This window comes from Microcoleus sp. D2_18a_B4 (assembly GCF_036702475.1).
Taxonomy (GTDB): Bacteria; Cyanobacteriota; Cyanobacteriia; order Cyanobacteriales; family Microcoleaceae; genus Microcoleus.
Genome location: NZ_JAUBTL010000052.1, coordinates 1 through 56,320, shown reverse-complemented (window position 1 = coordinate 56,320; position 56,320 = coordinate 1). Strand labels below are relative to the sequence as shown.

Annotated in this window: 56 protein-coding genes and 2 pseudogenes (1 of these 58 cut by a window edge); 25 read left to right on the top strand and 33 right to left on the bottom strand. The window is 45.3% G+C overall.

All coding sequences use genetic code 11. From position 1 onward, the window contains the following. On the bottom strand, nt 1–1,268 hold the 5' portion of the coding sequence (locus tag QUB04_RS24860; protein WP_333288477.1) for a serine/threonine-protein kinase. The gene continues 670 nt to the left of window position 1, outside the view; only the first 1,268 of its 1,938 coding nucleotides appear in the window; its start codon is at nt 1,266–1,268; the stop codon falls past the left edge of the window. Nucleotides 1,269–1,770: 502 nt separating this feature from the next. Between QUB04_RS24860 and QUB04_RS24855 the strand changes: the two genes are divergently transcribed. Together QUB04_RS24855 and QUB04_RS24850 are read left to right on the top strand one after the other, a co-directional pair. Next, nucleotides 1,771–2,253: a 2Fe-2S iron-sulfur cluster-binding protein gene (locus QUB04_RS24855; RefSeq protein ID WP_333057691.1), complete on the top strand. Its 483-nt coding sequence runs from the start codon at nt 1,771–1,773 to the stop codon at nt 2,251–2,253. A gap of 38 nt (nt 2,254–2,291) precedes the next feature. Next, nucleotides 2,292–2,762 (top strand): phycobilisome protein, encoded by a 471-nt coding sequence (locus QUB04_RS24850; RefSeq protein ID WP_333288475.1) that lies wholly within the window; start codon nt 2,292–2,294, stop codon nt 2,760–2,762. 338 nt (nt 2,763–3,100) lie between these two features. Here the strand turns inward: QUB04_RS24850 and QUB04_RS24845 are convergent, their stop codons facing one another. The 5 genes from QUB04_RS24845 to QUB04_RS24825 form a co-directional block, all read right to left on the bottom strand. Continuing rightward, the gene (locus QUB04_RS24845) at nt 3,101–4,267 is read right to left on the bottom strand and encodes a pentapeptide repeat-containing protein (RefSeq protein WP_333288473.1); all 1,167 of its coding nucleotides are present in this window, start codon (nt 4,265–4,267) and stop codon (nt 3,101–3,103) included. Nucleotides 4,268–4,516: 249 nt separating this feature from the next. After that, on the bottom strand, nt 4,517–5,179 hold the full coding sequence (locus tag QUB04_RS24840; RefSeq protein WP_333288471.1) for a V4R domain-containing protein: 663 nt from the start codon (nt 5,177–5,179) through the stop codon (nt 4,517–4,519). A gap of 50 nt (nt 5,180–5,229) precedes the next feature. After that, nucleotides 5,230–5,697, bottom strand: a complete 468-nt coding sequence (locus tag QUB04_RS24835) for a phycobilisome protein (RefSeq protein WP_333288469.1) — start codon at nt 5,695–5,697, stop codon at nt 5,230–5,232. Nucleotides 5,698–5,867: 170 nt separating this feature from the next. Then, nucleotides 5,868–6,134, bottom strand: a complete 267-nt coding sequence (locus QUB04_RS24830) for a hypothetical protein (RefSeq protein WP_333042386.1) — start codon at nt 6,132–6,134, stop codon at nt 5,868–5,870. A 94-nt stretch (nt 6,135–6,228) separates the two neighbouring features. After that, the gene (locus QUB04_RS24825) at nt 6,229–6,930 is read right to left on the bottom strand and encodes a V4R domain-containing protein (protein ID WP_333128737.1); all 702 of its coding nucleotides are present in this window, start codon (nt 6,928–6,930) and stop codon (nt 6,229–6,231) included. Nucleotides 6,931–7,210: 280 nt separating this feature from the next. On the opposite strand from QUB04_RS24825, the gene QUB04_RS24820 reads away from it, so the two are divergent. The 3 genes from QUB04_RS24820 to QUB04_RS24810 all read left to right on the top strand — a co-directional run bounded on the left by QUB04_RS24820 (nt 7,211) and on the right by QUB04_RS24810 (nt 11,657). Beyond that, entirely contained in the window at nt 7,211–9,046 is a 1,836-nt protein-coding gene (locus QUB04_RS24820; RefSeq protein ID WP_333288467.1) for a caspase family protein, read from the top strand. A gap of 1,565 nt (nt 9,047–10,611) precedes the next feature. After that, complete coding sequence (locus tag QUB04_RS24815) at nt 10,612–10,764, top strand: hypothetical protein (RefSeq protein WP_333119930.1); 153 nt, start codon at nt 10,612–10,614, stop codon at nt 10,762–10,764. Nucleotides 10,765–11,405: 641 nt separating this feature from the next. Next, nucleotides 11,406–11,657: a TIGR02450 family Trp-rich protein gene (locus QUB04_RS24810; protein WP_242725377.1), complete on the top strand. Its 252-nt coding sequence runs from the start codon at nt 11,406–11,408 to the stop codon at nt 11,655–11,657. A 365-nt stretch (nt 11,658–12,022) separates the two neighbouring features. Here QUB04_RS24810 and QUB04_RS24805 read toward each other — a convergent pair whose 3' ends face one another. Together QUB04_RS24805 and QUB04_RS24800 are read right to left on the bottom strand one after the other, a co-directional pair. Continuing rightward, nucleotides 12,023–12,199 (bottom strand): hypothetical protein, encoded by a 177-nt coding sequence (locus tag QUB04_RS24805; protein WP_333288480.1) that lies wholly within the window; start codon nt 12,197–12,199, stop codon nt 12,023–12,025. Continuing rightward, nucleotides 12,181–13,293 (bottom strand): M24 family metallopeptidase, encoded by a 1,113-nt coding sequence (locus QUB04_RS24800; RefSeq protein ID WP_333288464.1) that lies wholly within the window; start codon nt 13,291–13,293, stop codon nt 12,181–12,183. Before QUB04_RS24800 ends, QUB04_RS24805 begins: the two co-directional genes overlap by 19 nt. On the opposite strand from QUB04_RS24800, the gene QUB04_RS24795 reads away from it, so the two are divergent. Next, nucleotides 13,281–13,673: a hypothetical protein gene (locus QUB04_RS24795; protein WP_333288463.1), complete on the top strand. Its 393-nt coding sequence runs from the start codon at nt 13,281–13,283 to the stop codon at nt 13,671–13,673. The two genes, QUB04_RS24800 and QUB04_RS24795, sit on opposite strands and share 13 nt — an antisense overlap. Before the next feature lie 59 nt (nt 13,674–13,732). Here QUB04_RS24795 and galT read toward each other — a convergent pair whose 3' ends face one another. Beyond that, nucleotides 13,733–14,821, bottom strand: a complete 1,089-nt coding sequence (gene galT, locus QUB04_RS24790; RefSeq protein ID WP_333288461.1) for a galactose-1-phosphate uridylyltransferase — start codon at nt 14,819–14,821, stop codon at nt 13,733–13,735. A 252-nt stretch (nt 14,822–15,073) separates the two neighbouring features. Next, nucleotides 15,074–16,534 (bottom strand): glycosyl hydrolase 108 family protein, encoded by a 1,461-nt coding sequence (locus QUB04_RS24785; protein WP_333288459.1) that lies wholly within the window; start codon nt 16,532–16,534, stop codon nt 15,074–15,076. Between the two features lie 729 nt (nt 16,535–17,263). Between QUB04_RS24785 and QUB04_RS24780 the strand changes: the two genes are divergently transcribed. The 3 genes from QUB04_RS24780 (at nt 17,264) to QUB04_RS24770 (ending at nt 18,518) form a co-directional block, all read left to right on the top strand. Then, nucleotides 17,264–17,536 carry a hypothetical protein gene (locus QUB04_RS24780; RefSeq protein WP_333288457.1) on the top strand — a complete coding sequence of 91 codons (273 nt, stop codon included), beginning with the start codon at nt 17,264–17,266 and terminating at the stop codon, nt 17,534–17,536. Between the two features lie 320 nt (nt 17,537–17,856). Beyond that, on the top strand, nt 17,857–18,156 hold the full coding sequence (locus tag QUB04_RS24775) for a DUF433 domain-containing protein (RefSeq protein ID WP_333288455.1): 300 nt from the start codon (nt 17,857–17,859) through the stop codon (nt 18,154–18,156). Beyond that, the gene (locus tag QUB04_RS24770; RefSeq protein ID WP_333288453.1) at nt 18,153–18,518 is read left to right on the top strand and encodes a DUF5615 family PIN-like protein; all 366 of its coding nucleotides are present in this window, start codon (nt 18,153–18,155) and stop codon (nt 18,516–18,518) included. The genes QUB04_RS24775 and QUB04_RS24770 overlap by 4 nt, the downstream gene beginning before the upstream one ends. A 185-nt stretch (nt 18,519–18,703) precedes the next feature. On the opposite strand, the gene QUB04_RS24765 is transcribed toward QUB04_RS24770, so the two are convergent. The 3 genes from QUB04_RS24765 to QUB04_RS24755 all read right to left on the bottom strand — a co-directional run bounded on the left by QUB04_RS24765 (nt 18,704) and on the right by QUB04_RS24755 (nt 24,734). Then, nucleotides 18,704–20,383: an AarF/ABC1/UbiB kinase family protein gene (locus QUB04_RS24765; protein ID WP_333288452.1), complete on the bottom strand. Its 1,680-nt coding sequence runs from the start codon at nt 20,381–20,383 to the stop codon at nt 18,704–18,706. Nucleotides 20,384–20,825: 442 nt separating this feature from the next. Then, entirely contained in the window at nt 20,826–23,051 is a 2,226-nt protein-coding gene (locus QUB04_RS24760; RefSeq protein ID WP_333288478.1) for an ATP-binding protein, read from the bottom strand. Nucleotides 23,052–23,867: 816 nt separating this feature from the next. Further along, nucleotides 23,868–24,734: a hypothetical protein gene (locus QUB04_RS24755; RefSeq protein ID WP_333288450.1), complete on the bottom strand. Its 867-nt coding sequence runs from the start codon at nt 24,732–24,734 to the stop codon at nt 23,868–23,870. A 178-nt stretch (nt 24,735–24,912) separates the two neighbouring features. On the opposite strand from QUB04_RS24755, the gene QUB04_RS24750 reads away from it, so the two are divergent. Further along, the gene (locus QUB04_RS24750; RefSeq protein ID WP_333042404.1) at nt 24,913–25,461 is read left to right on the top strand and encodes a LeuD/DmdB family oxidoreductase small subunit; all 549 of its coding nucleotides are present in this window, start codon (nt 24,913–24,915) and stop codon (nt 25,459–25,461) included. 97 nt (nt 25,462–25,558) lie between these two features. Here QUB04_RS24750 and QUB04_RS24745 read toward each other — a convergent pair whose 3' ends face one another. Both QUB04_RS24745 and QUB04_RS24740 read right to left on the bottom strand, forming a co-directional pair. Beyond that, nucleotides 25,559–25,981, bottom strand: coding sequence for an NUDIX hydrolase (locus QUB04_RS24745; protein ID WP_333288449.1), 423 nt, complete (start codon nt 25,979–25,981; stop codon nt 25,559–25,561). A 312-nt stretch (nt 25,982–26,293) separates the two neighbouring features. Next, complete coding sequence (locus tag QUB04_RS24740; protein ID WP_333288448.1) at nt 26,294–26,719, bottom strand: DNA-binding protein; 426 nt, start codon at nt 26,717–26,719, stop codon at nt 26,294–26,296. Nucleotides 26,720–26,863: 144 nt separating this feature from the next. Between QUB04_RS24740 and folD the strand changes: the two genes are divergently transcribed. From folD to QUB04_RS24710, 6 genes and pseudogenes are all read left to right on the top strand, one after another. Further along, nucleotides 26,864–27,742, top strand: coding sequence for a bifunctional methylenetetrahydrofolate dehydrogenase/methenyltetrahydrofolate cyclohydrolase FolD (gene folD, locus QUB04_RS24735; protein WP_333288446.1), 879 nt, complete (start codon nt 26,864–26,866; stop codon nt 27,740–27,742). A gap of 76 nt (nt 27,743–27,818) precedes the next feature. Beyond that, on the top strand, nt 27,819–28,592 hold the full coding sequence (locus QUB04_RS24730) for a calcium-binding protein (protein ID WP_333288443.1): 774 nt from the start codon (nt 27,819–27,821) through the stop codon (nt 28,590–28,592). A 296-nt stretch (nt 28,593–28,888) separates the two neighbouring features. Continuing rightward, nucleotides 28,889–29,056, top strand: a pseudogene (locus QUB04_RS24725) (bifunctional 5,10-methylene-tetrahydrofolate dehydrogenase/5,10-methylene-tetrahydrofolate cyclohydrolase); the annotation flags it as partial. Nucleotides 29,057–29,129: 73 nt separating this feature from the next. Then, nucleotides 29,130–29,927 carry a calcium-binding protein gene (locus tag QUB04_RS24720; RefSeq protein ID WP_333288441.1) on the top strand — a complete coding sequence of 266 codons (798 nt, stop codon included), beginning with the start codon at nt 29,130–29,132 and terminating at the stop codon, nt 29,925–29,927. A 308-nt stretch (nt 29,928–30,235) separates the two neighbouring features. Then, nucleotides 30,236–30,391 (top strand): annotated as a pseudogene (locus tag QUB04_RS24715) (bifunctional 5,10-methylene-tetrahydrofolate dehydrogenase/5,10-methylene-tetrahydrofolate cyclohydrolase); the annotation flags it as partial. Nucleotides 30,392–30,464: 73 nt separating this feature from the next. Further along, nucleotides 30,465–31,223, top strand: coding sequence for a calcium-binding protein (locus QUB04_RS24710; protein ID WP_333288439.1), 759 nt, complete (start codon nt 30,465–30,467; stop codon nt 31,221–31,223). 255 nt (nt 31,224–31,478) lie between these two features. Here QUB04_RS24710 and QUB04_RS24705 read toward each other — a convergent pair whose 3' ends face one another. Continuing rightward, a complete protein-coding gene (locus tag QUB04_RS24705) occupies nt 31,479–32,252 on the bottom strand; it encodes a methyltransferase domain-containing protein (protein ID WP_333288438.1) in 774 nt (257 codons plus the stop codon). 69 nt (nt 32,253–32,321) lie between these two features. Beyond that, entirely contained in the window at nt 32,322–32,810 is a 489-nt protein-coding gene (locus tag QUB04_RS24700; RefSeq protein WP_333288436.1) for a GNAT family N-acetyltransferase, read from the bottom strand. A 111-nt stretch (nt 32,811–32,921) separates the two neighbouring features. On the opposite strand from QUB04_RS24700, the gene QUB04_RS24695 reads away from it, so the two are divergent. Then, on the top strand, nt 32,922–33,806 hold the full coding sequence (locus QUB04_RS24695) for a LysR family transcriptional regulator (RefSeq protein ID WP_333288434.1): 885 nt from the start codon (nt 32,922–32,924) through the stop codon (nt 33,804–33,806). Nucleotides 33,807–33,839: 33 nt separating this feature from the next. Here the strand turns inward: QUB04_RS24695 and QUB04_RS24690 are convergent, their stop codons facing one another. The 7 genes from QUB04_RS24690 to QUB04_RS24660 all read right to left on the bottom strand — a co-directional run bounded on the left by QUB04_RS24690 (nt 33,840) and on the right by QUB04_RS24660 (nt 42,180). Then, nucleotides 33,840–34,514: an aminotransferase class V-fold PLP-dependent enzyme gene (locus QUB04_RS24690; protein WP_333288432.1), complete on the bottom strand. Its 675-nt coding sequence runs from the start codon at nt 34,512–34,514 to the stop codon at nt 33,840–33,842. Further along, complete coding sequence (locus QUB04_RS24685; protein WP_333288430.1) at nt 34,454–35,647, bottom strand: transposase; 1,194 nt, start codon at nt 35,645–35,647, stop codon at nt 34,454–34,456. Before QUB04_RS24685 ends, QUB04_RS24690 begins: the two co-directional genes overlap by 61 nt. Nucleotides 35,648–35,734: 87 nt before the next feature. Beyond that, on the bottom strand, nt 35,735–36,070 hold the full coding sequence (locus QUB04_RS24680) for an aminotransferase class V-fold PLP-dependent enzyme (protein WP_333288427.1): 336 nt from the start codon (nt 36,068–36,070) through the stop codon (nt 35,735–35,737). 72 nt (nt 36,071–36,142) lie between these two features. Beyond that, entirely contained in the window at nt 36,143–37,279 is a 1,137-nt protein-coding gene (locus QUB04_RS24675; protein ID WP_333288425.1) for an HNH endonuclease domain-containing protein, read from the bottom strand. Nucleotides 37,280–37,293: 14 nt separating this feature from the next. Then, nucleotides 37,294–37,710, bottom strand: a complete 417-nt coding sequence (locus tag QUB04_RS24670) for a phosphoadenosine phosphosulfate reductase family protein (RefSeq protein ID WP_333288423.1) — start codon at nt 37,708–37,710, stop codon at nt 37,294–37,296. A 1-nt stretch (nt 37,711) separates the two neighbouring features. After that, the gene (locus tag QUB04_RS24665; protein ID WP_333288422.1) at nt 37,712–41,239 is read right to left on the bottom strand and encodes a hypothetical protein; all 3,528 of its coding nucleotides are present in this window, start codon (nt 41,237–41,239) and stop codon (nt 37,712–37,714) included. Continuing rightward, on the bottom strand, nt 41,236–42,180 hold the full coding sequence (locus QUB04_RS24660) for a DUF4007 family protein (protein WP_333288420.1): 945 nt from the start codon (nt 42,178–42,180) through the stop codon (nt 41,236–41,238). Before QUB04_RS24660 ends, QUB04_RS24665 begins: the two co-directional genes overlap by 4 nt. Nucleotides 42,181–42,472: 292 nt before the next feature. On the opposite strand from QUB04_RS24660, the gene crtE reads away from it, so the two are divergent. From crtE to QUB04_RS24640, 4 genes are all read left to right on the top strand, one after another. After that, nucleotides 42,473–43,399 (top strand): geranylgeranyl diphosphate synthase CrtE, encoded by a 927-nt coding sequence (crtE, locus tag QUB04_RS24655; RefSeq protein ID WP_333288418.1) that lies wholly within the window; start codon nt 42,473–42,475, stop codon nt 43,397–43,399. A gap of 14 nt (nt 43,400–43,413) precedes the next feature. Next, entirely contained in the window at nt 43,414–43,872 is a 459-nt protein-coding gene (locus QUB04_RS24650; RefSeq protein WP_333140770.1) for a divergent PAP2 family protein, read from the top strand. Between the two features lie 216 nt (nt 43,873–44,088). Next, nucleotides 44,089–45,213 (top strand): AAA family ATPase, encoded by a 1,125-nt coding sequence (locus QUB04_RS24645; protein ID WP_333288416.1) that lies wholly within the window; start codon nt 44,089–44,091, stop codon nt 45,211–45,213. Beyond that, entirely contained in the window at nt 45,210–45,692 is a 483-nt protein-coding gene (locus tag QUB04_RS24640; protein ID WP_333288414.1) for a hypothetical protein, read from the top strand. Before QUB04_RS24645 ends, QUB04_RS24640 begins: the two co-directional genes overlap by 4 nt. A gap of 98 nt (nt 45,693–45,790) precedes the next feature. Here QUB04_RS24640 and QUB04_RS24635 read toward each other — a convergent pair whose 3' ends face one another. From QUB04_RS24635 to QUB04_RS24615, 5 genes are all read right to left on the bottom strand, one after another. Further along, on the bottom strand, nt 45,791–46,294 hold the full coding sequence (locus QUB04_RS24635; protein ID WP_333288412.1) for a YbjN domain-containing protein: 504 nt from the start codon (nt 46,292–46,294) through the stop codon (nt 45,791–45,793). A gap of 176 nt (nt 46,295–46,470) precedes the next feature. Further along, entirely contained in the window at nt 46,471–47,376 is a 906-nt protein-coding gene (locus QUB04_RS24630; protein WP_333288410.1) for a ferritin-like domain-containing protein, read from the bottom strand. Between the two features lie 248 nt (nt 47,377–47,624). Then, a complete protein-coding gene (locus QUB04_RS24625) occupies nt 47,625–47,807 on the bottom strand; it encodes a hypothetical protein (RefSeq protein WP_333288408.1) in 183 nt (60 codons plus the stop codon). 147 nt (nt 47,808–47,954) lie between these two features. Next, nucleotides 47,955–48,128 carry a hypothetical protein gene (locus QUB04_RS24620; protein ID WP_333288406.1) on the bottom strand — a complete coding sequence of 58 codons (174 nt, stop codon included), beginning with the start codon at nt 48,126–48,128 and terminating at the stop codon, nt 47,955–47,957. 57 nt (nt 48,129–48,185) lie between these two features. Next, nucleotides 48,186–48,515 carry a hypothetical protein gene (locus QUB04_RS24615; protein ID WP_333288404.1) on the bottom strand — a complete coding sequence of 110 codons (330 nt, stop codon included), beginning with the start codon at nt 48,513–48,515 and terminating at the stop codon, nt 48,186–48,188. Between the two features lie 73 nt (nt 48,516–48,588). Here QUB04_RS24615 and QUB04_RS24610 point away from each other — a divergent pair, with 73 nt between their 5' ends. Further along, nucleotides 48,589–49,029: a hypothetical protein gene (locus QUB04_RS24610; RefSeq protein WP_333288402.1), complete on the top strand. Its 441-nt coding sequence runs from the start codon at nt 48,589–48,591 to the stop codon at nt 49,027–49,029. Between the two features lie 109 nt (nt 49,030–49,138). On the opposite strand, the gene glnA is transcribed toward QUB04_RS24610, so the two are convergent. After that, nucleotides 49,139–50,560, bottom strand: a complete 1,422-nt coding sequence (glnA, locus tag QUB04_RS24605) for a type I glutamate--ammonia ligase (protein WP_333211802.1) — start codon at nt 50,558–50,560, stop codon at nt 49,139–49,141. A 340-nt stretch (nt 50,561–50,900) separates the two neighbouring features. Here glnA and apcB point away from each other — a divergent pair, with 340 nt between their 5' ends. Then, on the top strand, nt 50,901–51,410 hold the full coding sequence (gene apcB / locus QUB04_RS24600) for an allophycocyanin subunit beta (RefSeq protein ID WP_333036060.1): 510 nt from the start codon (nt 50,901–50,903) through the stop codon (nt 51,408–51,410). A 537-nt stretch (nt 51,411–51,947) separates the two neighbouring features. On the opposite strand, the gene QUB04_RS24595 is transcribed toward apcB, so the two are convergent. Next, on the bottom strand, nt 51,948–52,187 hold the full coding sequence (locus QUB04_RS24595) for a hypothetical protein (RefSeq protein ID WP_333288400.1): 240 nt from the start codon (nt 52,185–52,187) through the stop codon (nt 51,948–51,950). A gap of 460 nt (nt 52,188–52,647) precedes the next feature. Between QUB04_RS24595 and QUB04_RS24590 the strand changes: the two genes are divergently transcribed. Then, a complete protein-coding gene (locus QUB04_RS24590; RefSeq protein WP_333288398.1) occupies nt 52,648–53,490 on the top strand; it encodes a TlyA family RNA methyltransferase in 843 nt (280 codons plus the stop codon). A 135-nt stretch (nt 53,491–53,625) separates the two neighbouring features. Then, nucleotides 53,626–54,315 carry a hypothetical protein gene (locus QUB04_RS24585; protein WP_333140748.1) on the top strand — a complete coding sequence of 230 codons (690 nt, stop codon included), beginning with the start codon at nt 53,626–53,628 and terminating at the stop codon, nt 54,313–54,315. A 206-nt stretch (nt 54,316–54,521) separates the two neighbouring features. Here the strand turns inward: QUB04_RS24585 and QUB04_RS24580 are convergent, their stop codons facing one another. Beyond that, nucleotides 54,522–56,012 (bottom strand): DUF697 domain-containing protein, encoded by a 1,491-nt coding sequence (locus tag QUB04_RS24580; protein WP_333288396.1) that lies wholly within the window; start codon nt 56,010–56,012, stop codon nt 54,522–54,524. Nucleotides 56,013–56,095: 83 nt separating this feature from the next. Continuing rightward, the coding region (locus QUB04_RS24575) for a hypothetical protein (RefSeq protein WP_333288394.1) at nt 56,096–56,320 on the bottom strand (225 nt) is incomplete at its 5' end.

Below are 56,320 nucleotides of genomic sequence, written 5' to 3'. Positions count from 1 at the left end.
TGCCTCAAACCCATATCCAGCAGGCATTGAGGCTCCCAAGAGCGATCGTTGAGCCAGTAAAGTTTTTGCGGAGTGAGAACGCAGCAGCCGTTGGAAACAGGTAAAATGCCGCGCACGATTTCGGCCATGAATGAAATAGAAGTAGACATTTCTCCTGTAACTAGCTGTTTTTCCGGCTGACACCAAACCTTCACCTCTGTACCTACAGCAGCATAGAGATACGTTTCAGTGGCAATTAAAGCGGTCACCGGTGCAGGAAGTATCAGTGGCTTTGGCTGCGAAAGCGAATAGCGCACAGTCCGAAGTAAATTAATAGCCGACTGTGATGCTTTTTCCTCTTCCACCTCCAGCAAAGAGTCAGTTTCCGACTTCAGACTTTTATCACCACTGGTTGTGGGGCTTTCCCAAGGAATAATGCAGTCGCCCAATTGTCTGACAGCGGGGTCGTACATGATCAGCCGCAGAGCTTGAGCCATTTGGGAAGCACTGGCAAAACGGCGGGCTGGCAGCTTTTCTAAAGATTTTTTGACTATTGCTTGCAAAGGTTCGGGGATGGCGTCGGGAAATTGCAAGCGTTGATTCAGGTGCGCCCACCTCAAGTCTCCGGGGGTTCCCCCGAAAGGGCGGTAGCCCATTAGCAATTCAAACAGCAGAATTCCTACTGCATATATATCTGACATCGGGGAAAAAAGACCGTAAAACCGCTCTGGGGCCATGTAAGCGGGGGAACCTACGGTAGCGTCGGGAGAAATTTCTTGGTGGAGGCGAGTGGTACCTATTTCTGGCAGCCGACGCGCGATGCCAAAGTCAGACAGCCGGGGCGACCAACCTTTTGCTCCTAAAGTTAGGAGGATATTTTCGGGTTTGATGTCGCAGTGAACTACGCCTCGGCGGTGGGCGTAGTCTAAGCCTGCTAAAACTTCCATGACTAGCTGCAAACCTTCGAGTAGACGCAAGGGGCGCTCTTGTTTGAGCAGGTTGCGGAGGGTTCCTCCCTCGCAGTAGTCCATAACCAAGTACCTGCCTGTAGCTGTGTGTTCTAGAGCTCGGCAGGTAACAATGTTCGGGTGCTGCAAGGTGATCAGAAACCACAGTTCTCGCAAGAATTCGCTAGTTGGGGCTTTTTGATGACTAAGTTCTTTGAGAGCAACCAGTTGGCTGGTGAGGCGGGAGTCCTGGGCGGGAGCTTCTCGAACGCTGGCACAAAAGACTCGACCAAATTGTCCTTGTCCGACTAGCCCTAAAATGCGGTACTTAGAATGTTGCATCGGTCTAATTATAGAAAAAGCTTGAGCTAGTATTAAAATATGTAAATAATTCTGACAAAAATTCAAATTTTTGAATCCCTCGCCAGGTACAGCCTATGTTATCTCAGGTTCATTCTCAGCCTCTTTGAGAGCGATCGCACAGTCGCACCTACTAAAATCCTTGAGCTTCGGAATCACTATCAATCTTGCCGGATGCCTGTACCCGCTCGGGAACTACCTGTGGCTGCTATTTTAGTCGATCGCGACTATTACAGTTTTTTCAATGCCATGCAGAAAGTATCTAAGGTTTTAGCTTTTCAAGGCTAATCTGGGGAATCGGGGCGAGGGAACAGCGATATGACCAAAACAGAAGTGGGGTTATGCCATAGGGGTTAGAAAGCCAGAAGCCGATGCTGTCGTCAAGGCATCTTAACCTTTTTGAGTGTTAGCCAACTTTATTTGCGCTTTGAATAAGTTGATCGTAACTTGCTAAATACTGAACTTGACAGGAGCAAACATCAATATGGTTAAAATTATTAAACTAGATCCAATTGCGGAGGAAATAGCAGTCGAAACCCGATCGAATATCCTGTCTGCCTTACTTTCCAAAGACTTAGATGTTCTCAAGGAATGCGGGGGGCGGGGAATGTGCGCTACCTGCCATGTTTACATTAAAGAAGGCATGGAAGGCTTGTCGGACATGAACCGCCGCGAGAAAAGGACGTTGGAAGTCATTACTACGGCTAAAGCCAATTCGCGACTTGCTTGTCAGGCTCAAATTATGGGCGAGGGTGTGGTTGTAGAGTTGCCTGCGGGGATGTACATTAATGCTATTGAAAATGTCGAAGCTCTGATCGGCCGCCGCGCCCAGCAAGATTTATTACACCCAATTACGGGTCAAGTAGTTGTAGAATCAGGAAAGTTAATTACTCGTTCTATCGTTACACAGCTTAATGAAACCCGCTTTCAAGTAGGACAGTATTTAGTTCGGACTAAAGAAGCTTAAAACTGATATGTTTGTATTTTAGTAGTAGAGAAAAATCTATGTTGAGCCAACTTGCGCGTTTGAGCATGGAAGCAGACGGACGCTACGCCAGTGCAGAAGAACTCCAATTTTTGAAAGACTACTTTCAGTCTTTGAATCACCGGATGAGTGCTTATAAAAAAATTCAAGCCTCTGAAACAGAAATTATGCGGCAAGTGGAAGCACAAATGCTGTCTCTAGACCCTAGTTTATTTCGGCGGGGGGGTAACGATGTCACTGAAAAGTGCCGTGGAGATATTGTGCGGGTGTTGAGGCATTCGGCGGCAGCACTGTTGATTAATGATACGGAACGATTGCGCGATCGGCTACTACTTTGGTTGCAAACTATTTTAGGCGCTGTTCAAGTTAGAAATAGTGCGAGCGTGACCTACGATGTGATGAAAAAGGTTCTCAAACAATATCTCACAGTGGAAGAAAGGAACCTATTTTTTCCAATTCTGGACATCAACCGCACTTTACTAGGCAAATAATCAAGGGGGTGGATTAACAGTAAGACTTTTTCTGACATTTGCTAACAATCACTTACATTGGCCCGAGGTCTTTATATCATATAGAATGAATTTAGCCACTCTGATTTAGGTGAAAAACCTTGGTAGTACGCAACCGCTATATAAATAAGTTGCCTCCCTTGCGTATCAAAGCAAATAATCAGATTGGCTAATAGCTGTAAGCGATAACCAAGCTGAAGGCAAGAATATAAGTGCTTGTAGAAATTTCTACGGGCATCGGTTGATACGCCTTTGTTGAGAGATTCTCTTAACTTATGTATTTGTTAGCAAATGTTAGCGAAAAAGTATCGGTTGACAAGTTAACGCCGATAAACTGTGCCGTTAGGAAGAGTGGCTCCAATCAACTTCGCTCCCGTCAAATCCGCCTCAGTGAGAATCGCTCCCCGCAGGTTGGCTCCTGTCAAGTCAGCTTTCTGCAAGTTGGCTTTACTCAGGTTAGCTTTGCTCAAGTTAATTTCATGCAGGCAAGAATTAGAAAGGTCGGCATTGATCAGGTAGGCTAGACTCAAGTTGGCTTTGCTGAGGTTTGCCCCGCTCAACTTAGCTTCCATAAGATAAGCACCGCTCAAGTTGGCTTCGTTCAACAATGCCTCTGCCATATTAATTCCAGTTAAAAGTTTGCCACTCAAGTCTACACCGCCCAGATCTGCCCCGCTGAGGTTAATACCGCTTAAATGGCTGCCATTTAAAGTGATGTTTCTCAGGTAGGTTTTGCTCAGGTCTGCTTTGCACAAATTGGCTCTATCTAAGCAAGCTTCGCTAAGGTCTGATCCGCTCAAGCACGCGCCGTTTAAATAGGCTTGAGTGAGGTTAGTTCGCCTGAGATTTGCTTTCAACAGGTTGGCTTTGCTGAGGTTAGCACGGGTTAAGTTGGCTCCGGCTAGGTTGGCTTTGGATAATTCGGCTCCCGTGAGTTGTGCTTCGGTCAAGTCTGCCTCTTTCAGACTCGCTAGACTTAAGTAAGCATCTTTGAAGTTCGCCCCGTTGAGATTAGCTTTAATCAGATAGGCTTTACTGAGATTTGCCTCAGTGAGAATGGCTTTGGTGAGGTTAGCCGCGCTCATATCTGCACCTATGAGATTAGCATTGGGAAGAATTGCTCCGGTCAGGTTTGCCCAATTCAGATGAGATCCGGCTAGGTTGGCGCCGGTGAGATTGGCTCCGATGAGATTGGCTCCGCTCAGACTGGCTGCCATGAGGTTGGCGCCGGTGAGATTGGCTCCGCTGAGGTCAGCTTTGCTGAGATTGGCTCGGCTTAGATGGGCTTTGGTGAGGTCGGCCCCGCTGAGGTTAGCACCGATTAAGTAGGGTCGTTGCTGGTGTTGGTTGAGGTTTGCCAAAATTAGAGTTGGGGCATCGCTGGAACGGTATAAATCGATCGGACTCAACACAATGCCGCGCAGATTTGCCAGTCTAAAATCTCTTTCGCCGGCTGCATATCGATTTAGAAGTTCATTGGCGTCCATTAAGTTCTAGCAAAATGTTTGAGGTTTTGATTGGTTTTAAATTTTATGAATTTCTAGAGTAAGTTATGAAGTTTCTAGCTGCTAGTTATCATCAGGTTTTATTTGAATTGCTAAAACCTGATTTTTAAACTCAGGAGCTTTTTTATAATTTAACTCACAGTTTTGATGATGATACGGTTGATAATATGGGTACCCAAAAATCGATCGATTTGACAGCTATTAGCAACAAAGTAATAGCTGTCAAATCAGTCAGTTTTTTTGGAAAAGTTGAGTGAGAATAGCTTCATGGTCTTTTCCTTCTTCGACCATAGACTCGCCCGGTTGTAGGCGATCGCGCAGCCCTAAAATAAAGCGGTTGCAGTCAGAGCCCAAGGATTCGCAGGAGGTTTGCAGGCAGTGAAGTTCTCGACCCGTAAGCTGACTAAAGAACGAACTTAAAATACCTGCTTCTAAAAAACAGGCTGGTCGCTTAGACTTGGGGGCTGTTTTAGCAAAAAGAGAGTTAGCAATTTTTACTATTAAAAATCCATGTTCTGAATAGCTGGGGTCAAGCTCAAAGGTTCCCCATCCATGAGTTTTCCAACACTGCTGCAAGGACTGAAGAAATTCTACCATTTCCATTTCAGAAACTGGCTGACCGTAGTATTCGCTGACTTCTTCACAAAAACGCACGTAGAAGTTTTTACCCCACCAGCGACCGCAGTTGAAAAGCACGAGGCGGGAGGCTTGACCTGTTTCTTGTTCTAAGCCGATATAAATGGCTTGAATCAGTGTTTCTGGGAGTGCTAAGAGCCGATCGCCCCGGCGGTTTTCGAGGAGGCCGAGTTCGAGGTCGCCTCGGACGTAGGCATCGCTGGCAAAGTAGTTTCCAGGGAGTCGGGGCTGTTTGAGTAAGTCGGCAATATTAATCATCGGAAATTAGGAATTGGGAATCGGGAATTGGAAATTGGGAAGAAAGCTGATTATTTATTACCTTGGTCAATAATTGACTGCGCTTGGTCGAAAAATGGTTGCAATATAGCCCGGGCTTGCTCGGAAAGCAATTCTTTTAAGCGAGTTTGCAGCAGATTGCAAACAGTTGCTTCGATCTTTTGAGTTTGGTGGGCTTCGACTATGCCGGAAAGCCAGTCTACAAGGCGCTGTTCTAAAAAATTTTGATCGTTTAGCAGCATAGCCATAGCGCAGTACCGCAAGACTAACACCCAATGTTTGAGCGATCGTTCTAAGGTTTCTTGTTTTTCGTCGGGGAACGTTTCTTGTAGCTTGTTGGCTACTGGTTGGAAGATGCTTGCTTCCTTCTCTCGCAAAAATTCGTAAATTTTTAAGCGCTGGACAAGGGTGACAGCTTGACGCTTAAAAGCTATGAGTTCTTCGCCTTTTAAAAAGCGGTTTTCTGCCTGATCCAGCAGCGCCTCAATCTCAGGGTGCATGATTTTAATTAAGTGGTAATCGGTAATTGATAAAAGGAAGGAAGTTCGGCAACGAGCAATGTACGGGATTTAACGGATTTAACTAAGGGATTTTGAAGGATGAGGAAAGAGGGGTGAGGGAAGATGGATTAGGGATTGCCCTATTTTTCATTTTCCATTCCCTACATTGATTAAAACAGGTCGAATAGGTCATCAATGGTGACTTCTGCTTGTTCAGAAATAGAAATTACTGGCAAGGGTGGCGGTAGGGGTAGAGCACCTACTTCCGGAATTCCTTCCCAAGAAATAGCTTGAAAAAAGTCTGCTACTGGCTGGGTTAAACTCAGAAGTTGACCGGGGGTTGAGCCATTTGGGGTTTCTAAAGATTTTCCCAGCCAATTATAGTGACCAAAGAATTCTTGGACAGATTGGTCCAACCATGAAGTTTGACTTTTCATCTTTCTTCCTGCCTGGAGAAATCCACCATTGCACTTTCGATCGCGAAATTGGTGGGAGGAAAGGCAGGGCAGGGGATGTGCCTTTCCAGGTTGTTTACCGCAATATTTCACCGTGTTGCAGTCGATTTTGAATATCGCGGGCGTTGGCACCTTCGTTGAGCCAGAAGGCTGCTGCATCAATTTTATCTGGGTTGCCAAGCAGGAACTTGCAATAGGTTTCTCCCATTGAGTAACATTGGAGTTCTATGCAGCTCAGAGGCTTTTTGACTAAAGAGCCGAAGAAACCGGCGAACAAACCGGCGTATAGGTGACAAACCGGTTTGCCTACGTCGCCCAAAGTGCGAGCAACTGCTGAGTCAAAGAGGTTGATGAAGATGCAGCCGTGTTTGCGATCGCTCATGTCCACTTCCCAGCGACCCCAACCTTGAGCCGTGAAAGGCCACCACCAAGTTTCTAGCAGAAACATGAGATTTGACTGGCGAATGTTCTGGCTGTATTCGGCACTAAACCATTTTTGAAAAAATTCGGAATCTTGGAGTCCCCACTGGCAACCAATAGTATACATGATGACAGAGGACGCGGGGCCGACTTCTTCTTCGAGCCCCTCCACCAAACCGATAATGAAGTCTTCGCTGGTAAAAATGTTGCGCGACTCATTCCAGTCGTCAATTGTACCCATCTGGCGATCGAAGGCAAAAAAATCCTGAAACCTATAGTGGCTGTGAGTTTTAGGATGCTTTTGCTTCAAGAGCGATTCGCTGTGGGGGGATATTTCTTTTTTGGCGGTAGAGACCATTGGCGGGTTATTCCTTTTTGGTGTAGTTTGGTGAAAATTAGAGTCAAATAGACTGGCCTGTGTATCCAATTTAACTTCATTTTTCTAAAGGCAGGCAGGGTATAAATTTTTACGAGCATATAAAAATTAAAAATTCTAGGATGCTAAATTTGGGGGCTTGTTGGGAGTTCTGCCTTCGGACAACTGGTATGTGAGTGCTGGCGAAAGTGGGTATAACCTTAAACGAGTATGTGTTATCGTTTTGTGCAGGCTGTCCACTATATATATAGGACATATGGGGATGAAAAATCACGCTTGTATTGCAATAGGCATCAATCAATATCAGTTACTCCAGCCTTTGAGTTATGCCCAAGAGGATGCAGAGGCTCTGTACGGTTTTTTGACTGAGGAGGCGGGTTTTGCGCCGGATGGATGTCTGCTGATGACCGATAGCTCGCCGTCGCTGTGGGGCCAATCTACATATCCAAATCGGGAAAATATTCTGAGATTGACCCAAAGCCTCTGCGCGCAACATGTGCAACAAGGAGATCTACTCTGGTGTTTTTTTAGCGGCTACGGTGTCAGCTATGAAGGTAAGGATTATTTGATGCCGATTGACGGCAATCCGGCTGACATTCAGGGTACGGGGATTCCGGTAGAGTTGCTGTTGAATACTCTGAAAAACGCTCCTACGGAAACGGTATTGGTGCTGGTTGATATGAACCGCAGCCAGATTGTGAAAGCGGGGGAAAAGATCGGCTCTCAAACGGTTGAGCTGGCGCGGGAACGGGAAATCCCGACGGTGCTTTCTTGCCGCCCGAATCAAGTTTCGCGGGAAACTTCGGCTTTGCGTCAGGGGTTTTTTACGACGGCGCTTTTGGAGGGGCTACGATCGGGACAGTGCATGACCATTAAGGGTTTAGACCGTTTTTTGAGCGATCGAGTGCCGGAGCTGTGTGACCACCATTTGCGTCCGAAACAAGAACCTTTGATGGTGGTGCATCCTCCGGGAAAGGCTAATTTGGTGATTTTGCCGGATGCTTCAGGGGTACCAACTGCTGCGTTGGCCGGACGCAACGGCAATATGACGGTTGGTACGGCTGATGGGTTCGATCACCCGCAAATGGCTACGGCGACGGCTCGAATGGATTTGCCTCCGGCAGTTCGCAACGCTGAGGATTCGCCGGTTGAGATGCCGCCTGTGTCGCAGCCGAATGCTGTGGCCCCTGCCGATCGGGGGGGCGATCGACCGAACTTGCAAAAGCCGGAGGATGAGCATAACGGGGGGTCGGATAAGTCATTTTTGCAGCAGCTAGTTTTGTGGAGTTCAGCTACGGCTTTGGTGCTGCTGTTGGGTGTTTTTGTGACGAACAAATCAATTTTTATTGGTCAGCAGGAAGGAGATCCTCGATCGCCTGGTGGAAATGCCCAAAACCCTGGCTCTCAAAAATTTACTGGTACTGGGGGGTCGCAGAACCAACCGCGGGCGGTGCAAGCAGGGAGTGGAACCAAGCAGCCACCATCGAGCCAGCAGGTGTGGGCTGAGGCAAAAACTTTCCTTAAGGATGGTTCGGCTTCTAGTTTTAATAAAGCGGTGGTTAAGGCTCGAACGATTCCGCCTAGCGATCCGCTCTTCCCGCAGGCTCAGCAGGATATTGAGCGCTGGAGTTTAACGATTTTGGATATAGCTAACGGGCGGGCTGCTCGGGGCGATTTCCAGGGGGCGATCGGCGCGGCTAAATTGATGCCGGATGTCAATAAGCCTGTGTACAATCAGTCGAAAGAGGCGATCGCTCAGTGGGAGGAGCTATCCAAAGACCAGGATGTAAATACTGCTTTGCTATCGGCTGCTAAGGGTCAAATTAAGCGGGGGGTTGCCTCTTCTTACAGTAAAGGCATCCAGCAAGCTAATAAAATTGAACCCGGTCAGCCGAAGTATGAAGAAGCTCAACAGTTAATTGGAGAGTGGAGCGAAAGTATTCTCAAAATTGCTAAGTTGCGCGGCTCTCAAGGAAAGCTGAAAGAGGCAGTTGAAGCTGCTTCGCTGGTGCCGTCGGGTACTAAGAGTTATCAGCCGGCTCAGAAGGAGATCGCCAATTGGAAAACGAAGCTCCAACGCCAGCAGAAAAAAGGTTGATTTAGTTGATAATTTCTCGGTTCCCCACCGGGAAATTATCTTAGCGACTGACCCAAGTAGGTCGTTCGCTCGCTCGATACCTCTTGATACTGCAAAAAGAGACCTACATATCGATAATTTAAAACCAATAATTTTCTGCACCATTTCCCCTCCCCAGCTTCGGCGGGAGGGGATTTTCTATGCCCCCTGGCAGGTTCGTTTTTGTAGAGTGAAAGATATCGTATGGGCTGGTTAATTGGGGTTGCATAATACTGGGATGATTTTGATGTTTTTTGTGGATGGGCCCATGAGCCTGAAGGCGTGTATTTTCACAGCAGGCGGGACGCCTAACCCTACTCCCCACAATAATCCTCAAATTGTGCAACGCGGGTTAATTAATATCTTTAATTCACATCCAGAGTTCTCTAAATCGGCGCATCCGCCGTAAAAAACGAGTTTTTTGAACAAGAAGGATGGCTGTCGATATATATTTTTTACCTTCTAAATACGTCCTAAATTCGTTAAATTTAATGGCAATAAAACCATATATTTTTGTATTTTATGCGGCAAATTATCAGCTTAATTTATAGTTTTTTGAACTGTAGTTGTCAGCAAATTTGGCTATATCGAATTGCTATATAAGGCAAATGGCTAAGGCAAAATCGTCTTAAAAGATCGGGTATGCAGAGTTAATTTTTGTGATCCCTTTTTGTGGGCTATTAGGAGCGATCGACTGATGGAAGACTGTTTAAACTTGTGTTCTTTTTAAATTGTTAGCAGTGACTGATCTGTTATGAATTATACAAAATGAGCCGTTACTGGCAATTCTCGCCGACGAGCGATCGCCCCTAATCAATTCAGGAAACAGATTCAACGCCACACAGCACAAAATATCTGGATTCGCAAGCTGCGAGTCTTCGTTGGCCCGGAGCTCACAACGCTGCCTTAATTAACAGAAATAAGGGCTTTGCAAGAAAATCCAAAAAATATTTCCTTGAGAAACAAGAATAAAAACTTGCTCGCTTATTGTAGCCCCGGTAACAACACGTATGCCTAAAGTTATAGTCCACAGCCAAGTCTACAGGACGAGCTAAATCAATAGGGTGATGTGGCGGTGTCCGGGTGTTAAGAGGGGCGATCGAATAGGAATGTTCCCGGAGCGATCGCTTCCCAATCGGGGGGTGTAAAACCTAGGAAGGCAAGGAGTTGGAGACAATGCTGAACTTTTTGAGTTCAGGAAAGTAGCGTTAGCACTAAACTCTGCCGTATGGTGGAAATCGAGCCAACTTTGTAACAGTTCTTAACTATAAAGAATTCTGCCAAAACTGCTAGCATAGTGACACTTTTGCTAGCAAAAACAGATAAAGTAAATAAAGTTGGCTAGCTCTAGACGCCCCGATCCCCAGGATGGGGATGTTGAATCAATTTGATTCATACCAAGTGGTTTTAGAGTTACAATCGGAAGCAAAGCATCGCTATTTAACTGAGTTCTTTACTTACTTTTACTTTCAGCTATGAACGTGGATTTTATCAAAGCCCAAGTCAGGTTGCTACAGGGTGCAAGTTCATCGGAGCGAGAAACCCTTATGAAAAACATCGGCGTCTGTGCTGGCGTGATCCGACCCGGAGAGTACGTGACTCCGCAACGGAAGCACGCTATCACTCTGTGGCTGCAAACAAATGCGGTTCGCCTCCGGCTTCCCCAACTTCCTCTGGACTTATCCGGCCAAAAGCCTTAACAGGGAAGTAATCAAGAGGTAGCGACAGAATCAAAGAAATTAGTCAATCTTACCTAAAAGTGCGTTTTTATTGAGCTGTACAGGATCAATGAAACACGATTAAGATTGAAAAAATGTTTGTAGGGAAAGTTGGGCTCGAAAACACGCCTGTGGACAAGAAGCGGCCGACCGCCTTGGTTGAAGCAGGAAGTGAACGTCAAACCTGCTCTAAAAGTAGATTTGAGTAAGTTTCACAGAAGGGATTATTCTGCACAACTATAACCTGGGTTATTTGCTTTTAGATTTGAGATTCACGATTTAGCTCGTACTGGATAAATTTGCTATTTGTGGATCGCCTGAAAAATTATCCTATTCAATAGGTATAACTAATTACAGGGGCAGTCATTGAACTGCCCTTACTTTTGAGCCCCCATGCGAAACGGCTGCAAGTTACAATAAACGCATCTACTTGCAGATAGAGTTTAGGTGAACTCTCATGTAAGCTGCTGCGGCTCTATATTATCTGTTATGTTCGAGATGGGACGGAGAGAAGGGGAGAGGGGGAGAGGATTTGACGAGCTTTAATAGGGAATTAATATCATCAAACAGAACGAGTTATTACAATTCACTGGCTTTCTAATATATTTTTCCACAAAAATACTGTGAGCAAAAAACAAAAATTTCCTTATTTAGTTGGTTCCCGATGGACTTCACACCAAAAAACTTGGGGGTGGCGACACTTTCAAGTGGTCAACCGAAAAAACGAAGGTAAATGGGTATTTGCAGAAATGGTGGCGGCTTGCGATCCAAATGTCCGTTTTTGGCTGAACGCCGCACAGCTCAAAGACCGATCGCTCTGGCAAGCTGGATGGCAGTCTACGCAAGAATTAGAGGAATTAGAAACTGCTGACTAAAAGACAGGGCTGTGGGGTAGAGTGAGCGGAACTTCCGCCGCCTGCAGCTATCGTTCCGAGCCAAACCAATACGGAGTGATATCAATTCCGGTTGCACTCATACATGATTGTTGACTGTTGACTGTTGACTGTTGACTGTTGACTGTAGAAGGAGGGGTGGAAAAACTCAATGGTTGAGTATTAACTGTTAACTCGATTTTATTATTTTGATGCAACCGGAAGCGATATGAGACTTTGCAGGTTTTGAAAAATCTTTTACATGACTACAAGTTCTGGAAACCCTTATGTAGCAGCGTTTTTCCTTAAGTAAGTCGGCGGAAAAAATCATCAGTATGTAACAAAACATTAAGTAAGGCGATGCGAACTCAATTTAATGCCTTTTGTAGGGTAGTGTCCTTTTTTTCCTCTAAGGCGTGTCCTAAATTAAGCCAAATGACAGAAGCTGCTAGATAAATTGCACCTAAAAAGTTTGCAGGGCGTTTGTCGTAGCGCGTTGCGATCGCTCGGTACTGCTTGAGATTGACTAAGGTCGATCGTTCCATATTTCCAGCGGCACAGGGCGCAACCTTCCCGCTACTTCTACACTCGGCCAATTCGGATCAAAAGTCAAATTTTCCAACGTTCCATCGCTGTGAATTAAAAACGTATCCTCAATTTTTGCTCCCGACAAACTCGGATTCCAAGCCACAGCCATATTTTCTGCCAAAATATCTGAAGTAGCCGGATTCGCCACAATTTCCCGCGCCAAATATCCCGTAGTTCCGCCTTGATGGTGTTCCGCAATTGCTTGAGGATATCCGTGCTCTTCGTAAGTAGTTTTAAGCGTATCATAAACCGCATTCAGCGTTACTCCCGGTCGGCAAAAATTTAGGGCCGCTGCTTCAATTTCTCTGACTTGTCGGTGCAACTCTGAATGCTTTTCCCCAAGAAAATCGAAACAGACAAATCTTGTTAAATTTGCATACAAACCCCCTCCCCTCGCGCAAAATACTAACATTGCTTGTCGTCCAATTTGTTCGGCGGTTGCTGTGGCGTGGCGGTACAGCGGCAAACGCCTTTCTCCAGCAACTAAGGTAAGTGCTGGATGCAAACCTCTCGCCCACAAAGCCTCTGCACCGGCTCCCGCTAGCTGATATTCTGTCCATGTGGGCTTGGCGGCGGAAAGTACCTCTGTCATCGCTTCGCTGGCTAAACGCCCGACTCGCCGATATCGCTCTAATTCGCTTGACATCATTGTCTGTTTGCGGGATTGTAAAGATGCGATTATTGGCATTTCTTGGGAATTTGGTCGATCGCTCATGACGTTACCGCCACCAGTAATTTTTTTGACGAAAGCTTCGCGCTGTGCAACCTCAGCCCAAGGATAGATGTGCATTTGAAAGTTGGCTGGCAATTCCTCGTCTTGCAAACGTTGAGCTTCAATTTCATCGGTGAGAACCCAAGCGTTTTCGGCGGTAATTAATATTTCTGCAACTCCAGTTTCTGCGGTTAGCAATACTGTATGGGAACCGCCGGCTGTGGCCCAGGCAAACCAGTCAGTGCCTCGCAAGCGAAGGGATCTCGCTTTTGTTTCGGTTAAGGCTTTGCGGATGAATTCGAGTTTGCTTTCAACTTCTGGGTTTAATGAGTTTATCATATATGAAACAAGGAAGAAGGAAGAACGAAGAAGGAAGAACGAAGAAGGAAGAAGGAAGAAGGAAGAAGGAAGAAGGAAGAACGAAGAAGGAAGAAGGAAGAACGAAGAACGAAGAACGAAGAAGGAAGAAGGAAGAACGAAGAACGAAGAACGAAGAAGGAAGAAGGAAGAACGAAGAACGAAGAAGGAAGAAGGAAGAACGAAGAACGAAGAAGGAAGAAGGAAGAAGGAAGAAGGAAGAAGGAAGAACGAAGAACGAAGAACGAAGAACGAAGAACGAAGAAGGAAGAAGGAAGAAGGAAGAAGGAAGAAGGAAGAAGTCAACTCCCCGCTGCCCCAGAAGGGTGGAAGGAAGAAGGAAGAAGGAAGAAAATCACTGATTTTAGTTAACATTTCCTAAATCTAAAATCTACAATCTCTAAAATCTAAAATCTAAAATCTAAAATCCAAAATCGATAGATACTGCTTGCAATTCTTTAGCTTTTTCTTCGGGTAAAGCGTCGTTGGCAAACATTCCGGCGGCGAGTTCGGTTCCTGCTAGGTATTTTAATCGATCGCTCGATCGATAGGGCGGATAAAATTGGGCGTGCAAATGCGCTTCTGGATGGGGTTTCCCGTCTGTGGGCCCTTGAAACCAAGCCATCAAATAAGGGAACGGGCGATGCCACAAACCGTCGTATTTGAGGGTGACTGTTTTTAAGGCTTTAGCGAGTGATTGGCGCTGTTTTTCCGTCAAATCGACAAATGTAGCAGCGGGGGCGATCGGGGCAATCCACACTTCGTAAGGGTAGCGGGCACAAGCGGGGACAAAGGCGATCGCCTCTTCGTCTAAATAAATAATTCGCTGGTTGTCGGAAATCTCTTTTTGAATCAAATCTTGCAGCAAACCGCTACTGTTTTTTTGATAGTAAACCGATTGACATTCTAACATCCGTGCCGGCACCGGTGGCACGAACGGATAAGCGTAAATTTGACCGTGGGGATGGTGCAAAGTTACTCCGACTTCGACGCCGCGATTTTCAAAGGGCAAGACGTATTGAATTTCTGGATTACTGCCAATAACTGAAGTGCGATCGGCCCATACTTCTAACAATAATTCCAAATGAGATAACTCCAAACCACCCAAGGAAGCCAGCGGATCTTGAGTAAAAACAACGACTTCGCAAATGCCCTTGGCGGGCAAAGTTTCGACAATATTTGCAGGTGCGTTTTTTGCTTGCAAAGTCAGCGAGGGAAAGCGGTTGTCAAACACTGCTACATCGTAATCTCCCGGCGGCAATTCTGTCGGAAACTTAGCGTTAATTGTAGCTGCCAGCGGGTTGTATTCCGGCGGCGGCATGAAAGTTCTTCCCTGACGGTGGCTGGCGTATGCTACCCATTCCCCCCGCAAAGGATGCCACCGAAAGTGCGGGTTTGCCTCTACGGGTTCATTGCTGGGACTTACGGCCGCGATACCTTCTGGGATGGGGTAGCGACTGTACAGTGTGAGTGGGCGGCCGTCTGGTTTTAGCAATGTTTGGGCGTACATTTTTTGTAGGGGCGGGCGATCGGGTTTAATATATTTTAGGAGTATAACTTCGTGCTTTGAGAATCCGCCCCTACCTAAAGTCGCAAATTATGTTAACAAGTTTAGTTGGCAGTACGAACGTCAGCCGATCGTCCGCAAGTCCGCCAGGGGTTGAAACCCACGGGGGTTTGAGCGCACCTTGCCTTTAAAAGCAGATGCGATCGCTCCTCAATTAACAGACAAACCTTTTGCTAAATTTAGTTCAGTTTTTCTCTAGAGCTCTGTGATAAACTCTCTCAAGGCATTAGCACGGTTCAGCCAACCCTGCAAAAAGACATCCTGGGAAGAGTTTTGCCTAACTCTCCAGCGATGGTAAGCAATTCTTCCAGCGATAATCTTCAAGGCTGTTTCTTTGTTATTGTTAGGTCGCAGTTCACTTTCAGTTTGCGGCCCAAAAATTCCATCAGCAGTAATTCCTAATGCTTCCTGTAAAAACTCGACAGCACCCCTTACTCCAAAAAGGACAGCAGTATCAAAATGCACTATAGCTAGAGGCAATATCATTGAATCAGCCTCAGATGGTTCCCAATACATCTCGGAGTAGATTTCCATCACTTCGACCTCCTCAATAAACTTCACGTCCTTGGTGGGGAGTCCTTTGGCGATCCTGTAGCTGTCATAAGTTTTCTGGGTAATTCCTTTGTTTGTCGGCCCGCCTAAGTCAAATGGGTGATCGACAAAGCCTCCTTCCCATTTCAAGGTAAATTTAAGTGCCGTCGCAAGTTTTTTCGGCAAAGAACCGGGCGGATCGATAGGAAAAGTAATTACAATAGGCGTACCCCGGATCTCCATAAGTTTTTGGAAGAAGGTCTTCCCAAATAAGCCAGTATTCATGTTGTTGAGGAATACTGAATCGGTAAAACGAGTTAGCGCATTCTTAGTAACATTCCCAAAATTGCCATCTACATCAGACAATTTCAGCAGACCAATAGCATTAAGTCGGCTTTGGATTTCCCGAACTAATTCTTGGTCAGCAGTGAGTTCGTTCAAATTAATTACTCGGTTATTTTTCAAGATTTCCCCAAGTTTTGAGGGCTCCTTTTTTTCTCCTGATATATCGCGTGGCTTAGGGCCGCCTCCTTGCTGAAGAGAAACTCTATGTAGCCACATTGTTGCAGTAGATTCGATCTTGCTACTATCCCAAGTGTCATAAAAAACCAAAGCCTCGCGCAGGCTAAAGGCATTACCAGCAGAGGATATCAACCTGCGACTGTATAGTTTATTTTCACCTTTATTATCTGGTGAAAATTGTGAATTCTTACTATACCCACTGTAGAACCATTCTCCTGCTGGATCGTTGACCAACAAGTCACCCTTGTCGTTATAACCACGAATAACCAAAATGTGACCAGGACCCGTCCAATAGCCATGCAATATACATATTTCACCAGAATCAAGAGAGCGAGTAATGTCTGAGAGACTTCCCTTCAGGGTCAAATCATCTCTTAGCCCTAAACCTTCTAATAACCTCCTGATTCCATCGGGAGCACCGTGATCTATGCCAAGTCTATCAAAACGTGCTTTAACGTCATCTTCGTACTGCGGGAAGGAACCTAAATCTGCAACATTAAAATACTTTAAGCACATTGCTGCACTCGTAGGGCCGCAGGTGCGCCAAGGTTCAATCTGGTTATCTTCTTGACTGAAATACGGAACGTTATGATTAATAGCCATAATTTATTTCCAGTAAGTACAGCTTGTTTTAAAAGCTATTAAATAGATAAGCTAATCCGCATTTAAATTGCATAGTAAAATAAATTTTTCCTCTTGTGGGGAGTAGGGGTTGGGCAGGAGAGCCCGCCCTCAACATACAAATTAAATGCACAACAGCTTAACCCACGCCCGATCGCCCTGTCAATGAGAAAAAGTGAGTGAGTTTTGTAAAGTTGTTATACGGTTTCCTGAAACGCTACTGGCAAGCGGGTGAGAAGCCAGTAAACTTAAAATAATAAGTCAAGGTAGTGGCGATGAGAGGACAAAAAGCGCTGACAATAGTCGATCGGCTTTTACAAGCTGCGGGAGCATCTCAATGAAAGCAGCCCTCCGCTAGAAATTGGAGTTAGGAGTCAGGAGCCAGGAGCCAGGAGAAAAGAGGAAGAAGGAAGAAGGAAGGAGCCAGAAGAACTGTTTTTACAAATATGAGATGCTCCCCAAGCTGCTAACCACGGACAAAAACTTAACGATCTGCAATCTGCTGTATTTCTGGAAACTTGGGCGGAACATTCCTACTCGGAAATTGCCCAGCCGCTAGGTTACGAATACGACTAAGCTGTCACGCATTTAAATTGCATATTCAGGGCGGGCTCTTAGGCCCACCCCACAAGACTTAGATTATTTTTTGACATTCAATTTAAATGCACAACAGCTTACATCAAACAAGTGGGTTCGCATTTGTGGCGAAGTTTGTCTCAAATCTTGGGCGAACCAGTCTCCAAGTGCAATATTCAAGCTGTTTTGCGTCGCTACCAACAATCGCAACAAGCTCAGCAAGATTGGGGTGAAGCGATCGACTTTTCCCGGTTTTACGATCGTCAAAAGGAACTGCAAACGCTAGAAAGTTCGATGCTTGAAGAGCCCTATCGTTTAATTGGTATTTTTGGACTCGGTGGCATCGGTAAAGCTTTCGGCTATATTACTTTTATAATTGTTGTCGGCAGCGATCGAGATAAATTGTAGCTATCCGATCGGATTTAGGTGCACAAAATCCTCAAACAGTTGTGCAGTTTCGGCGAACTTTTCCCGATTGTAGAGCATCCAGGCACTTTCAAAAGCTGTTTTCGCGATCGACTTATACCAAATTCTGGTTGGTTACCCCTTGATGATTCGGATATTGAAATCGCGATCTGCACAAACTTTCGTCCCAGCAGAGGGGGACTAAGAAATAAACGGGTATTTAAGCCGTAATCTATAGCGATTTCATAAATTAAGCAGACAAGATTCAATGATAATAAATTTATGCTATAATTAAATTCTAATTTTTCAACCCAAATTCACCTATGCCAACTTTAACTGATATTGGCACTTTAATTATCCGCGATCCGGATCTTCGCGGTGGCATCCCTATCATTGCAGGTACTGCCACATCAGTGCAGCGAATCGTAGCCTTATACAAACAAGGTAATAGTGCTGAGGAAATAGCAGCCGATTTGGATCATCTCACCCTAGCGCAGGTTTATGCTGCACTAACTTATTATCACGCAAATCGAGCAGAAATTGAAGCTTATTTAGCTGCTGAACAAGCGGAATATGAACGTTTGGCAGCATTAAACAAGCTAAAAATGCAGGAGACAGCATGAGCCAAATTCGTCTTTACTTAGATGAAGATTCACGCAGCAAAAAACTATTGCAAGCTTTACAAAGTCGCGGTGTAGATGTAATTACCGTTGCCGAAACAGGAATGTTATCTCGCAGTGATGAAGCTCAACTGAGTTGGGCTTTTGCGAATCAAAGGGTAATTTATAGTTTCAACACTAGGGATTTTTATCGAATCCATACTAATTGGCTAGAAAGAGGTGATTCTCATGCAGGAATTATTTTAGGACAGCAAAATTATTCTGTGGGAGAACAAATGCGTCGCATTTTGAGTCTGATTTCTGCCAAGTCAGCAGCAGAAATGCAAAATCAGATAGAGTTTATCAGTGATTGGACTCAAGAGTAAAAATATTGATTAACTAAAATCCGATGAAGGTCTTTACATCCCCAGTCCGCTGGGAGTGGACGAAAGTTTGTGTAGTAGCGGTTTCAACCCCCGAACGGTCGATCGCTCTTGGTAGCAAATTTTAGTCCTTGAAATGAGGACTCTTCGTCGTGACTACGATCGCAATTCCCAATTACCCACTATATTTATCGATCGACCATGCGATCGAGCTTTTCCTTAACCAACAAGTCTAACAACGAGCGCAACACAAACAAGCCACCGAATCCCGAAACCGCAAAAGCTGCGATCGCCCCCGTTTGATATCCGCCCACTAGCAGCACTGCACCCGACAAAAACCCAAAACCACTCAAACAAGCGAAAATTAGAGTTTTCAGGGCTAAATTAATGCGTTTCAAGGCTCTTTCGCTCTCTAGATTTCGCACTCTAATTTGCAGTTCGCCCTCTTCAATTCGCTGCTCCAAACGCTTGAGAAAAACTTGCGATTTGCTCGGCTGCCGTAACTTATATGTAATAAAACTTCGTGCTTGCCTTGCCAATTCTCCGATCGCACTTCCCCGCCCCTTGCTCACCGCAATACTCTTGACAAAAGGCTGAGCGGATGCTAGGAAATTGTAGTCAGGGTCGAGAGTTCTAGCAATGCCGTCGAGAGTCGTCACGGACTTGACAATAAACATCATTTCTGCAGGCAACCGAAACGGTTGCTGCTCGAACATGATGTAAAGTTCGTTCTTAATTTCATTAAAAGCTTGAAAGTCGATCGGCTTATCAATAAACTTATCCAACAGAAAAGCAATCAGCCTGCGTACCGGCATCATATCCGGCATCGGCTCAACCAAGCCGATCGTAATTAAAGTATTGAGTACCTCGTCAGTATCCTTTCTCATCACAGCAAAAAAAGTCTTGACCATTTGGTCTTTAGCCAGAGACTTCACCTCCGCCATCATCCCAAAATCGTAAAAAATTAAGCTACCATCTTCTGTCACCGCCAAATTTCCCGGATGCGGGTCAGCTTGAAAAAAGCCGTCAATTAATAACTGTTTCAAATAACAGCAAATCCCGAGTTGATTGAGCTTCACAATATCGACTCCAATCGCCTCTAAACTAATGCGATCGTCCACCTTAATACCTGGTGCGTATTCTAGAGTCAGCACTTTTTTAGTAGTGTATTGCCAGTAGACTTTCGGGACAATAATCTGAGGATATTCTCGAAAATTATGGCTAAAGCGATCGGAATTTTTACCTTCTTGCAGGTAGTCTATTTCTTGATATAAAATCTTAAAAAACTCGTGATAAATAGATTCCAGGTCATACTTGCGCGTCCCAGGCAAATAGCGATCGCAAAAACGCATCACTTGGCGCACCGCCTTCACATCTAAATCAAATAAACTTTCCAAACCCGGACGCTGCACCTTTACAATCACATCTTCCCCGGTGTGCAGCCTCGCTTTGTGCACCTGTCCCAGACTCGCAGCCGCCAGAGGCGACGGGTCAAAATCGCGGTACAAAGCATAAATATCCTTGCCTAACTCTGATTCTACAAGAGCGATCGCCTCTTCGGAACTAAACGGAGGAACCCGATCCTGCAACTGTTCGAGTTCCTTCACATACTCAAGCGGCAACAAATCCGCCCGAGTCGAGAGAGACTGCCCGATTTTAATAAAAGTCGGGCCTAAATTCAGCAAAGTATTGACCAACCAATGAGCGCGAATTCTCCTAGTTTGAGGCGAATTATTTTGCAGCAGTGCGTCCCACCACAAAAAAAACATAAACTTTCCCGCCGCTGCAAAAATGTCTATTTGCCGTGCCAGTGGCGAATATTTAGAACGTTGCCAACGCAGGGTTTTAGGTGCAGCTTTTGTGAGCATAATATTGGCGATCAAATTCCATGCACCGTGACAATTTTTAGGGACTATCCAGGACGCAGAAACCGGCTTGTACGAAAAGACGGGTTGCAGACCTTTGAAACAGTTAAAAAACTCAGTTTCTTTGGTCTCTACTGCCTAATATCATCTCCGGCTATACAATTATAATTAAGTTCCTAGTAAGTAATGCCAGTCCTGATTAATTAATAAATAGAGGACAGTCGTACTCACTACAAACACGCGCTAATTACGGGCCAATAACCCGACATAATATAAGTCCTGGGGAAAATCAGCAATGGAGAACCGGCAATTTAGACGGGCAACCAGACAAACCATTCAAAACAGAGGACTTGGTAGCGTTTACGACATTTCCAAATCTGCCTCTTCTGGCAAGTCTTCTAGTTTCGCCTGTTCGCTGCCAATTCCCAGCAGCTTCTCAACCGAACTATTCTTCTACATTACAGAGTTCCGCTGCTAATTGCGGCAGAGTCAGAGTAAAAGATGTGCGCCACAAATTGTCAGCTTCTGAACTTTCGGCAGGACAGCTAGATACATCAATAGTACCATTCAAGTGCTGCACTAAAGACTTTACCAGAGCCAGACCCAAACCCGTACCGGCGATAGCTTGGTCAGTAATGCCAGTGCCACGGCGGAACTTGTCAAAGATGTGGGGCAAATCAGCAGCCGAAATGCCGGGCCCGAAATTAGAAATGCTCAGGACAATATAGCCGGCTGCCTCAGACACCTCCAAAACTACCGCCGTTCCAGAAGCAGAGTATTTTCCAGCATTCGTCAGCAGTTCCAGCAGTATCCGATTGAGAATGTCCGGGTCAGTTTCCCAGCAAGGGGTCAACTTGGGCAAATCCACCTTCAGAGTCAATTGCTTATCCGCCCACTGTTTTTCAAAATCCCTAACTAAATCTTGAAATAAACGGTTGAGATCGATTTTGATTAGAGAAATCGGGACTTGCTGAGGCTCAAACTGCTTGAGGGCTAGCAAATCGTTAACCAGAGCAGTTTCCTTAGAACACTGCTGTTCTAGAATGTCGAGATACTTAGTCCGACTCGCTGACGGCAGTTCAGCTTGTTTGAGCATGAGAATCGCCAGCTTCATGATTGTTAAAGGGGTACGCAACTCGTGACTCAGAGTGCTGAGAAACTCGTCTTTAATCAGCTTCAATTTCCGCATTTGCTCTAGCTGATTGGCAGATTGTTCGTACAGTTTCCCCTGCAGGTCGAGACTTTGCTGCAACTGAGCGGTTCTGTCGAAGACTACGCTTTGCAATTCCTTAAGCCTTTGAGTTTGGATAATCATCTTGCTCACTTGAGCGCTGACTGATTCGAGAACTTCTAATTCTTCCGGGCTCCAAGTGCGCGGATCAAAGTGCTGCAAAACTAAGAAACCCAAAACTGTTTCCTGGCAGCTACCGCCCGTGAGGGGAACCAGCAGCAAGCCGCGAATGCCTTGGAGTTTCAAAATTTCTGTGGCTGCTTCTTGTTCTTTGCCGATTAATTCGCCTGCGTCAGCCAGGGCTAGGGGTTTGGGTGCGCTGTGGAATGCTTGGTGGCACAAATTAGATTCTGACAGCCAAAAAGCGGGAGAGGTATTTGGTTTTGAGGTCGGGATTTTGGATGGGGAATTAGCAGTTTTATCCTTGTTTTTTGTTTTGGATGTTGAGCTTTTTTTTCCGGCAGTGCTTTGTGCTATTGGCTGTTTGTTTGGATATTTTTTTACAACGGATTCGCAAACTAATTCGATTTTCGCTTTGGGAGTTTGATTGGGGGAGCAAGTTGTAAATAGAGGATCTGTATATTTCAATAGGAGGATTTGGCCTCTATCTACTTCCAGGGTAGCGACGGTATTTTCAATAACTTGCTGCAATATTCGATCGACTTCTGAATTTGTGTCGATCGAGGCAGCAACTGACCTGAGTAGATTTTTGTATTTAGCTTGTCCCTGTAACTGTGCGTTTAAGCTGGCAATTTCTTGAGTTTTTTGAATGTGAGAAATCGCACTGCCGATCGCCTCTGATGCTGCTTCAAGGCGCTGCCGATCGGCTACCGACCACTCGTGAGGTTGCAACTTACCAAGAATCATCATGCCATTTACAGCCCCTCCAAATCGCGCAGGCCCTGCCAAAATTGCCCGAAAAGGCAGCGCAGTCACAGGGGCATTGGACGATGAAGTTGCCGGAATATCAAGATAGTCGGATATCGTCACTATCTCGCCGTCTGCTAGGACATTTGCCCAAAGGGGATGTTCGAGTGATATGCTAGGCGGTTTTAATCTGGTGGTTTGGGGGTGTTCCGGTGTTTCAGTGGAATCGGCAACACCAGCCACATAGGGAAAATCACTGCTATTTTGCCAGTAAGCATTCGGATGTACTACTTTCTGGTCAACCACAGCAGCAACCACACAGAAATCTGCCCCCCATGCAACCCCCAAAGTATTGGCTATTTGCAGCAGCAGGATTTCTCGATCGAAGCTGGTCGCGAGAATTTGGGAAATTTGTCGCCCGAGAAGGGCAGGATCGACCTGGAACTGCATAAGACGATCCAAAAAGTTTTGGACTGATACTGGTTCTGGGATTTGCGGTAAATGCAAAGTGCAAGACTCTGACGGCGATCGGTCGATCGAAGTAAACTCTTGACTTCCCTGGCGATCGATCATGGCAACCAAGCCTTTATTCTAAGATGTTTGAGCCGACTCGCGCTGCAAATATAGAACCTATCCATAACTGTCGGCTTGACTGTTATGAGCCGGTTTTCTGTGTTTGTGCAGCCGATCGGCGGGTCGATCGATATGTGAAAATATACCCTGATCTGACTGAGTTCTATTTTCCTGTTTTCTACCCTTCGATCTGTACGGGATGAACTTTACCATCCTTTACCGGATGATTATCAATCCCATTCCCGCTAATTTTGACGGTTATTAGTAGTATGAAGCTTTTCTAGAGACCGCTTAGTGACACCCATCTCCTCACCCTGTGATGTTTCCTCTTTAAGTTTGTGATCTTAACAAATTTTATTTTGATACAAATGGGCCGATCGAGTAACGCCGATCGCAAAAATTCAAAATCCCCAAATTATGACTCATAACGCCGGCTGAGAGTTTCCGAGTTTTTACTCAACAACTCATTTTTCACCACACCTAGAGCAGCGCGGCGAACTCTCTTGTTAAATTTATCAGAAAAATGGGTCTAAAACCCCGTCGTTCTACGACGGCTTTGAGCTAGAATAGAGAAGTCTACAGGCTCAAGACGCGTTGAAATAGCTACGATAAGAGCGCACCTAGACAGTTTGAAGGGGCAATGCTTAACTGCAACCCTGAAGACACCAAGCTTTTTGCTTGAGTACAACGAAACATAGTCGCCTAGCGGGCATTGGGAGACTCTAAACAGACGGGGAGCGACGGTAAGACTACTTTGGTAGCGCGTTGCTGTGAAGCGTTAAGGAATCCTCGCTCATGAAAGGACGAGGAGGTATGTCAATTATTTTGTGCTTCCTGTTGGGCTTTATCGCTATTTTCGCGGTAAAGTGCCGTCCGGTTCTGAGCCGTTGTGTAGCGGGGATGCTTGGAAGGCACAGCGGCCATCAAATCGGAAGCTTGCTGCCACTTAGCAGCTACGACTAACCAATCCTGGCGAGATTGAGCGGTTTTGCCCTCGGTGGCTGCTTGTTCGGCTACTCGCACTGCTTGGGCAAAAGAGTCAACAGTCTCCTTAGAAATTTTCAAAGCAGGTTTTGCCTCCGAGGAAGGGCTAGTGGCAACTGCTTGGGTGGTAGCTTGTGTGCTGTTTGGCACTTGGGAATTGAGCCCTTTGTGAATGGCGGCGGCAGCAGCTAGCAACAGCACACTCAAGCTGATGCCGCCGACGATACCGCGCTGAAATTGCCGCGGTTGCTGCATCGATCGAGGTATAGCCATTCTCGGCAAAGCCCGCTTGCCTGCGAGAGCTTGGCGTTCGTGATGGTTGCTCAGAGCTAAACGCTTGAACAAATTAGGCTTTCGGAGTTTAATTTCTTGAGACCACAACAGTTGATTTTCGGGATCGCGGCTAATTTCTTCCAGCCACAGCAGTTGGTGTTCTCGGACAAGCCGACTGTTGATGTTGACTCGGCGAATATTGTGGGGCGAAATGCGTTCCAAAATTTCTCGGACTCGATCGACCAAACTAGACTCTTCGAGCAGTTGGGGCGTTGCAGCTTCGCACAGCAGTTGCAGCACCCCGTCTGCAAACACGGCTCTGGCCCTGACGCCTACCTGTGCCAGTTCGTCATTAAGGATTTGAATAATCGATGCAACCGAGCCCTCGCGAGCTTGTCGAGCAATGTCATCTATTGGATTTGCCATAAAACTATCTTGACGCTTAGCAATCTGTTAATTGTTAACCCAAAGTCTCGGATCTAATTTTTACTCATACAGGTTATCACTGACACTGCCAGGTTAAAATGAACAGATGCAAATCTTGCATACCGATCCACTTAAAATTATCACCACAGCATCGAGCGAGGCTAACAGGAAATAAACTATGGGTAAAGTAATTAGCGGTCAAATTTTTGTTGTAGACGACAACATCGATACAGATCAAATTATCCCGGCCGAATACCTGACCCTGGTTCCCTCGAAGCCGGACGAGTACGAGAAACTAGGCAGTTACGCGATGATTGGGTTGCCCGATCGCTACGGTAAGTTTATCGAATCCGGTGAACAGAAAACTAGGTATCCGATTATCATAGCGGGCGAAAATTTTGGCTGCGGTTCTTCGCGGGAGCACGCTCCGATAGCTTTGGGGGCCGCTGGCGTCACAGCAGTGGTGGCTTTGTCTTACGCGCGCATTTTCTTTCGCAATTGCTCGGCTACTGGCGAATTGTACCCGATCGAATCAGTCGAGCGGCTCTGCGACTTGTTTGTAACGGGCCAAGAAGTGACGATCGACTTTACAGCAGAGGTAATTGTCAACCACACTCTCGATCGAACTTTCTCGCTCAAGCCGTTAGGAGAAGTAGGGCCAGTGATTGATGCCGGAGGGTTGTTTGACTACGCGCGCCAAACGGGAATGATTGCGGCTCGCTCTTAACTGTTAAACCCCCTGCAATGTAGGGTGCACGCCCGATCGCACCTTACAAATATCTCCCTCCTCAAACCCCTGCAATGTAAGGTGCGTGCCAATTTTCTCAAATCGAGTCAATAAAATTTAACAAAATACGTTGGTGAGCAATCCCAAAAGGTCGCACATCTCCTGACTGCTCAGAAAAGCATTTGCCCGCCCGAATATCATCGGGTGCTAACAACTTCATATCCCAACCCTCAAGCAAAACTAAATCTTTGACATCTGCACTAAGTTGTGCATGAAAAACGTGGCGAACCACATCTTTTTCCACATCGCAACAGAAAAAAGAAACACTTGGAGGAGCATAGCCAATTTCCTCTGATAATTCCCGCAATACAGCCACTTGGGCAGTTTCTCCCGGTTCCAAGTGTCCGCCAAACAAAGCCCAATGTCCGGGATACCTGATATGAGGAATATCGTCTCGCAACTGACAGAGAAACTTGCCGTCTTGGTACAAAATCGCGATCGCAACGTGAATTTTAGTCATAAGAAAGTTATGAAACGAGCAATGTAGGGGATTAACGGATTTAACGGATTTAACGCAGGGATATTGAGGATAAAAGGAAAAGGGAAGAAGTTAGGTACGAGAGAGGAGAGAAGTTGGTGTAGTAGAGGCAGGTAAACCGTAATCTGTAATATAAACAAAAGAGCTGATCAACCCGCCCCGACGAGGATATTATAGTCGATCGACTTTCAGCATAAATAAACATACCCATAGCGCTGGGGCGCAACTACAGACCTTGGATTTTTATCAAATGGAGGTACTTAATTATTGAAACAAATTAGCATCTTCCTATTTTTATTTATTGGCCGCTGGAGTGCGCTTTAATTGTTCCATTTCCTCAACATAAACTTCACCTAAATCTTTTCCGGCCAATTCCTTCAGAGTAATACTCTTGTAGCGGACTTCTCCCTTCAGCAACACTTCATCGCCAAGCTGGGGCAACTCTTGCTGGGTTAAAATCCAAATACTGCCAGTACCATCGTCAAGTTGATAAGCCGCATTCCCTACAAATGGAGCGCGATTTTCTACCTTTCCCCGGAGATAAACTTCAGCATCCACTTGCCGCTTTTGTTGAACGTCGCCAATGCTAGCAACATTAAAGCCAAGATTAAGTTGAGACATGGGTAAATTGCCGCAACTGAAGAAACCGCTGGCGAGGATTAGCGACAAAGAGCTGGTACAGAATCTTTGAACCCAAACTTGCTTAATTGCAGTAGTCATTGGTCAACTGATTTGAGATTTGAGATACGACTTACTTTAACAGAATCCCCAGAATTGATCGCAAGTAAGAAATTTCTCTAGTGTAGTCCTTGGCGGGGATTAAGCTAAAATCTAAAATCGTCAGCCCCTAACCCAGAGTCTACAATGGATGCCAAAACTGCTCAAATACTAGATGGCAAAGCTTTAGCGACAAAGATTCAAAGCGAGCTGAGCGATCGAGTCCGTGCCCTACAACCCCAAAAGGGGCGTCCTCCGGGACTTGCGGTGCTGATGGTGGGGGACAACCCAGCTAGTGCAGCCTATGTTCGCAATAAAGAGCGAGCCTGCGCTAAAGTTGGCATAGCTTCCTTCGGCCAGCATTACCCCGCAAACGCAACTCAAGCCGAACTAGAACTTGCCATTCGTGCACTCAACGAGGACGATCGAGTAGATGGCATTTTAGTTCAATTACCGCTACCAGAACACTTAGATGCAATTGCCCTGCTGTACCAAATTGCCCCCGACAAAGATGCTGACGGACTTCACCCTGTAAATTTAGGCCGTCTGGTGCGTGGGGAGGAAGGTTTGCGGAGTTGTACTCCCGCCGGAGTGATGCGGTTATTGCAGGAATACCAGATTGATTTAAAAGGAAAAAATGCCGTTGTTTTGGGCCGAAGTATTTTGGTGGGTAAACCGATGGCGCTGATGCTGTTAGAAGCCGACTGCACTGTTACTGTAGCTCATTCGCGGACGCAAAACATAGAATCGATTACCAATCAAGCCGATATTTTAATAGCCGCAGTCGGCCGCACAGAAATGATTACAGCTAATATGGTCAAACCTGGATCAGTAGTAATTGATGTCGGTATTAACCGCGTCGTCAATCCAGACGGTACGAGTCGTTTGGTCGGAGATGTTGATTTTAATTCTGTTAAAACAGTAGCCGAATTTATCACGCCGGTGCCCGGAGGAATCGGGCCGATGACTGTTGCTATGCTTTTGGAAAATACCGTTTCGAGTTATATTGAATACGGTTCTAATTGAATTGGTGCCAACTTGTGAACCCGTATTGGCTCAATTAGTAGGGTTAGTAATCTACCAACACACAGAGATTTTAGCTATGGCTTTAAAACCCGATCCATCAGGGATAGTGCGCTTAATTGGCGACAACACCTCGGAATTCATTGCACTTTCTCCTGGAGATGTAACCAATTTCCCTTTAGGAGCTTGGGCGCTCGATGGCGACGATACAGTAAATGGCTCAGGGGCTAGCGAGTTAATTTTGGGAAATGAAGGGGAAGATTTTCTCATAGGTTTTGCAGGCAACGATTCTGTATTTGGGGGAAAAGGAAGAGATGGCCTGTATGGAGCGGATGGAAATGACTGCCTCAGTGGTGGTCTAGATGCTGATTGGCTTATTGGAGACTCTGGCGATAATCTTTTAGGCAATGATATTTTATTTGGGGGTAGAGGCAATGATGTTTTAGAGGGCGCAGGGGGGGATAACACTCTGGTTGGTGGCTTGGGCAGAGATATATTAAGTTGTGAGTTTGGCGGTAATTTATGCGTTCTGGGAATAGATCCTGCCACTACAGATATCAATTCTAGTGATCTGATCGGATTGTTTGATCCTGGTTTTGATATTATTGGATTAGCCAGTGGCTTAACGGTGAATGATATAGTTTTGGAGTCGGTACAGGATGTGACAATAACAGTTAGTTTCGATGGACCGCAAGCTTTACTACTCCTGTCTCCAGAGCGGGCAAGGGAAAATAGCGAACGTCTTTCAGGGACTCTAATCAGAGTCAGGAATTCTAACGCGATTTTAGGTTTTGTAGACGATGTAACGCCTAATGAACTACAAAGCAGCATTGTTTCCGTTCAGGGTTTCTAATTTCAGGCCAATCACTGGTGGCCTGAAAAACTTATCATATTGTTAGCCACAAATTAACTCCTGATATTTACAGGAGTTACGCAGAAACGCTAGTAGTAGGGTGCGTGTTTCGCACCTTACTACTATGAGTCGTGTAAAAATTGACTGTGCAGCGTAAGTCTTGTAAAATTCTTTACTCTTTGAGTTTGCATCGGCGGACGAAAGTTGGTGTAGTAGCGATTTCAAGCTCGGATCGAAATCACTAATCACTAAGATTTACGGTGAGAAATTATTGATAGCAACAACGCGAATTCGGCGTTGTCAATCCAGACGGTACGAGTCGTGGGGCCCCAGATGTGGATTTTAATGCTGTTAAAACAGTAGCCGAATTTATCACGCCGGTGCCGGGAGGAATCGGGCAGGTGACTGTTGCTATGCTTTTGGAAAATACCGTTTCGAGTTATATTGAATACGGTTCTAATTGAATTATGATCCACTTGTGAGCCAGTATTGGCTCAAGTAGGGTTAGTAATCTACCAACACACAAAGATTTTAACTATGGCTTTAAAACCGGATGCGTCAGGGATAGTGCGCTTAATTGGCGACAACACCTCGGAATTCATTCAACTTTCTCCTGGAGATCTAACAAACTTCCCTTTAGGAGCTTGGGCGCTCGATGGGGATGATACAGTATATGGCTCAGGGGCTAGCGAGTTAATCCTGGCAAATGAAGGGGAAGATATTCTCGCAGGTTTTGCAGGCAACGATTCTCTATTTGGGGGAAAAGGAAGAGATTTGCTGTCTGGACTGGAGGGGAATAACTCCCTCAGTGGTGGTCTAGATGCTGATATTCTTATTGGAGACACTGGCGATGATATTTTATTTGGGGGTAGAGGCAATGATGCTTTAAGCGGCGCAGGGGGGGATAACACTCTGGTTGGCGGCTTGGGCAGAGACTTATTAAGTGGTGGGTTTGGCAATAATTTATGCGTTCTGGGAATAGACCCTGCGACTACAGATATCAATTCTAGTGATATAATCGAAAGTTTTGATCCTGATTTAGATCGCATTGGATTAGCGAGTGACTTAACGGTCAATGATATAGTGTTGGAGCCAATACAGAATGTGGAATTAACATATACGTTCGATCTGCCGCAAGCTTTACAACCATCACTCCCTCCAGGTCCGGCCGGCGCAAGTGGGTCTGCTTCAGGAACTCAACCCAGAGGCGGAATTACCGGAGTTTATTCAGGAACTCTCATCAGAGTAAGAAATTCTAACGCGATTTTAGGTTTTGTAGACGATGTAACGCCTAATGAACTACAAAGCAGGATTGTTTCCGTTCAGGGTTTCTAAGTTTAGGACAATCACTGGTGGCCTGAAAAACTTATCATATTGTTAGCCACAAATTAACTCCTGATATTTACAGGAGTTACGCAGAAATGCTAGTAGTAGGGTGCGAAATACGCACCTTACTACTATGGGTTCTGTAAAAATTGACTGTGCAGCGTAAGTCCTGTAAAATTATTTACTCTTTGAGTCCGCATCGGCGGACGAAAGTTGGTGTAGTAGCGATTTCAAGCTCGGATGGAAATCACTAATCACTAAGATTTAGCGTGAGGAATTTAAGATAGCAACAACGCGAATTCGGCGTCGTCAATCCAGACGGTACGAGCCGTTTGGCCCCAGATGTGGACTTTGATGCTGTTAAAACAGTAGCCGGATTTATCACGTCGGTGCCGAGAGGAATCGGGCCGATGACTGTTGCTATGCTTTTGGAAAATACCGTTTCGAGTTATATTGAATACGGTTCTAATTGAATTGGGACCAACTTGTGAGCCAGTATTGGCTCAAGTAGGGTTAGTAATCTACCAACACACAAAGATTTTAGCTATGGCTTTAAAACCGGATGCGTCAGGGATGCGCTTAATTGGCGACAACACCTCGGAATTCATTCAACTTACTCCTGGAGATCTAAACAACTTCCCTTTAGGAGCTTGGGCCCTCGATGGCAACGATACAGTAAATGGCTCAGGGGCTAGCGAGTTAATCCTGGGAAATGAAGGGGAAGATTCTCTCCGAGGTTTTGCAGGCAACGATTCGGTATTTGGGGGAAAAGGAAGAGATTACCTGGATGGATCTGATGGAAATGACTGCCTCAGTGGTGGTCTAGATGCTGATTTTATTCTTGGAGAGGCTGGCGAGGATATTTTATTTGGGGGTAGAGGCAATGACTTTTTAGACGGCCAAGAGGGGAATAGCACTCTGGTTGGCGGCTTGGGCAGAGACGTCTTAGAGTGTCAGTTTGGCAATAATTTATGCCTTCTGGGAATAGATCCTGCCACTACAGATATCAATTCTACAGATGTGCTCCTAAATTTTGATCCTGATTTTGATCGCATTGGATTAGCGAGTGGCTTAACGGTCAATGATATAGTGTTGGAGCCGCTACAGAATGTGACATTAACATTTAGGTTCGATTTGTTGGAAGCTTTACAATTATTGGTTCCTCCAGCTTTCCTCAGCGAATTCAGCGGCTCTGCTTCAGGAACTCTCATCAGAGTCAGAAATTCTAACGCGATTTTAGGTTTTGTAGGCAATGTAACGCCTAATGAACTACAAAGCAGCATTGTTTCCGTTCAGGGTTTCTAAATTCAGGACAATCAGTGGTGAGCTGACAAACTTATCATATTGTTAGCCCTAAATTAACTGCTGATATTTACAGGACTTACGCAGAAACGCTAGTAGTAGGGTGCGAAATACGCACCTTACTACTATGGGTCATGTAAAAATTGGCTATGCAGCATAAGTCCTGTAAAATTCTTTACTCTTTGAGTCCGCCTCGGCGTACGAAAGTTGGTTTAGTAACGATTTCAAGCTCCGAGCGAAATCACTAATCACTATGATTTACCGTGAGGAATTTTTGACAGCAACAACGCGAATTCGGCGATAATCTGCACTCCAATTACCATCGCGGTACAGCGCCGATCGCAAACGCTCTTCAACGGAGTTAATTACCTGCGATCGCACATCATCAGACAACCCCGACAAAAACCCGCCAGCAAACATCTCAATCCAATTTACCATACCCGCGCTGCCACATTTTAGGGGAGTCGGTCGATCGAACAAAACCGCATAACCCACATCAAATCCCTGCTTTTCCAAAAGCCCAGCATACTCGCCAATACTCGGAAAATACCAAGGATTAAGCGCTTCAGGCTCCTCACAGCCAATTTCTGACAAAACACTCAAAAGTGCCCGGACGATCGCCCCCACGTTCCCCTTACCGCCAAACTCAGCCACAAAACGCCCTCCCGGCTTCAGCGCTTTTTCCACACAATTAATCACAGCATCCGGCTGCTTAATCCAGTGCAAAACCGCATTAGAAAACACAGCATCTAACGGCTCTCCTACTTTAAAACTCCTCGCATCTGCGGCAGCGAATTTAATGTGAGGATAGTTAACTTTTGCCGTGGAAATCATCGACAAAGAGGAATCAATACCTTGCACACAAGCACCACTTTGAGCAATCTTTTCAGTTAACTGTCCCGTACCGCAGCCCAAATCCAGAATTTGTTCACCAGCCTTCGGAGCGAGTAACTCCAAAAGTGATTCGCCGTACTGCCAAACAAAAGCATGATTTTGCTCATAAAGAGCTGAATTCCAATAATTTTCTGACATCTCTTCTCTTCTTTCCTCTTTTTTTCTCTTCTCTTCGCGTTCTTAGCGCCTTCGCGGTTCGTTATTAAATTATTTGCCAGCAAGCAGATTAATTGCATTCCCATCAATACGGCAAACTCTAATATTTTCCAAAATCCGGGCTCCCTGCTTTTCATAAAAAGCAATTCCGGGCGCATTTGCAGTATTAACAGTCCATTCCATACGGCCGCAATTTGTTGACTCAGCAATTTGTGCCAAATACTTTAACAGCGCTGTCCCGACTCCCATACCGCGCATAGGAGCTTGCACAAATAAATCATCAAGCCAAAGGCACGGCTGCGTCAATAAACTTGAATAGGACGAATAAAAAAGAGCAAATCCTACCGCTTTTCCCGCAACTTCCGCCAACAAAACCCGCACTAGCGGAGGCTGGCAAAACAAGGTTTTCTGCAATTTATCGGCTGTTGCTTTCAACAGATTTTTACATCCATCAAACTCGCTTTTTTGTGAAATAAAATCCAGGATTAATTCCAAATCTGCCAGCTCTGCTTCTCTAATTTTGATATCCAAATTAGCCATTGTTTAATTCTCAATCTCGCCTATTAATCACTGTATTAAATGTCTTCATAAATGTCCAATATATGTTTAACTAACAACTTATACTTTTAAAATATCAATGATTGGGGAGCTATGGAACTTCGGCATTTGCGTTATTTCATTGCAGTTGCAGAGGAATTGAATTTCACTCGTGCAGCGGAAAAACTGCATATTGCTCAACCTCCACTGAGTCAACAAATCCAGCATTTGGAGGCAGAGTTGGGGTTTCAACTGTTTCGCCGCACCAAGCGGACGGTGCAGTTAACGGCAGCGGGACAGGTTTTTTTCGAGGAGGCCGGGAAAATTCTGCAACAAGTCGATCGAGCAATTCAACTCGGCCGACAAACCAGTCGGGGCGAACTCGGCCAACTGACAATCGGCTTTGTGAGTTCGGCAGCACACAACGTGGTTCCAGCGATTTTGCAGGCTTTTCGCACTCGGTGTCCCGCCGTCAAGCTGGAACTGCACGAACTGACGACAAACGAACAGTTGCAGCGGCTGCGGTTCGGGCAAATTGATATCGGCTTCGTGCGCCCTCCGGTTGAGGAAGATGGGATCAATTCTGAAATCGTTTTTCGAGAATCGCTGATCGTGGCACTGCCAGAAACGCATCCGGCGGCCGATCGCACGCATCTTGAATTACGCGAACTTTCCACGGAACCGTTCATTTTATTTCCGCGTTCCCAGGCTCCGGGGTTGTACGATGCGATCGTCAGTCTTTGTCAACAAGCAGGTTTTAGCCCGATCGCAGCTCAAGAAGCAATTCAAATGCAAACCATTGTCAGCTTGGTAGCCGCCGAGATGGGAGTGGCGATCGTCCCGGCATCAATGCAAAATTTTCAGCGCAGCGGGGTTGTTTACAAAGCGTTACCAGAATCAACCTGCATTGTGGCGATCGCTCTGATTTGGCGCAGCGATTCAACGGCGGCGGTGCAGCGGTTTTTGGAAGTCGCCAGACACATTAGCGGATTTGAGTAATTAAAAATTATTTTTCATAAACTATTTAATAATTCAATGCCGATTTGGCGGTAACATAGCTTGGCGAGTCAATGCACAAGCAGTTGCAATAATTTCAGCAGCTCGTTCAATTTCCAACCCTGTAGTAAATTTGCCGATACCGAGCCTCAATGCGCCCTGAATTAAATTTTCAGGCAAGTCTAATGCTTGAAGAACATGAGAGGGAGCCTCCACACCAGACGAGCACGCAGCACCTGTAGAGATAGCCAACTGAGAACGAACTCTAGCAACGATCGCACTGCTGGGAACATCGGGGATAGAGATGTGGAGATTACCAGCTAAGCGACAAGAGACATCTCCGTCGATCACTAAACCAGGAATTTTCTCTAATAGCAAGGTTTGTAATCTGTCTCGGCTTTGGGCGATCGCCCTTTCATCTTCTTCCATTTCCAACTGACGCAAGCGACAGGCTTCCCCTAATCCAACAATACCAGGAACGTTAAAAGTTCCAGACCTCAACCCCTTCTGATGCCCACCTCCAAAGATAATTGGTTTTAGGTGATATCCTTTCCTGACAACCAGTGCCCCAGAACCTTTAGGCCCGTACAGCTTGTGTGCAGAAATGGCTAATTGACACTCCCTGGCCTTAAGGCACAGGGATTCTTGAATCAGCCAGTCGATTTGCTCGTTGATGTCGCCACCATTGAGTAGAGATCGGTCTGTCCCCAAGCGTGAATTTCGGCGTGCCCCGCCGTATTTAAATTAATTTTTGACTGCTTCAACCCTTTCGCCAAAATGTTTTTTGCGGCATTATGATCGCGATCGAGTATCGTTCCACAACCACAAATATGGGTTCGAGTTGACAAGGTTTTTTTAACTAAATTGCCACAATTTGAACACTCCTGGGACGTGTATTGAGGTGCTACAGCACTTATTGTTTTGCCGTAGACTTTCCCAAAATACTCCAACCACTGAGCAAATTGTGACCAAGCTGCATCGCTAATTGATTTAGCAAGCTTATGGTTTTTCACCATATTCCGCACCTGAAGGTCTTCATAGGCTACAAAATCGTTAGATTTTACCACGCACAACGCCGTCTTTATGGCGAAGTCTTTACGCTGCCTCGTGACTTTCAGGTGTTTTCTTCCCAACTTATTGATTGCTTTTTTCCGATTGCCCGAACCTTTCTTCTTTCGAGAAACACGTTTCTGCAATCTTTTCAAAGCTTTTTCGCTTTTTCGGAGGTAGCGAGGATTGGCGACCGTTTTGCCATCGCTATCAGTGTAGAAATGGTTTAACCCAACATCTATTCCGATAACTTTGCCAGTAGAAATAGATTCCTCTTTTCGCTCCACATTGATGCAGAATTGGGCGTAGTAGCCATCGGCACGACGTACAATTCTGATTCGTTTAATCTCATCGGGTGCATAGAAATGCAAGTCCCGGCTACCGATTAACTTGAACTTTCCAGCAGCAAAACCATCCTTGAGTGTCAAGTATCTTTTGTCGAGAGAAAGTTCCCAACCCGAAGTTTTATACTCAACAGATCGAGTATGTTTTTTAAACTGTGGATAGCCCTTTTTCCCTGGTTTCTTGGCTTTGCAATTAGCAAAGAAACGTTGGATAGCAAAAATGGCACGTTCCGCCGAAGCTTGACGTGCCATCGAATTAAGCTTGCCTGCCCATTCAAACTCTTTCGCCATAACGGCGCATTGTTTGTACAGGTCTACGAGTTTAATTCCTTGATTGTCTACCCAGTGTCTAAGAGTTTTGTTTCGGACAAATTGAGCCGTCCGAATCATGTCATCAATGATTCGATATTGCTCCGCTTTGCCTTTTAACTTAAACTCTAAAACTCTCATAGAAATATAGTACCACTTTTACAAAAACTTTTAATTACAAATTCGTATCCTCAACAATTCTTCATAGTTTAATGAATTAAAGCCGTCCTATAAGGACGGGGCTTTAGACCCAATTTTTTGGTAAGTAATACCCCACTCTTCAAAGTTTATGGGGATTTTTCCTACAGCTTGGGAAGCATCACACAGAAACGGAATGTCATATTTTTGAGCAATTTGTCCAACTTCTGCGATCGGGTAAATATTACCAATTTCGTTGTTGGCTGCCATCACACAGAGCATTGACAGCCCCGACGCACAGACTCGATCGAGATAGTCTAAGTCTAATCTACCTTTTGAATCAACCCGCAGCCTGATAATCTCAGCTAATTCCTTTTTAGCCAGCGCGTAACAAGTATCCAAAACGGCTTGGTGTTCAACTGACAATACAGCGAGGCGAAGCTTAGTTTGGGAACCACCATCATCAGTTATAATTAATGAGCTAAAATGTGAATAACTTCATTTTTTATAATACCAATCTGCCCTAAACCCTTGACTTGTAGCTAGAGATATTAAAGGGGTTACTGTAGATTGATAAGCTGCTCTCAGCATTGGTAAATTCAAAAGATGTTTTTTATTTGTTATTTTTAAATCTAATAAGAAATTTTCAACATATTTATCCCATTTTTGGGTCGTCATTTTCTCATGCGAAATGTTCAGACCTAAATGTTGCAATTCAACAAATTTATTAAAATATCTCTCTGTAGAAGGAATGTTGTTAGATTTAGCAGAATTTACTGCTTTAAGCGTAGGAACTAAATTCCACATTTGATTGTGAGTTACAAAAGACCAAGGTAAATAGTGATCCAGAGATAAACTATCTGTAGTTAAAGTTAAGTTAGAGTAAATACACTTCACATCAGCATCTTCTAAAACTAACTTCCAATATTTTGTCTGGCTCGCTAGTGAGTCTCTGTTTTGTGGTGGAAATAGTTTATTAGCAATAGCTGGTGTAGTGGGATTGCAACGCTGCATATATTCAAGCCACTTCCACGATACCCAGCCTCGTACTATTGAATAGTTTGTTTTTATATAATATATCCATTCTGGATGCAAGACGATAGCTTGGCACTGTCTATATTCAGTTGAGTCAAAACAGTATAAAGGCTGGCGCGTTTTAAAGTAATTTATGGATAGTTTTGGGACAATAATATCTACTGCATAATTACGGTCAATTCCTTTTAATTCCTGCTCTAAAAAAGGTATAATCAGGCGAAAGGGTACATATCTTTTCATACTATCCAGAATCTCATCTAAATTTTGCTCGGCAATTGCCGAGCGTAATTCTTTCTTATCGGGTTCTTTGAATCTACTTAAACTTAATTCAATCGAACCTAGTTTTTCACTAATCTTATCTTGAACTCCAAAAGATAATTTAAAGTAATTATGGGGATACCAAGCATTAGCCAGCATCTCAACAATTAAATCTCTAAAGTAAATAGTCATCATTTCCTCAAAGCCTCGCCTGTCCAAAATATCTAAAATAGAAATAAAAAATAGATATTTATAAGAGTTTGTAGTTTTTCCAAATAATCTGGATAAAGCAGAAATATTTAACTGCTCTGATTGAGGGAGTTCATTAATTTTGTTGACCATAACTGCTTACTATTTCAAGGTCTAACTTTCATTTGCACTGTACACCAGCGCATCTTGGGTGAGGGAAGTACCCCTCCATAGACATCGAGCCCATGATCGAACCCCCGCTCTGCTGCCAGATAATGGATTTTGATTTCCAGGCGAGCCTTGATCCGATCTAAATACTCGTATGTCTCCGGCAATTCCTTGTGCGTGTCGCAGAAGAAATATTCCATCTCTGGAATTTCTTTGTGCAGCAAAACGGCCAAGGCTGTGCTGTCTTTGCCCCCCGATAGGCCCAAAATATGTCTAACTGGTTTCTTGCTCATAATCTCAATTTTGACACTTTGAGAGCATCTGAGCAATACTGTCTTGAGCTGAATCAAGCGATCGCACCTCTGACTAGCAACTAAACTCGACTGACAAAGCCATTGACTGACGCTAGCTGACAAATTAGGGATGGCTTGTTTCTTGACCGCGAGCTCGATTTTGAGGCTTTCCCTGAATCTGAGCAACCTTCTCCTGAGACGCCGCACCTAAAATTTCTTCCGCCAGCTTAGCAACTACAGCTTGTCGTATTTGAGAGTTGTCAGGCAGTTTTGCAAGAATATCGTCAACTAAACGGTCAACTTCGTCTTGGCTATCGCGATCGATCCCTACCATCTGGTTAATTTCTTGACCATCAGGACGAGTGACTGTAATTCTGAGAGCATCAAAACCCGCACCTTTGGCAACAACCTCCTTTTGTAGGGCTTCCAAATTCTTGAACCGCCTAGCGATATCGCTAAGCTTAATTTCAAACATTGTAATGTCATCATCTACCCAAGACTCTGGCGGTTTATCGGTGACAACCATCAGCAGTGCTTCTAACCACACTTGTTTTACTTTTGTTTCATCTATTGCCGCCTCGGTAAAACGTTTGAGAATTGGTTCAATACATTGTCCCGCCAGATGACTCGATCGAACCCGCAAATCTTCCCGTAGTTTAGTTTCATTACTGCGAACAGCAAAGGCGTTGTAAAGGAGAGATTCACATTTAGTGAGTAATTCATCGTAAGCAGTCTGAATTTCTCGCAGGGATTGAACTAGCTTTTGGCGGAGCATTTTAGCCGTTGTACCGTCATCAGCTTCCCCCGTACCGATCGGAGGTAAACTGCAAGCTTTGGGCAAGGATGTAAACAATAGCTCATCTGGTTCTTGAGCCTGTTGCAAGGTTTGCAAAACTGCCAGCGCGCCACTACTGAGGCACTTGGTTTTTTTAGTGTAAGCGGGGAGCTTTTTCACGAATTGGAATAATGGTGTCGCCACCGTTATAAGTGTGGCATTTCGCATCTTGGCAGTTTTTTTGGCATTGGGATTGCGTAAAATTGCCTCAAGTTCCTTAAAAACCTGTGAGCGCAGCCCCACCACTTCAAAATATTTGACCGAAAATCGCGATCGATCTTTCACTAGCAGTTCAAAGTGTTCTGCACCCAAAACAGGGATAAATGTCCCATCTTTATATACACCAACATCATCAACGCGATACAGTAAAACAGCAGCCAACATCACTGGAATCACTCCCCGCTTGACTCCGTAAGGAGGTGCTTCGAGTAGCTTGTAAAGCAAGTCTAAAGTTTGCTGTTTTTCAGACGCTTGCAAACAAAAATTCTCGATCGCATCCCAAACTGTCCACACGCCGGATTGTTCTTGAGGTGGATAAAATCCCCATTCTCCCTCATTGTCACGGTGAATCCCTGTGTCATGCAGCAGTGAAAGATACATACTAACTTCAGGGCCATATCCCTGCAACAAGAGTCTTTCTTGCTCTGGGTACTCCAACATAGCTTCAATCAGTTCCCGTCTCGCCTTGACACCTTGGCTAGTCAGTTCCCGGCGATTGATTAGCTCATTCCAAAGGATAAACTTTTTGCTGTAAACCTCATCACAAATGTCGGATATTTTTGCATTCAAATCTGTGATATGGCTAATTTTTTGTTTTTTACCTTGAATCCAACATACATTTTGATTAACCCCTACATCAAACGTTTGGTTGAGAGTTTCATCAAGCAATTCTTCAGCTTTTACCACCCGATAGCGAACTTCCCGTCGAGCTACTCCATCATTTTGCAATTGGGCAGCACTGCTTTGGATTTTCTTCAAAGCCGCAAATTCTCGCGCTCTCATTCGCAAAAGATCCAATTTCGCCGCACACAGCACGATTAACGGTTTACCATCTGCTGTAGTAGATGGTACTTGAGTTGGTAACTCATCATCTATCCAATAGCCGACTAAACCATCACAATTACTAGAACAATGCAGATTTTCTAATTTTTTTGAAACATCTAAATACTGTCGCTCAAAGTAACGAAGCGTGCCCGTTTTATAGCTATGACGCTGTGCTATCAAGGGATTTAGCGGACGGATATCGGACAAAATACTGACTAGATATGAGCGTTCGTGCTCAAGATAAGTCGCTACCGCACTGTCAACATTAAAATCTGAACCTTCCCAAATTCGCAGCTCATCTCCTTGCTTGAAATGAGTGATAATTCCCTTTTGCAGGAGAGCATCTATCACCTGCTCCCAGTGCTGCCGATTTGACTCGCTAGCATCATTGCACATTGCTAGCGTCACCAGAGAAGGAGTTGATCTCAGGGAGCCTGTGGTGCTTATAATATTCAAAGTGCCGATAGTTTTCAGCACCCGCAAACTATCAGGATCTAGACGCTTGCTAACATCGGTGATTAGTCCTTGCACTTCTATCCACCGTTGGTGTTTTGGTCTAGAAGTAATTCCCATTCCCACCGATTCTATGAAGTAGTCATAAACGCGATCCAGTTTCAACGTTGGTAGGGACGAGGTAATCTCACCCGTACAACCCTCAGCACTCGTCTCATCTAGGTATTTTCTAAAAGAATAAGGTTCAGCACTGGTGAGAAATGTGAACAGCGAACGGTCATTTTGGGCATACTTAGTGCATAACTCCGGTAAGACTAGGGCTACCACAGGATGCAACGGGTAGGTATCCGCTAACAATTGCTGTGAAATATCAGAGATGATTTCTCTTGGCAGATGAGTTAACCATTCCGCTGCAAGACTCGCGATCGCACTTTGAAATAATTCGGCCCCCGATCGATCGATGGCTTTACCCATCAACCGCATCATTTGGGTGGTAGAATCCTTGAAGGAAATATCTTCAAATCTACCCTGAATTTTTGACCATTCGTTCCGCTCTACAGATGCTAATCTTTCTCCATAATCAGCAAAGGCTTGGTGCAGCACACCGATTATATAAATCTGAGACGTGCTATCTCTCGGCAGTTCTGCTAATTGCTGCAATAGATATAAATCTTCATCCCCCTGATTCTGAGCAACAAATTCTAGATTCTTGCCAAGTTCATCAATAATCAGCAAGACACCTGTTTTTGCTGATGACGCTACTTCTTGCACCAAGCTAAGAATGTCCTGGCTGTTTACCTTCCTGCCAGCAGCGATTTCGGTTTCCAAGTCTGTCAGTTTGCGAGCGATTGCTGGTTTTTTGGCATTCCCGACCTTCTGCCAAAAGACTTCTGCACCTCGATGCAGAGCTCGGACAATTGTATGGCTTAACGGTTCTCGCTGTGCTGTAACCACAGCTCGGAACAGCCCTTTACTGGGTATATTTTCTTGCAGGCTAAGGTATTCAGAACTATTAGAGCCGATCGACTTTTCCGCAATTTCTAGCGCCAACTGACGCATCGGATCGGTGTGAGCCGCACAAACAGAGGCTAAGTAGTGAGCAAAGGCAGATTTTCCGGTTCCGTAAACGCCGGTCAAAGTCCAAGCACGGTTAGATTCAGGGTTGGTCAATCCAGCTAAAATCCGCTTGAGAACCTCAACAGCTTTTTCTGTAAAAATATATCCTTCGAGAGCAGAATGTTGTTGTAAATCTCGATCAATATTAATAGAACGAGAGTAGCGACGAGAGAGGCTAAAGTATTGAGATAAGTGGTTGTTCATTGTTGAGTCTCACCGCGTCTGCCTTGGTAGTACCTATTAAGAAGATCCTCTGCTAGTTTCTCTGGGTCTGAGTTGAAAGAAAGTTGAATCAAGCCAGCACTATCAGAGAGTTCAATTGACTTGAATTTTCGCTGTACTTTTTCAATTGCGTCGCACACCGCAGTCTCTGTGAGTTTAAAGATCGTGCCGGGGCTGCCAATATCGTAAAGGAGACGAGAAATTCCTATAGTCCTTTGCCCGCGACCAACCCAGCTAGCATATTCTAAGCAAGCTGAAACAACTATCTCTGCCGGTAAATTCCTTTTGGAACCAACTCGGAATGTGTAGTGCCTGGAGTCTCCGGCTGTGTGAATAATTCCCAGTTCGCTAAAGGGACAATCTAAACTATCCTCGCTGACACCGGTTTTATGAGTTTCTTGTTCCACATACATTCGCAGAATACAGCTAACATCTTTTTTGACGGAAGATTCGGCTATACGGTGAGCGACGCTATCTCTGTGGTTGCACAGAGCTTTAAATAATTCATCTTGTGAAAATTCTAGTGAGCGAAAGACGTTGAACGTGAAATGCCAAGCTGTTGCATGGCAAGGTGGCTTGAGCAGGTTCCAATGTAGGAGCCAAAGCGTTGCAGGGTCTTCAGTAAACGGGTCCCAACCGTCATCCCTGTACAGGCGATCGCCCAAATCTGATGGGACATCATCTGTCAGAACTTTGAAGGCATTGCACCAGTAGCGAATCGCATTCACCATGTTTTTGCCAACTCCTAGGCGGACTGTCGCATCCTCTCGCAAGAAAATTCCTCGATCTGCTGTGGCCGCGTCAAAACCTTTTCTGAGCCATCCAAAGCGGGGGTGAAAGGTTTCGTGTCTGGCAAAGACTGGATTGACAGTAGAGGATACTGGACTTGCAATAGCTATATTATTTTGCCTGATTTGTGTCACGATGACTTGGTTGCATTAACTTGGTAAGTCTACTATAAAGCTTTAAAAATTAACAAAACTTATGGGAAACTTGACAAACATAACCAGGACTAGGGCAAGTGGCGCTCGCGATCGGGAGCGTGTCCTTAAGTTATTAAAACTCAAAACTTCACATAAGTTTCTGTGCAACAACACCCGTAGAATGATTAAATTGAGTCTCAGATTTCGAGCGACCACCGCCGTAAAAGTCGGCGCGATCGACCTGAACGGCTCACAATATCCCATATAAATATTCAGTACAAGAGAGCAAGGGATGGTATTGGCAACAGAAATGGGTTCGTCCCAACCGGAATCCTCTTTCGATTTATCTACTTATCTAGTCAAGCGAAAAGAGGCGATCGAGGTAGCTCTCGACAGTGCACTCCCGGTCATCTACCCAGAGAAAATCTACGAAGCAATGCGCTACTCGCTGCTAGCGGGAGGCAAGCGCCTGCGTCCGATCCTGTGTCTGGCTAGCTGCGAACTGGCCGGCGGCACTACATCTATGGCAATTCCGACAGCTTGCGCTTTGGAAATGATCCACACGATGTCGCTGATTCACGACGATTTGCCGGCAATGGACAATGACGACTACCGGCGCGGGAAACTAACGAACCACAAAGTCTACGGCGAGGATATCGCCATTTTGGCTGGCGATGGTTTGCTGACCTATGCTTTTGAATTTATCGCCACTAAAACTGAGAACGTACCCCCCCAACAGGTGTTGCAGACGATCGCCCATTTAGCGCGGGCATCGGGTGCTGCTGGACTCGTAGGCGGTCAAGTGGTTGATTTGGAATCGGAAGGAAAGACAGATGTTTCTCTGGAAACTTTGAATTACATTCACGCTCACAAAACAGGCGCGCTGTTAGAGGCTTGCGTAGTTTGTGGGGCAATTCTGGCTGGGGCTTCGGCTGCGGATTTGCAGCGGCTGTCTCGTTTCGCTCAAAATATTGGGTTGGCTTTCCAGATCATTGACGACATTTTGGATATTACTGCTACCCAAGAAGAACTGGGCAAAACTGCTGGCAAAGATGTTCAAGCAGGAAAAGTCACTTATCCGAGTTTGTGGGGAATTGATGAGTCTCGGCGCCAAGCTTCGCAGCTTGTGGCTGATGCTAAGGATCAATTGGCAGTGTTTGGGAGCAAAGCTCTACCGCTGCTGGCGATCGCCGATTTTATTACCAGCCGCAGTAACTAGATATACCAAACACTATGCAGGAAATTTGCAGCGGCATTTTAAACAATCATGTACTCGTGGTTGCTTTGATCGCTTGTCTGGCGGCTCAGATCATGAAGTTGCCGATCGAGTTGGTCAAAAATCGCAAGTTTAATCTTCGGTATTTGGTAACAACGGGGGGAATGCCCAGCGCTCACTCGTCTTTTGTGGGCGCTTTGGCTGCTGGAGTGGGACAAACGATGGGATGGGAAAGTCCAGAGTTTGCGATCGCTGCGATATTTGCAATTATTGTGATGTACGACGCAGCAGGCGTCCGCCAAGCTGCAGGCAAGCAAGCTCGCATCCTCAACCAAATTATTGACGAGTTTTTTGAGGAAGATCACAACCTTAATGAAGCTCGCCTGAAAGAGTTGCTGGGACACACTCCTTTTCAAGTGCTTGTCGGTTTGGGGCTGGGAATTACTATTGCTTGGATCGCAGGGCCTGCATATTAAGTTTTAAGTACGGAGTAAAATTGGGGCAGTGGTGTTTTTTGACGAGTTGGAGGTAAAAGTTGGCGGCGGGGATTAATAGTTCGGCAACTCATCCGTCTCTAGCTCAGAAAAGCACCCGAACTTTTTGGAAGTTTATGGCAATGCCTATTCCCTAATTAAGCACTTCAAAAAGTTCAAAAAGTTTTTTCACTTCCCACTCCTTGGAATTGTTTTGCTATGCTCCAAAGACTATACGTACACAACTTCAGATGCCTAGAAAACTTTGAACTGCCCATAAAGGGGATGCCATCTGCTCTCTTGATTGGAAAAAATGGTGCAGGTAAATCAACTACTGCCTCTGCATTAGAAGTCCTTCAGAAGATTTGTCGAGGCATCAATAGAATGCGCGACCTTGAAAAACTTAACCTTATTAGCTCGAAAGATTTCGCTCGTGGAAGGTCTGATGTTCCGATCCGGTTTGAAATAGAAGTATTACTCGAAGATAAATTATACAAATATGTCCTTGCCTTAGATTTACCAGAAAAATTTAGAGAGCTTCGAGTTTTTGAAGAGGAACTGCTAGTTGCAGGAGATCCAATTTACTCTCGAAAAGAAGCCCAAGTCACTCTTCACTACAGCTCCCAAAATCGTGAAGCTCAGTTTCTGGTAGATTGGCATCTTGTTGCCCTGCCAGTAATTCAGGAGCAATCTGAGACTGATCCGCTTCATATTTTCAAGACTTGGCTGGCTCGCATGATTATTTTAGCCCCGATTCCCAGCTTGATGACTGGAGACTCAAACGGTGAAACTTTGGAGCCAAAGCGAGATGGTTCAAACTTTGGGGAGTGGGTTTCGGGCTTACTGAGTCGCTATCCTGCAGCCTACACACAGGTTGATAAATATCTCCGAGAAGTCATGCCTGACATTCAGGATTTTCTGAATGAACTAATCGGCAAAGACTCGAAAAGCATGATTGTTCGATTTGAAGCAAATAATGCGAATCTGAGTATTGAATTTAATGACTTATCTGACGGGGAGAAATGCTTTTTTCTTTGCGCTGTTGTCTTGGCTGCCAACAAATTTTATGGCCCACTTTTTTGCTTCTGGGACGAGCCAGATAACTATCTATCCTTATCGGAGGTTGGACATTTTGTAATGTCTCTGCGACGCTCATTTAAAAATAGCGGTCAAATCTTAGTGACATCGCATAATCCTGAAGCTATCCGAAAGTTTTCAAATGAAAATACCTTTGTATTAGATCGCAAAAGCCACTTAGAGCCAACTTTAGTCAGACCGCTGAGTGAGATGTCTGTTAAAGGCGACCTGATAAATGCCTTGATTGGTGGCGACATAGAGCTATGAGTAATAAGTATCAACCGCACATTCATGTGTTGGCCGAAGATGATGCTAATCGCCAGATTGCCAACGGATTTCTTCTGGGGCCAAACCTTAATAACCGTGCTGTTAAAGTCCTGCCACTTCCTGGTGGTTGGAAAAAAACTGTGGAGGAATTCACGAAGAAGTATGCGTCTGAAATGCGACAATTACCACAAAGAATGATGGTTTTGCTCATTGATTTCGATGATGATGAAAATCGGTTGAGTTATGTAGAAAGTCATATTCCCGATGATCTAAAAGCAAGAGTATTCGTGCTGGGAGTGCTATCTGAACCAGAGAATCTAAGGACAGACATCAAAAAGACTTTTGAGGAGATTGGAGAAGCTCTTGCAAAAGATTGTTCTGACAACACAAATGAGTTATGGGGACATAATCTTCTCAAACACAACAAAGGAGAATTAGATCGTATGGCTTCATCAGTAAAACCATTTCTCTTTAAATAAATAGACCCACAACTCGCGCACGCTACTTAAATGTCAGGTGCGCGACGGCATATAATTTAGCGGAGTGGGGAGCGCTCAAAAGTCGCGCACCCTAATGACTACTGACCGAATTCTGCTTGCAGAATATCGTCGTTGTCATCGGCGATCGTGGCGACAATAGTAATAACCCGGGAAATTTCCCCGGTCGAGATTTCCGCCATCGTCCGAGTCGATACTACCGCAACTTGATTGTCAACAATCGCAAAATGAGATTCCAAAGTAGACAGCCAATTCATTTCTAGGATTTTCCGCATTAATTGAGCTTCATTCTTCGCTGGCAACTGCAGTACAAAAGCCCAAACCGTCAAAGTATCATCTTCGGTTTCGCCCGTGAGTTGCACGAACACTTCAACACTGCCGTACTTAAACTTCCAAAGATGTCCGCCAGCTTCACTTTGACCGACCATCACTTTTTGGTCTACAGCCATGCTGGCGATGACAGTTTCAATTTCTTCTGCATAGGTGACGGCTGTGGCTTTTTCGACCTGCTCAGAGGCGATCGCGCTTTCACTCGATTGGCTTTCTGCGGAAGCTGTTTGTATGTTCGGCTCGCTGGTAGTCATAATTATATTTAGATGGAAAACTATTCCAATAATCAGTTTACTTGCTAAAGCTTAAAATTATGACTTTAAATAACTGGTTCCGAGGCTAGGCCTGGGAACCAGTTAATCTCGCTTGTTTGCGGAGGCAGACGCAAGTTGGACTGGCAAAGCGGTTTCAACCGGATTCGCGATCGTTATTAAGCCTTGGGCTTAGTCGTCGCCGCCTTCTTCTCAATGTTATTCAAGCCGTTGAGGAACATCGGCACAAATTTCTCCACAAATGCCTGCGGGTCGCGGTTCCATGCCCGCTGAGCTACATCGACTCTGGTCATTTGCAGATCCGGGGCCAGCAGGCTTGCGGGCAAGCGTTCCATCAGGTATTGCGGGCGTTCCCACATCGGCATGGTGTTGGCAATATCCACTAGGCGGGTGACGCGGCGGAGTTCTGCCCCCAACATGATATCCATTCCCGATTCATAAGCTGCTTGTTCGATCGCCACATACTTGCGCTTGGCCTGTTCCACCTTCTGGCGGTGTTCCGGGCTTTTGGCAGCTATGGAGGCGAGCCAGCGGTTGCCCCAGCGGACGTGACCAGCTTCTTCGGGAAAAATCTTTTCGATTGTTTCGCGGATTTTGACGTTTTCTGCGGTTTGGGGAGCCTCTTTGAGGGCGTGGATGTGCGCTGAAAAGTATTCGCAGCCCCGCTTTTCGGTGACATTGATTGCAACTAAGGCTGCAATTATACCGTCCTCGAGGTTGCGTTTCGGGTCGAATTGCTCTTTGTCCAGCAGGCGGTCAAATTCGTCAATGTAGGAGACTCCCGGCGGCGTTCCCACATTTTGGCCCAAGTCTACCAGCAAGTCGGTGAGCCACATGGCGTGCCGCGCTTCGTCGGAAATGTGCCGGGAGAGGTCGCGCACGAGTTCGGGCGGTTCGCCGTCTAGGCGTTCGATCACGTCGGTGAGGTCTTTGCAACTGCGCTGTTCGCTGTAGCGGTAGCGGTTGAGGGTGATCAGGTGAATTTCGCGATCGCGCACCACTTGAGCTAAAATTTCGCGCGCTCCCATAGCGTTCCGCAGCTTGCGGGGATAGGCAACAGTCATGCTTTTATGTTGTTTTGTAAAGATACCTATATAAGTGTAACGCAGTTTTTCGGCTTCCTAATTCACTCGCAAGGCAGAAAGTTATTGTTTAGCACGGAGATTCAATTTTATACAGACAATTTTTTTACTAGCTCAACCAATGACAATAGTTTTGAGTTGCCAGTCATACCATTTTAAATTTTAGATTTTAGATTTTAGATTAAAAATGACTTATGACTATCAGGGTTGGGAGCTTTTCTACAGTTAGATTATTTTTTTAAACTGCTATCACGCAAGGGGGAGCATCTAATAATTGTAAAAACACTTCTTCTGGCTCCTTCCTTCGGGAGCATCTCATATTTGCAAAAACACTTCTTTCTTCTTCCTTCTGACTCTTTTCTGGCTCCTGACTCCTGACTCCTAATTCCAATTTCGAGCTTTGCTGCTTTCATTGAGATGCTCCCCCTTCCTTCTTCCTCTTTCCTCCTGCCTCCTGCCTCAAAACTCCTGCCTCAAAACTCCAATTTCTAGGTTGGCTGCTTTCATTGAGATGCTATCACGCAAGGGTTGCGCGGAGCACACAAAGCAACCTCATACACTCAAAACTTGTCAGGTTCCGTCGAGTCTTGGGCCTCAACACTAGCAGACTCTTGTTGAAATTTTCGCGCCTCTTCTACTTCTAATCTAGCCAGAGTTGTCGCCACATCGGCTAACTGTAAAGCCAGATTCATCCGACAAATCGGGTTTTTTTCCCTCCAGAGGTCTTTTGCCAAGAAATGCACTCGCGGGGCGAAACATTTTAATTGAATTTGGCGGAGTAACTTTCACGATCATAGTCTTTCTTCGGTTGAAGTCTGAATGCCCAGCAGCACCCGTTCTAGCTCCAAGTAAACAAATGTCAGCATGATTACTTTATCTTCATCGGTGATTGTAACACTACAGGTTGCCGATCGAGGTTCAACGCCTTCGTGCCTTACAACTACAGTATATTTTCCCTGCTTCAGGTGATCAAAATTCACATCTGCCTCAAACAGGTCAACTGTCTCCTCTGCCACCACTCGTCCTTCTTGAGTCAGTAAAGTGACAAACGCAATGCCGTCAACTGAAGTCATGGCGACGTTACTCTGATTGCGGATCATCACAAAAATATCGGACATCATTGGGTCATTGTTAATTGCTAATTGCTAATTTAGAATGAGTGCAGAATCTCACAAACAAAGGAGCATAAATACAGTGAATTATTTCAAGTTTTTGCTAATTTTGACTATTAGTGCAGCGGTTCTCGGTTTGGGAAAAAGTGGGGCCCTAGCTGCTGTCTGGAATATCTCTGAGAATGAGCCTGGTTTGCAGATTCACGGCGTGCAGGTTGCTCAAAGGGACGATCGCAATTTAAGCAACTCGAAAGGTACATTAAAAGAAGGCAGTGCCATCTCTGTCGATCCAGATGATGTGGTTGGCATACCAAAAGCTGAAGCGCGGCGGCGTTTTATTCTGAATAAGATATATCGGGTTCAGGAAGGCACTACCGCTGAGGATTTGTTTATTGTTGATGAGAAAGCAAATAAATGGGCTGTAGAGGATGTCTCAGAAGCTACAGAGGGCGCTACTACTCACAGCGTTGCCCAGATAGTGTCGGGTAACGGGAGAGTTTGGGCGCTGATCCAGAAGTTCTAAATTAAAAAAAAACGCCGCTTTTAAGGGCGGCGTTCTTATTAATTAAAAATCACAGGTTAAAAATGGTATAATTACCATTTTTAACTTATAATTTTCAATTATTAATTTTCTAACAGTCGTAGTATAGAGCAAACTCGTAGGGGTGAGGACGCAGCCGCATCGGGTTGACTTCATTGTCGAGTTTGTAGGAAATCCAGGTTTGGATGAAGTCTTCGGTAAATACGCCGGTTTCAGTTAAGAAACTGTGGTCTTTTTCTAAAGCTTCTAAAGCGCCTTCCAAGGAACCGGGAGTTGAAGGAATTTTGCTCAATTCTTCAGGGGAAAGGTCGTAGATATCCACGTCCAAAGGTTCGCCCGGATCGATTTGATTCTTGATGCCGTCTATGCCGGCGCACAGCATGGCTGCAAATGCTAAATAGGGGTTGGATGTGGCATCGGGACAGCGGAATTCTAACCGCTTGGCTTTGGGGTTGGTTCCCGACAGCGGAATCCGCACTGATGCCGATCGATTCCCTTGAGAGTAAGCTAAGTTTACAGGCGCTTCAAAGCCCGGAACTAAACGCTTGTAGGAATTGGTCGTGGGGTTGGTGATTGCCAAAAGTGCCGGTGCGTGCTTGAGAATGCCGCCGATGTAATGCAGTCCCATTTGGCTGAAACCGGCATATTGGTCGCCGGCAAATAGGGGTTGGCCGTCTTTCCAAATCGACTGGTGAACGTGCATCCCGGAACCGTTGTCGTTAAACAGCGGTTTGGGCATGAAGGTGATGGTTTTGCCGTATTTTTTGCCGACGTTTTTGATGACGTATTTGTAAGTCAGCAAGTAGTCGGCGGCTTTCACCAAAGTGTCAAAGCGGAAACCGAGTTCGCATTGACCGCCGGTGGCGACTTCGTGGTGGTGCTTTTCGATGGGTACGCCGCATTTTGCCATTGTCAGCAGCATTTCCGTTCTCATGTCTTGTGAGGTATCGGTTGGTGCTACTGGGAAATAACCTTCTTTGTAACGCGGTTTGTAGCCGAGGTTGCCGCCTGCTTCTTCTTTGCCGGAATTCCAGCGACCTTCGATCGAATCTACGTAATAGTAGCCGGAATTTTGGGTTTGGTCGAAGCGAACGTCGTCAAAAATGAAGAATTCTGCTTCCGGGCCAAAGAATGCTGTATCGCCGAGACCGGTCGAAAGCAAGTAGTCTATGGCTTTTTGGGCAATGGTGCGGGGACAGCGACTGTACGGTTCGCCGGTGCGAGGTTCTTTGATGCTGCAAATGAAGCTGATGGTCGGTTCTGCCATGAACGGGTCCATCCAAGCGGTGGTCGGATCGATGACCATCGTCATGTCTGATTCGTTGATGGCTTTCCAGCCCCTTATGCTGGAACCGTCGAAGGGTACGCCGTCTGTGAATGCGGTTTCGTCGATTTGGTCGTGGTACAGGGAAAGGTGCTGCCAGATCCCCGGCATATCGATGAATTTTAGGTCAACTATCTGGATCTTATTTTCTTGTATGTAGTTTAAGGCTTCTTGGGGTGTCTGGAACATGACTTACTCCTGATATTGGTTGTGTCTTGGCGATCGGCCGATTTCAGACTGTTTGGGCGATCGTAGGCCTTCAGTATCCACTATTTTGTATCTAGGGCTACAAAATTTTGAAATAGTGGCCCAGTGTGGCCCGGCAGTTTGAGATTCTTGCCCTGTGGATTATTTTTCGGCTGAACATACAAGGCAAACGGCTGAATTTTACGACAGTTTGCCGCGGATAGACTACCCTTCGTGAAAATCCTATCTCAAATCTTAATCAAACGCCGATTTGTAGTAGTCTACAATAGGCGGTCTGTCTCAGATAGCAAAGTATTGATAAAGATTTTTGGGAGAGAAACTTATGCGCGATGCAGTGACGAGCCTGATTGAAAATTATGATGTTGCTGGTAGGTATTTAGACCGAGATGGTATCGATCGGTTGAAATCTTATTTTGCAACGGGCACGGCACGGGTACAGGCGGCGGCTGCGATTAACAGCAATGCTGCGGCAATTGTCAAGCAAGCTGGTATCCAGCTATTTGCTGAACAGCCGGAACTGATCCGTCCCGGGGGAAATGCCTACACGACTCGTCGCTATGCGGCTTGTCTGCGGGATATGGACTACTACTTGCGCTATGCTACTTACGCCCTGGTGGCTGGAAGTACCGACGTGCTCGACGAGCGCGTGCTGCAAGGTTTGCGAGAAACTTACAATTCTCTAAGCGTTCCCATTGGCCCGACGGTGATGGGGATTAGCATTATGAAGGAGATGGTTAAGGCTCAAGTGCAAGCTGCTGGCTTGTCTGTGGGGCCTTTTTTGGATCAGCCTTTTGATTACATGATTCGCGAATTGAGCGAACAAGATATTTAACTACCAGCCGGGAAGTCCCTCGGTATATTTAAAGGGGATTAATCTGAGCGCTGCGCGAAGTACCCCGAATAAATTACCGCAGGGATGAAAGGCTCGTCGGGTGTAGGTACCCAAAGCGACAATTATTTCTGTATATCCCTTGATAATCTGGAAATACTCTGATACTATATTGGCAAGTGGGGGTGGAACTACCTCACTATAAAAAGCCTTTGAAAAAAAGGAAAAAGAAGCCTGCGGTCTAACTGTACTCAGTCTGTACTCAGTTGACCGTCAGGTTTGTTCACGTCAATTTGCTAGTTCTTTTAGCAGCAAATTCCGCTTGTTGCTTGCAGTTAGCAGCAGTTGGATCGATCGCTTTTTTTGACCTCACAGCCTCCAAGCGATCTTTTTTTATGGGTTAGACAATTTTAGATTAAAGATTTTAGATTAAAAATTTTAGATTAAAAATTTTAGATTAAAGATTTGAATAATTGGGAATGACTGATGAATTAAGGGTTTGGATCTTCCCTATAATTGCATTCTTTCTTGAAACTGGTGCTAAAAATCGCCAACACACCCCCAGACGAGGCATTTGTCTAGGGGACTTTTGGTTTTGCCAAGATCGACTTGTGCGAGGGTTGTTGCTTCTACTTCGCCATTGGGGTAAAGAATGTGGATGATGTCACCGCTGACGAAGGCGAGGGGATTTTCTTGACAATTGCCCGGATTTCTGATAGGAAAGTTAATTGTTTTCATTGTCGATCGCCCTGATGGTATTTGTAGCGCTTTTAGCTGCATATAAATCATCCGCTAGTCGCAAAAATTATTGTGTGATTCTACGGATGTTTATCTGTGATAAAACTACACACTCAGAGCGATCTCAGTCACATCATGTGAGGTGGGGCGATCGCCCCGCGACAATCGCAAAACCAAAATAATCGCCAAAAATTAGCAGTGGGGCTTGTGCGTAAGTGCTAATCTGGTACTGTTCTTAACCCATTGGTGTCAACTTAACGTCAAACCCCATCACAGACTGCTGTGTGGCTATTAAATCTAGATCCCCCCTAGCCAAGGGCGGGCACGGGGGCACCGCCCCTACGAAGGGGGGGACAAGAGTCTTTTCAAAGTCAACCCCTACTCCCCTTCTTAAGGGGGATTTAGGGGGATCTAGACTTAGCGTAAAAACGAGCTTTCCCAAGGGTTTCAGGCGATTGTTGACATTAATGGTTCTTAACCCTATCCGTACAGATTAAAAACCTTGGCTAAACAGCGACTAGACACTTTATTGGTCAGCCTAGATTTGTGCAGTTCCAGACAGCAAGCTCAGGCCTTGATTCGGACTGGGAAAGTATCCATCAACCAACAGGTAGTTGACAAACCGGGCACTGAGGTTGACATTGCAGCAAAAATTCAGATCAAAGAGCGATCGCGCTATGTTTCCAGAGGCGGCGACAAATTAGCCAAAGCTTTAGAAGTTTTTGCGATTCCCGTTGCAGGCAGAATTTGTCTCGACGGCGGCATTTCCACAGGCGGTTTTACCGACTGTCTCCTGCAAGCCGGCGCCGCCCTAGTCTACGGCGTAGATGTTGGCTACGGTCAAGCAGATTGGGGCTTGAGGAACGATCCGAGAGTAATTTTGAAAGAACGCACCAATTTGCGGTACATGACTGCTACTGAGCTTTACGGCGACTCTGCGCCAGCAGATTTGGCGGTAGTAGATGTGTCGTTTATTTCCCTGGATAAGATTTTACCCGCGCTGTGGGAATTGTTGGTACCACCGCGAGAAGCGGTGTTGCTGGTAAAACCGCAGTTTGAGGTAGGGCGGGAGAGAGTCGGGAAAAAAGGGGTAGTGCGAGACTCAGCAACTCAAGCTGATGCGATTTTTCAAGTGTGGAAGGCAGCCACAGCTTTAGGATGGCAGCAACGCGGCTTAACGTGGTCGCCTTTACTTGGCCCGGCCGGTAATATCGAGTATCTTTTATGGTTGGGGATCGATCGCGAACAGGAGCCAGAGCCGAGGGCGATCGAAGAGGATGTTGTGAAGGAACGGATCGCACAAGTCACCAAGGCGGCGGCGCGGGAACTTGTCGATCGATTGTAGATTGTAGATTGTAGATTGATTTCAAGATGTCAAGCTAATCTATTTTAAAAGTCAAATTAGGAACTCCAGATTGATCTAAAATTTCAATTTTTTTGTCAATCAGACTCCTAAACTTTCACAAGAGTGAATAATTCCATGCAATCATTCAAACAAGCCGGCTCGATTTTACTCTACGTTCTAGGTGCCATCGGATATGTAGCAATTGTAGCTAGTATTGTAGGCGTTTCAATGCTCATCAAGTGGGCAGCTCTGCTACTGGCAGACAAATTATTATATACAATTCTGATTATCGGGGATTTGTTGAGGGGTATCGAAATTATTGAACTGTTAAATATATTGGTATTTGCATTTATCGGTATGGGAGTGGGTGTGGCGACAAGGCTTCTACACCCTCAATACGGTCGCAAAATTAGTGCGGCTTTGTTGATAGTTATAGTTCCCTTAGTTTTCATGATTACGCCAGCCATCAGATATAATTCTTGGCTGGAAAAAGTAGGAGAATCCGATAAATTATCGCCTCCGGAAACTGCCACATTAACTAACTCATTTTTGAACAGAAAGGTAGGACTGCCTGGTTTTATCGGTTATTACGTATATAGTGGTCAGTTTCCGGTTATTCCGACGAAACAATCAGAGATGAAAGACCTTGACAGCTTTGAAAAAAAAGTTAATTCCAGATTTGTACAGTTCACAGGTATTGCTCCGACTATTGTTTCTTGGTCAATGCGGGTTTGTTTTTGGCTGATTAGAATATTTTACTTTTCTATAGCGGTAATTGCGACCATCGCTCATTTTAGAGAAGGTGTTAGAATCGCGAGACGGTAATACGATTTTCGATTTTCGATTTTGGATTTTCGATTTTAGAATTGGGAATTACTGATGAGTATGGTTGTTGGGAGTTTACCTACAGTTGCATACTTTTTTGACCATTGTGTAAGAAGAAAAGCAGTAGGGTGAGTCAGATGCTAGCTCTTCGATTATTCACAAATAACCATCTGCTGACGTACCCTACTCAACTACTAGGGCAATTTTTAATTGCCAATTTTAAACTCTTGCTGCAGGCGATCGATAATTGTATTACGCTCGATGGTGGCGAGAATGTCTTGAATTACCGTATCTTGTCCAAGGGGGCCCCAGGTGCAGCCTTTTTCTAAATAAACTTGGGCGGCGCGACCGACAGCGTAGGTTCCGTAAGCTGCTAAACTAGCTTGAGTGACAGCAACTCCGGCAAAAGTAGAAAAGCCGATGTGCGGGGCCGCAGCGGCCGCAGTTTTGCCAAATCCCAACAGAAAACTGCTACCCAATTCTCCCAAAAGTACGCCGCCAGCGCTGGAGAAAATAGTCTGCCAAAGTTTCCCGGCTTCGTAACCAGTCATGGGTAAGCCGTAAAGTCTGGATAAAGAGCGAATTAAGGCTAAATCTGCGACACTTGCTCCCATTACATCCAAGAAGGCCACTGGATTTAAACCGACAGCTAAAGCTTTATATTTTGCAAATTGCCAGATTAAATCTTCGGCTTCTGTTTGTCGCAATTTGAGAACGTGACGGGCAATGTTTGCTTCGGCATCTCTAGCTTCAACTAAAGCATTTAGAGCGAGGAGCGATCGACCTTCTCTGTTAAGAATTGTCAAAATTTTATGTTTGAGTTCGTCTATCTGCGCCGGGGGCGACTCCCATTCGTGACTGACTCTTCCGTCTGGCCATTCCACCCGCACTTGCACCGGCGCTGGTTCGGCGGCTACCATGACTATTTCTAAAGATTTGGAAGTTTTAGGCGGTGATTTTACAGTAGATTTATGGGAGGAGTTGTTTGGGCGATCGGACAAATTTTCGCTATCTGTTTCCTCTGTTACCGCAGCGGCTGCTAACTCTTCAGAATTTGCCAGCGCTTGCAAACTTTGGAAAATAGCTTTTCTGTCTAATTCTGGATAGAGGTCAATTTTATTAAAAACTAAAATCACCGGTTTTTGAGCTGTTTGCAATTCGCACAGCGCTTGATATTCAGTTCGGGTGATATCGCCTGCAACGACAAACAAAATTAAGTCAGCTTGGCGAGTGACTTGTTTCGCCATTTCGCCGCGCACTTCGCCGCCAACTTCATCAAGTCCCGGAGTATCGATTAATTCTACTTGCACGCCTTTTTTCCCCCCCTTGGCCAGGGGGGGTTGGGGGGATTCCTCGCTGTCAAGGAATGATAAAGGCACACTCCAGCGCACGGAACGCGGCCACTGAGTCACGCCGTTGAGAGGGCCTGTTTGCAGAATTTTATGACCTAAAAGCGCGTTTAATACGGCTGACTTGCCACGGCTGACTAAGCCGAAAGTAGCAATGCGGATTATGTTGTGGTCTAGTTTTTCTGAGGTGGAAGTTAAAATATCTAACTGATATTGCAGCGCCGCTTCTAATTCTGTATTATTCGAGTTTTTTTTGCCTTGGCGCAGGTGGGAGTAGCGCGCCAGGGATTCGCGCAAACTGGCACGGGCAAGAGATAAGCGATTTTCTTGAAGGGAATTGTCAGCCATTGGCGATCGGCTTGTTTAAGCAGGTATAATTGATCGTCGAATTATAAATCCTATTTCTTATTTTAATACAATTTTTCATAAATTTATAATTTTTTATTGGTAAAATTTCCATAAAATATTGAACGGGCAAGATGCCCGTTCCACAATAACAAAAAATTTTTTGTGGAACAGGCATCTTGCCTGTCTTCCACAATAACAAAAAATTTTTTGTGGAACAGGCATCTTGCCTGTTCTTCCACAATAACAAAAAATTTTTTGTGGAACAGGCATCTTGCCTGTTCTTCCACAATAACAAAAAATTTTTTGTG

What these genes read in the sequence shown, in the direction of transcription:
- QUB04_RS24855 (WP_333057691.1), top strand. Translation starts at nt 1,771, where the DNA reads ATGGTTAAAATTATTAAACTAGATCCAATTGCGGAGGAAATAGCAGTC.
- QUB04_RS24850 (WP_333288475.1), top strand. Translation starts at nt 2,292, where the DNA reads ATGTTGAGCCAACTTGCGCGTTTGAGCATGGAAGCAGACGGACGCTAC.
- QUB04_RS24845 (WP_333288473.1), bottom strand. Translation starts at nt 4,267, where the DNA reads ATGGACGCCAATGAACTTCTAAATCGATATGCAGCCGGCGAAAGAGAT.
- QUB04_RS24840 (WP_333288471.1), bottom strand. Translation starts at nt 5,179, where the DNA reads ATGATTAATATTGCCGACTTACTCAAACAGCCCCGACTCCCTGGAAAC.
- QUB04_RS24835 (WP_333288469.1), bottom strand. Translation starts at nt 5,697, where the DNA reads ATGCACCCTGAGATTGAGGCGCTGCTGGATCAGGCAGAAAACCGCTTT.
- QUB04_RS24830 (WP_333042386.1), bottom strand. Translation starts at nt 6,134, where the DNA reads ATGAAAAGTCAAACTTCATGGTTGGACCAATCTGTCCAAGAATTCTTT.
- QUB04_RS24825 (WP_333128737.1), bottom strand. Translation starts at nt 6,930, where the DNA reads ATGGTCTCTACCGCCAAAAAAGAAATATCCCCCCACAGCGAATCGCTC.
- QUB04_RS24820 (WP_333288467.1), top strand. Translation starts at nt 7,211, where the DNA reads ATGAAAAATCACGCTTGTATTGCAATAGGCATCAATCAATATCAGTTA.
- QUB04_RS24815 (WP_333119930.1), top strand. Translation starts at nt 10,612, where the DNA reads ATGAAAAACATCGGCGTCTGTGCTGGCGTGATCCGACCCGGAGAGTAC.
- QUB04_RS24805 (WP_333288480.1), bottom strand. Translation starts at nt 12,199, where the DNA reads ATGGAACGATCGACCTTAGTCAATCTCAAGCAGTACCGAGCGATCGCA.
- QUB04_RS24795 (WP_333288463.1), top strand. Translation starts at nt 13,281, where the DNA reads ATGAGTTTATCATATATGAAACAAGGAAGAAGGAAGAACGAAGAAGGA.
- QUB04_RS24800 (WP_333288464.1), bottom strand. Translation starts at nt 13,293, where the DNA reads ATGATAAACTCATTAAACCCAGAAGTTGAAAGCAAACTCGAATTCATC.
- galT (WP_333288461.1), bottom strand. Translation starts at nt 14,821, where the DNA reads ATGTACGCCCAAACATTGCTAAAACCAGACGGCCGCCCACTCACACTG.
- QUB04_RS24785 (WP_333288459.1), bottom strand. Translation starts at nt 16,534, where the DNA reads ATGGCTATTAATCATAACGTTCCGTATTTCAGTCAAGAAGATAACCAG.
- QUB04_RS24775 (WP_333288455.1), top strand. Translation starts at nt 17,857, where the DNA reads ATGCCAACTTTAACTGATATTGGCACTTTAATTATCCGCGATCCGGAT.
- QUB04_RS24770 (WP_333288453.1), top strand. Translation starts at nt 18,153, where the DNA reads ATGAGCCAAATTCGTCTTTACTTAGATGAAGATTCACGCAGCAAAAAA.
- QUB04_RS24765 (WP_333288452.1), bottom strand. Translation starts at nt 20,383, where the DNA reads ATGCTCACAAAAGCTGCACCTAAAACCCTGCGTTGGCAACGTTCTAAA.
- QUB04_RS24760 (WP_333288478.1), bottom strand. Translation starts at nt 23,051, where the DNA reads ATGATCGATCGCCAGGGAAGTCAAGAGTTTACTTCGATCGACCGATCG.
- QUB04_RS24755 (WP_333288450.1), bottom strand. Translation starts at nt 24,734, where the DNA reads ATGGCAAATCCAATAGATGACATTGCTCGACAAGCTCGCGAGGGCTCG.
- QUB04_RS24750 (WP_333042404.1), top strand. Translation starts at nt 24,913, where the DNA reads ATGGGTAAAGTAATTAGCGGTCAAATTTTTGTTGTAGACGACAACATC.
- QUB04_RS24745 (WP_333288449.1), bottom strand. Translation starts at nt 25,981, where the DNA reads ATGACTAAAATTCACGTTGCGATCGCGATTTTGTACCAAGACGGCAAG.
- QUB04_RS24740 (WP_333288448.1), bottom strand. Translation starts at nt 26,719, where the DNA reads ATGACTACTGCAATTAAGCAAGTTTGGGTTCAAAGATTCTGTACCAGC.
- folD (WP_333288446.1), top strand. Translation starts at nt 26,864, where the DNA reads ATGGATGCCAAAACTGCTCAAATACTAGATGGCAAAGCTTTAGCGACA.
- QUB04_RS24730 (WP_333288443.1), top strand. Translation starts at nt 27,819, where the DNA reads ATGGCTTTAAAACCCGATCCATCAGGGATAGTGCGCTTAATTGGCGAC.
- QUB04_RS24720 (WP_333288441.1), top strand. Translation starts at nt 29,130, where the DNA reads ATGGCTTTAAAACCGGATGCGTCAGGGATAGTGCGCTTAATTGGCGAC.
- QUB04_RS24710 (WP_333288439.1), top strand. Translation starts at nt 30,465, where the DNA reads ATGGCTTTAAAACCGGATGCGTCAGGGATGCGCTTAATTGGCGACAAC.
- QUB04_RS24705 (WP_333288438.1), bottom strand. Translation starts at nt 32,252, where the DNA reads ATGTCAGAAAATTATTGGAATTCAGCTCTTTATGAGCAAAATCATGCT.
- QUB04_RS24700 (WP_333288436.1), bottom strand. Translation starts at nt 32,810, where the DNA reads ATGGCTAATTTGGATATCAAAATTAGAGAAGCAGAGCTGGCAGATTTG.
- QUB04_RS24695 (WP_333288434.1), top strand. Translation starts at nt 32,922, where the DNA reads ATGGAACTTCGGCATTTGCGTTATTTCATTGCAGTTGCAGAGGAATTG.
- QUB04_RS24685 (WP_333288430.1), bottom strand. Translation starts at nt 35,647, where the DNA reads ATGAGAGTTTTAGAGTTTAAGTTAAAAGGCAAAGCGGAGCAATATCGA.
- QUB04_RS24675 (WP_333288425.1), bottom strand. Translation starts at nt 37,279, where the DNA reads ATGGTCAACAAAATTAATGAACTCCCTCAATCAGAGCAGTTAAATATT.
- QUB04_RS24665 (WP_333288422.1), bottom strand. Translation starts at nt 41,239, where the DNA reads ATGAACAACCACTTATCTCAATACTTTAGCCTCTCTCGTCGCTACTCT.
- crtE (WP_333288418.1), top strand. Translation starts at nt 42,473, where the DNA reads ATGGTATTGGCAACAGAAATGGGTTCGTCCCAACCGGAATCCTCTTTC.
- QUB04_RS24650 (WP_333140770.1), top strand. Translation starts at nt 43,414, where the DNA reads ATGCAGGAAATTTGCAGCGGCATTTTAAACAATCATGTACTCGTGGTT.
- QUB04_RS24645 (WP_333288416.1), top strand. Translation starts at nt 44,089, where the DNA reads ATGCTCCAAAGACTATACGTACACAACTTCAGATGCCTAGAAAACTTT.
- QUB04_RS24640 (WP_333288414.1), top strand. Translation starts at nt 45,210, where the DNA reads ATGAGTAATAAGTATCAACCGCACATTCATGTGTTGGCCGAAGATGAT.
- QUB04_RS24635 (WP_333288412.1), bottom strand. Translation starts at nt 46,294, where the DNA reads ATGACTACCAGCGAGCCGAACATACAAACAGCTTCCGCAGAAAGCCAA.
- QUB04_RS24630 (WP_333288410.1), bottom strand. Translation starts at nt 47,376, where the DNA reads ATGACTGTTGCCTATCCCCGCAAGCTGCGGAACGCTATGGGAGCGCGC.
- QUB04_RS24625 (WP_333288408.1), bottom strand. Translation starts at nt 47,807, where the DNA reads ATGAAAGCAGCAAAGCTCGAAATTGGAATTAGGAGTCAGGAGTCAGGA.
- QUB04_RS24615 (WP_333288404.1), bottom strand. Translation starts at nt 48,515, where the DNA reads ATGATGTCCGATATTTTTGTGATGATCCGCAATCAGAGTAACGTCGCC.
- glnA (WP_333211802.1), bottom strand. Translation starts at nt 50,560, where the DNA reads ATGTTCCAGACACCCCAAGAAGCCTTAAACTACATACAAGAAAATAAG.
- apcB (WP_333036060.1), top strand. Translation starts at nt 50,901, where the DNA reads ATGCGCGATGCAGTGACGAGCCTGATTGAAAATTATGATGTTGCTGGT.
- QUB04_RS24595 (WP_333288400.1), bottom strand. Translation starts at nt 52,187, where the DNA reads ATGCAGCTAAAAGCGCTACAAATACCATCAGGGCGATCGACAATGAAA.
- QUB04_RS24585 (WP_333140748.1), top strand. Translation starts at nt 53,626, where the DNA reads ATGCAATCATTCAAACAAGCCGGCTCGATTTTACTCTACGTTCTAGGT.
- QUB04_RS24580 (WP_333288396.1), bottom strand. Translation starts at nt 56,012, where the DNA reads ATGGCTGACAATTCCCTTCAAGAAAATCGCTTATCTCTTGCCCGTGCC.